This window comes from Bizionia saleffrena (assembly GCF_008086175.1).
In the GTDB taxonomy this organism is placed as follows: domain Bacteria; phylum Bacteroidota; class Bacteroidia; order Flavobacteriales; family Flavobacteriaceae; genus Bizionia; species Bizionia saleffrena.
Map to the genome: position 1 here is coordinate 1 of NZ_VSKM01000015.1, position 57,671 is coordinate 57,671.

General features: G+C 34.3%; 57 protein-coding genes, 1 tRNA gene and 1 pseudogene (1 of these 59 running past the window's edge). 21 read left to right on the forward strand and 38 right to left on the reverse strand.

The genetic code is table 11. The features are described 5' to 3' along the window. Positions 1–178: 178 nt before the first annotated feature. Positions 179–337: a hypothetical protein gene (locus tag ES676_RS14760; RefSeq protein ID WP_170234460.1), complete on the reverse strand. Its 159-nt coding sequence runs from the start codon at positions 335–337 to the stop codon at positions 179–181. 395 nt (positions 338–732) lie between these two features. Between ES676_RS14760 and ES676_RS12430 the strand changes: the two genes are divergently transcribed. Then, positions 733–984, forward strand: coding sequence for a hypothetical protein (locus ES676_RS12430; protein ID WP_148370652.1), 252 nt, complete (start codon positions 733–735; stop codon positions 982–984). 73 nt (positions 985–1,057) lie between these two features. Continuing rightward, positions 1,058–1,615 (forward strand): annotated as a pseudogene (locus tag ES676_RS15120) (ISAon1 family transposase). A gap of 218 nt (positions 1,616–1,833) precedes the next feature. On the opposite strand, the gene ES676_RS12450 reads toward ES676_RS15120, so the two are convergent. The 8 genes from ES676_RS12450 to trmD all read right to left on the reverse strand — a co-directional run bounded on the left by ES676_RS12450 (position 1,834) and on the right by trmD (position 12,186). Next, positions 1,834–2,067 carry a DUF6095 family protein gene (locus tag ES676_RS12450; protein ID WP_148370655.1) on the reverse strand — a complete coding sequence of 78 codons (234 nt, stop codon included), beginning with the start codon at positions 2,065–2,067 and terminating at the stop codon, positions 1,834–1,836. Continuing rightward, the gene (gene murQ, locus ES676_RS12455; protein ID WP_148370656.1) at positions 2,045–2,875 is read right to left on the reverse strand and encodes an N-acetylmuramic acid 6-phosphate etherase; all 831 of its coding nucleotides are present in this window, start codon (positions 2,873–2,875) and stop codon (positions 2,045–2,047) included. The genes ES676_RS12450 and murQ overlap by 23 nt, the downstream gene beginning before the upstream one ends. A 273-nt stretch (positions 2,876–3,148) precedes the next feature. Beyond that, entirely contained in the window at positions 3,149–3,964 is an 816-nt protein-coding gene (locus tag ES676_RS12460; RefSeq protein WP_148370657.1) for a DUF4249 domain-containing protein, read from the reverse strand. A 3-nt stretch (positions 3,965–3,967) separates the two neighbouring features. Further along, positions 3,968–6,334: a TonB-dependent receptor gene (locus tag ES676_RS12465; RefSeq protein WP_394348792.1), complete on the reverse strand. Its 2,367-nt coding sequence runs from the start codon at positions 6,332–6,334 to the stop codon at positions 3,968–3,970. Between the two features lie 218 nt (positions 6,335–6,552). Next, complete coding sequence (locus tag ES676_RS12470; protein WP_148370659.1) at positions 6,553–8,781, reverse strand: NADP-dependent isocitrate dehydrogenase; 2,229 nt, start codon at positions 8,779–8,781, stop codon at positions 6,553–6,555. A gap of 154 nt (positions 8,782–8,935) precedes the next feature. Then, on the reverse strand, positions 8,936–9,508 hold the full coding sequence (locus ES676_RS12475) for a pentapeptide repeat-containing protein (RefSeq protein ID WP_148370660.1): 573 nt from the start codon (positions 9,506–9,508) through the stop codon (positions 8,936–8,938). A gap of 874 nt (positions 9,509–10,382) precedes the next feature. Beyond that, a complete protein-coding gene (gene rplS / locus ES676_RS12480) occupies positions 10,383–10,736 on the reverse strand; it encodes a 50S ribosomal protein L19 (protein ID WP_148370661.1) in 354 nt (117 codons plus the stop codon). 772 nt (positions 10,737–11,508) lie between these two features. Further along, positions 11,509–12,186, reverse strand: a complete 678-nt coding sequence (gene trmD / locus ES676_RS12485) for a tRNA (guanosine(37)-N1)-methyltransferase TrmD (protein WP_148370662.1) — start codon at positions 12,184–12,186, stop codon at positions 11,509–11,511. 153 nt (positions 12,187–12,339) lie between these two features. Between trmD and ES676_RS12490 the strand changes: the two genes are divergently transcribed. Beyond that, the gene (locus ES676_RS12490; protein ID WP_148370663.1) at positions 12,340–13,209 is read left to right on the forward strand and encodes a DMT family transporter; all 870 of its coding nucleotides are present in this window, start codon (positions 12,340–12,342) and stop codon (positions 13,207–13,209) included. Between the two features lie 105 nt (positions 13,210–13,314). Here the strand turns inward: ES676_RS12490 and ES676_RS12495 are convergent, their stop codons facing one another. The 16 genes from ES676_RS12495 to ES676_RS12570 form a co-directional block, all read right to left on the reverse strand. After that, a complete protein-coding gene (locus ES676_RS12495; RefSeq protein ID WP_148370664.1) occupies positions 13,315–13,761 on the reverse strand; it encodes a KTSC domain-containing protein in 447 nt (148 codons plus the stop codon). A 364-nt stretch (positions 13,762–14,125) separates the two neighbouring features. Further along, positions 14,126–15,571, reverse strand: coding sequence for a cardiolipin synthase (cls, locus tag ES676_RS12500; protein ID WP_148370665.1), 1,446 nt, complete (start codon positions 15,569–15,571; stop codon positions 14,126–14,128). A gap of 73 nt (positions 15,572–15,644) precedes the next feature. Beyond that, complete coding sequence (locus ES676_RS12505) at positions 15,645–16,907, reverse strand: PKD domain-containing protein (protein ID WP_148370666.1); 1,263 nt, start codon at positions 16,905–16,907, stop codon at positions 15,645–15,647. 141 nt (positions 16,908–17,048) lie between these two features. Continuing rightward, complete coding sequence (locus ES676_RS12510; RefSeq protein WP_148370667.1) at positions 17,049–17,729, reverse strand: aspartate/glutamate racemase family protein; 681 nt, start codon at positions 17,727–17,729, stop codon at positions 17,049–17,051. A 4-nt stretch (positions 17,730–17,733) separates the two neighbouring features. Beyond that, entirely contained in the window at positions 17,734–18,681 is a 948-nt protein-coding gene (locus ES676_RS12515) for an L-histidine N(alpha)-methyltransferase (RefSeq protein ID WP_148370668.1), read from the reverse strand. Positions 18,682–18,689: 8 nt separating this feature from the next. Next, a complete protein-coding gene (gene egtB / locus ES676_RS12520; protein WP_148370669.1) occupies positions 18,690–19,838 on the reverse strand; it encodes an ergothioneine biosynthesis protein EgtB in 1,149 nt (382 codons plus the stop codon). 167 nt (positions 19,839–20,005) lie between these two features. Then, entirely contained in the window at positions 20,006–20,512 is a 507-nt protein-coding gene (locus ES676_RS12525; protein WP_148370670.1) for a GNAT family N-acetyltransferase, read from the reverse strand. 29 nt (positions 20,513–20,541) lie between these two features. Beyond that, complete coding sequence (locus ES676_RS12530; RefSeq protein ID WP_148370671.1) at positions 20,542–22,230, reverse strand: sodium:solute symporter; 1,689 nt, start codon at positions 22,228–22,230, stop codon at positions 20,542–20,544. 112 nt (positions 22,231–22,342) lie between these two features. Then, positions 22,343–24,850 carry a PIG-L family deacetylase gene (locus ES676_RS12535; protein WP_148370672.1) on the reverse strand — a complete coding sequence of 836 codons (2,508 nt, stop codon included), beginning with the start codon at positions 24,848–24,850 and terminating at the stop codon, positions 22,343–22,345. Between the two features lie 177 nt (positions 24,851–25,027). Further along, positions 25,028–26,104: a magnesium/cobalt transporter CorA gene (gene corA, locus ES676_RS12540; protein ID WP_148370673.1), complete on the reverse strand. Its 1,077-nt coding sequence runs from the start codon at positions 26,102–26,104 to the stop codon at positions 25,028–25,030. A gap of 10 nt (positions 26,105–26,114) precedes the next feature. Beyond that, positions 26,115–26,645 (reverse strand): mechanosensitive ion channel domain-containing protein, encoded by a 531-nt coding sequence (locus ES676_RS12545; RefSeq protein ID WP_148370674.1) that lies wholly within the window; start codon positions 26,643–26,645, stop codon positions 26,115–26,117. Between the two features lie 64 nt (positions 26,646–26,709). Continuing rightward, positions 26,710–27,306, reverse strand: coding sequence for a Maf-like protein (locus ES676_RS12550; protein ID WP_148370675.1), 597 nt, complete (start codon positions 27,304–27,306; stop codon positions 26,710–26,712). Positions 27,307–27,308: 2 nt separating this feature from the next. Then, entirely contained in the window at positions 27,309–28,217 is a 909-nt protein-coding gene (locus ES676_RS12555; RefSeq protein ID WP_148370676.1) for a geranylgeranylglycerol-phosphate geranylgeranyltransferase, read from the reverse strand. A gap of 27 nt (positions 28,218–28,244) precedes the next feature. Further along, complete coding sequence (locus tag ES676_RS12560; RefSeq protein WP_148370677.1) at positions 28,245–28,778, reverse strand: KdsC family phosphatase; 534 nt, start codon at positions 28,776–28,778, stop codon at positions 28,245–28,247. Next, positions 28,768–29,526, reverse strand: a complete 759-nt coding sequence (locus ES676_RS12565) for a Rossmann-like and DUF2520 domain-containing protein (RefSeq protein ID WP_148370678.1) — start codon at positions 29,524–29,526, stop codon at positions 28,768–28,770. The genes ES676_RS12560 and ES676_RS12565 overlap by 11 nt, the downstream gene beginning before the upstream one ends. An 18-nt stretch (positions 29,527–29,544) precedes the next feature. Beyond that, the gene (locus tag ES676_RS12570) at positions 29,545–30,135 is read right to left on the reverse strand and encodes a Crp/Fnr family transcriptional regulator (protein WP_148370679.1); all 591 of its coding nucleotides are present in this window, start codon (positions 30,133–30,135) and stop codon (positions 29,545–29,547) included. 76 nt (positions 30,136–30,211) lie between these two features. Here ES676_RS12570 and ES676_RS12575 point away from each other — a divergent pair, with 76 nt between their 5' ends. The 4 genes from ES676_RS12575 (at position 30,212) to mscL (ending at position 34,751) form a co-directional block, all read left to right on the forward strand. Then, a complete protein-coding gene (locus ES676_RS12575) occupies positions 30,212–30,493 on the forward strand; it encodes a hypothetical protein (protein ID WP_148370680.1) in 282 nt (93 codons plus the stop codon). 10 nt (positions 30,494–30,503) lie between these two features. Next, positions 30,504–30,914, forward strand: a complete 411-nt coding sequence (locus ES676_RS12580; RefSeq protein WP_148370681.1) for a group III truncated hemoglobin — start codon at positions 30,504–30,506, stop codon at positions 30,912–30,914. Positions 30,915–31,004: 90 nt separating this feature from the next. Next, positions 31,005–34,286, forward strand: a complete 3,282-nt coding sequence (ccsA, locus tag ES676_RS12585; protein ID WP_148370682.1) for a cytochrome c biogenesis protein CcsA — start codon at positions 31,005–31,007, stop codon at positions 34,284–34,286. Between the two features lie 6 nt (positions 34,287–34,292). Further along, the gene (gene mscL / locus ES676_RS12590) at positions 34,293–34,751 is read left to right on the forward strand and encodes a large conductance mechanosensitive channel protein MscL (RefSeq protein WP_148370683.1); all 459 of its coding nucleotides are present in this window, start codon (positions 34,293–34,295) and stop codon (positions 34,749–34,751) included. A gap of 171 nt (positions 34,752–34,922) precedes the next feature. Here mscL and ES676_RS12595 read toward each other — a convergent pair whose 3' ends face one another. From ES676_RS12595 to ES676_RS12605, 3 genes are all read right to left on the reverse strand, one after another. Next, positions 34,923–35,294: a hypothetical protein gene (locus ES676_RS12595; protein ID WP_148370684.1), complete on the reverse strand. Its 372-nt coding sequence runs from the start codon at positions 35,292–35,294 to the stop codon at positions 34,923–34,925. Between the two features lie 83 nt (positions 35,295–35,377). After that, a complete protein-coding gene (locus tag ES676_RS12600) occupies positions 35,378–36,103 on the reverse strand; it encodes a DUF3307 domain-containing protein (RefSeq protein WP_148370685.1) in 726 nt (241 codons plus the stop codon). Between the two features lie 6 nt (positions 36,104–36,109). After that, the gene (locus ES676_RS12605; protein WP_246130364.1) at positions 36,110–36,730 is read right to left on the reverse strand and encodes a transcriptional regulator; all 621 of its coding nucleotides are present in this window, start codon (positions 36,728–36,730) and stop codon (positions 36,110–36,112) included. A 385-nt stretch (positions 36,731–37,115) separates the two neighbouring features. Here ES676_RS12605 and ES676_RS12610 point away from each other — a divergent pair, with 385 nt between their 5' ends. The 4 genes from ES676_RS12610 to ES676_RS12625 all read left to right on the forward strand — a co-directional run bounded on the left by ES676_RS12610 (position 37,116) and on the right by ES676_RS12625 (position 40,068). After that, on the forward strand, positions 37,116–38,267 hold the full coding sequence (locus ES676_RS12610) for a trans-sulfuration enzyme family protein (protein WP_148370686.1): 1,152 nt from the start codon (positions 37,116–37,118) through the stop codon (positions 38,265–38,267). Between the two features lie 23 nt (positions 38,268–38,290). Continuing rightward, complete coding sequence (gene rlmF, locus ES676_RS12615) at positions 38,291–39,193, forward strand: 23S rRNA (adenine(1618)-N(6))-methyltransferase RlmF (protein ID WP_215731651.1); 903 nt, start codon at positions 38,291–38,293, stop codon at positions 39,191–39,193. Further along, on the forward strand, positions 39,190–39,906 hold the full coding sequence (gene bshB1, locus ES676_RS12620; RefSeq protein WP_148370688.1) for a bacillithiol biosynthesis deacetylase BshB1: 717 nt from the start codon (positions 39,190–39,192) through the stop codon (positions 39,904–39,906). Before rlmF ends, bshB1 begins: the two co-directional genes overlap by 4 nt. 86 nt (positions 39,907–39,992) lie before the next feature. Beyond that, a tRNA-His gene (locus ES676_RS12625) sits at positions 39,993–40,068 on the forward strand. Between the two features lie 623 nt (positions 40,069–40,691). Here ES676_RS12625 and ES676_RS12630 read toward each other — a convergent pair. The 3 genes from ES676_RS12630 to ES676_RS12640 all read right to left on the reverse strand — a co-directional run bounded on the left by ES676_RS12630 (position 40,692) and on the right by ES676_RS12640 (position 43,779). Continuing rightward, entirely contained in the window at positions 40,692–42,245 is a 1,554-nt protein-coding gene (locus ES676_RS12630) for a M28 family peptidase (protein ID WP_148370689.1), read from the reverse strand. A gap of 399 nt (positions 42,246–42,644) precedes the next feature. Beyond that, on the reverse strand, positions 42,645–42,989 hold the full coding sequence (locus ES676_RS12635) for an FUSC family protein (protein ID WP_148370690.1): 345 nt from the start codon (positions 42,987–42,989) through the stop codon (positions 42,645–42,647). Positions 42,990–42,996: 7 nt separating this feature from the next. After that, positions 42,997–43,779: a DUF3108 domain-containing protein gene (locus tag ES676_RS12640; protein ID WP_148370691.1), complete on the reverse strand. Its 783-nt coding sequence runs from the start codon at positions 43,777–43,779 to the stop codon at positions 42,997–42,999. A gap of 254 nt (positions 43,780–44,033) precedes the next feature. Here ES676_RS12640 and ES676_RS12645 point away from each other — a divergent pair, with 254 nt between their 5' ends. The 6 genes from ES676_RS12645 to ES676_RS12670 all read left to right on the forward strand — a co-directional run bounded on the left by ES676_RS12645 (position 44,034) and on the right by ES676_RS12670 (position 48,044). Beyond that, positions 44,034–45,032, forward strand: a complete 999-nt coding sequence (locus ES676_RS12645) for a metal-dependent hydrolase (protein ID WP_148370692.1) — start codon at positions 44,034–44,036, stop codon at positions 45,030–45,032. A gap of 486 nt (positions 45,033–45,518) precedes the next feature. Then, positions 45,519–45,731 carry a hypothetical protein gene (locus tag ES676_RS12650; protein ID WP_148370693.1) on the forward strand — a complete coding sequence of 71 codons (213 nt, stop codon included), beginning with the start codon at positions 45,519–45,521 and terminating at the stop codon, positions 45,729–45,731. Then, positions 45,731–46,615 carry a DnaJ C-terminal domain-containing protein gene (locus ES676_RS12655; protein ID WP_148370694.1) on the forward strand — a complete coding sequence of 295 codons (885 nt, stop codon included), beginning with the start codon at positions 45,731–45,733 and terminating at the stop codon, positions 46,613–46,615. The genes ES676_RS12650 and ES676_RS12655 overlap by 1 nt, the downstream gene beginning before the upstream one ends. Position 46,616: 1 nt before the next feature. Continuing rightward, on the forward strand, positions 46,617–46,907 hold the full coding sequence (locus ES676_RS12660) for a chaperone modulator CbpM (RefSeq protein ID WP_148370695.1): 291 nt from the start codon (positions 46,617–46,619) through the stop codon (positions 46,905–46,907). A gap of 144 nt (positions 46,908–47,051) precedes the next feature. Further along, on the forward strand, positions 47,052–47,507 hold the full coding sequence (locus ES676_RS12665; protein WP_148370696.1) for a pyridoxamine 5'-phosphate oxidase family protein: 456 nt from the start codon (positions 47,052–47,054) through the stop codon (positions 47,505–47,507). 69 nt (positions 47,508–47,576) lie between these two features. Next, a complete protein-coding gene (locus tag ES676_RS12670) occupies positions 47,577–48,044 on the forward strand; it encodes a YqiA/YcfP family alpha/beta fold hydrolase (RefSeq protein WP_148370697.1) in 468 nt (155 codons plus the stop codon). A 23-nt stretch (positions 48,045–48,067) separates the two neighbouring features. On the opposite strand, the gene ES676_RS12675 is transcribed toward ES676_RS12670, so the two are convergent. Both ES676_RS12675 and ES676_RS12680 read right to left on the reverse strand, forming a co-directional pair. Then, a complete protein-coding gene (locus tag ES676_RS12675; protein WP_148370698.1) occupies positions 48,068–48,457 on the reverse strand; it encodes a hypothetical protein in 390 nt (129 codons plus the stop codon). A gap of 512 nt (positions 48,458–48,969) precedes the next feature. Further along, positions 48,970–50,010 (reverse strand): sensor histidine kinase, encoded by a 1,041-nt coding sequence (locus ES676_RS12680; RefSeq protein ID WP_148370699.1) that lies wholly within the window; start codon positions 50,008–50,010, stop codon positions 48,970–48,972. A 293-nt stretch (positions 50,011–50,303) separates the two neighbouring features. Here ES676_RS12680 and ES676_RS14770 point away from each other — a divergent pair, with 293 nt between their 5' ends. Further along, entirely contained in the window at positions 50,304–50,459 is a 156-nt protein-coding gene (locus ES676_RS14770) for a hypothetical protein (RefSeq protein WP_170234461.1), read from the forward strand. A gap of 46 nt (positions 50,460–50,505) precedes the next feature. Here the strand turns inward: ES676_RS14770 and ES676_RS12685 are convergent, their stop codons facing one another. Both ES676_RS12685 and gntA read right to left on the reverse strand, forming a co-directional pair. Further along, a complete protein-coding gene (locus ES676_RS12685) occupies positions 50,506–51,099 on the reverse strand; it encodes a DUF1989 domain-containing protein (RefSeq protein WP_148370700.1) in 594 nt (197 codons plus the stop codon). A gap of 15 nt (positions 51,100–51,114) precedes the next feature. Then, positions 51,115–51,792 (reverse strand): guanitoxin biosynthesis heme-dependent pre-guanitoxin N-hydroxylase GntA, encoded by a 678-nt coding sequence (gene gntA / locus ES676_RS12690; RefSeq protein WP_148370701.1) that lies wholly within the window; start codon positions 51,790–51,792, stop codon positions 51,115–51,117. 260 nt (positions 51,793–52,052) lie between these two features. Between gntA and ES676_RS12695 the strand changes: the two genes are divergently transcribed. The 3 genes from ES676_RS12695 (at position 52,053) to ES676_RS12705 (ending at position 54,687) form a co-directional block, all read left to right on the forward strand. Continuing rightward, positions 52,053–52,580 (forward strand): DUF421 domain-containing protein, encoded by a 528-nt coding sequence (locus ES676_RS12695; RefSeq protein WP_148370702.1) that lies wholly within the window; start codon positions 52,053–52,055, stop codon positions 52,578–52,580. Next, positions 52,564–53,112 carry a hypothetical protein gene (locus ES676_RS12700; protein ID WP_148370703.1) on the forward strand — a complete coding sequence of 183 codons (549 nt, stop codon included), beginning with the start codon at positions 52,564–52,566 and terminating at the stop codon, positions 53,110–53,112. The genes ES676_RS12695 and ES676_RS12700 overlap by 17 nt, the downstream gene beginning before the upstream one ends. A 165-nt stretch (positions 53,113–53,277) precedes the next feature. After that, positions 53,278–54,687 (forward strand): DASH family cryptochrome, encoded by a 1,410-nt coding sequence (locus ES676_RS12705; RefSeq protein WP_148370704.1) that lies wholly within the window; start codon positions 53,278–53,280, stop codon positions 54,685–54,687. A 404-nt stretch (positions 54,688–55,091) separates the two neighbouring features. Here ES676_RS12705 and ES676_RS12715 read toward each other — a convergent pair whose 3' ends face one another. The 3 genes from ES676_RS12715 to ES676_RS12725 all read right to left on the reverse strand — a co-directional run. Further along, on the reverse strand, positions 55,092–56,102 hold the full coding sequence (locus ES676_RS12715) for an AraC family transcriptional regulator (RefSeq protein ID WP_148370705.1): 1,011 nt from the start codon (positions 56,100–56,102) through the stop codon (positions 55,092–55,094). A gap of 111 nt (positions 56,103–56,213) precedes the next feature. Further along, positions 56,214–56,399, reverse strand: coding sequence for a hypothetical protein (locus ES676_RS12720; RefSeq protein ID WP_148370706.1), 186 nt, complete (start codon positions 56,397–56,399; stop codon positions 56,214–56,216). A gap of 281 nt (positions 56,400–56,680) precedes the next feature. After that, positions 56,681–57,671: the 3' portion of a hypothetical protein gene (locus ES676_RS12725; protein WP_148370707.1), read on the reverse strand. Its footprint extends 239 nt past the window's final position; 991 of the gene's 1,230 nt are visible here — the last part of the coding sequence; its start codon lies off the right edge, out of view; the stop codon is at positions 56,681–56,683.

The following is a 57,671-nucleotide window of genomic DNA, read 5'->3' on the forward strand; positions in this document are numbered from 1 at the left end:
AAGCCTTTGAATTGCGCTAATTCTGATTGGTACTCCTTGGGCAGCACGTTCTTTTCTTCTAGGTAAAAATGAACCTTACCTTCTGATGATTTATGGTCTACAATTTCAAAATAATCCATAACGCCTTCCGGTAACAAATACTGTGCTAATTTTATATCCAAGATCTAATCTGTTTTTGTCAAAGATAAAGTTTCTCCCCAAGTTTTACGTTTGACCCTGTATTACCTCGAAGTGGAAAGTCTTGAATAGTAACTTCTTTATGAAAACCGTGGGCAATAAGGATTTTGGATTTCTCTTCTTTAGGAACCACATTGCGCTCTTCAAAATAAAGATGCATTACATCACCATTTTAGTATTTTTTATTAGATCGAAATGATTAATTAAAAATTCAGGAAGAATAAGTTTGAGTAATTCAAGATAATTTTCCACGTTTTTTTACAAAAAACGGAGTTTTATTTCAATTCACACACAACTTTTGAGAATGATCCGGTTTCTTTCCAGAAACTATTGTGCGGGATTTTAGAATACGAGGCAATAATGTGTTTCTACACATAACGCGGCGTAAATGAATCAATCTTACTGCGGGTAAAATAGTTACAACAAACTGGCCATTAGTAGCAAAAAGAACTAGAAGTACTGGCGATTTCGCTGATTTTTTAAAAGAACTCTATAAGTAATAATGCTAATAGCACAGCAATAGTAGCTAAATTGTATGGTGTAAACCCTAGAAGTATGCAAAGGCAGTGCAGAGATTATTTAAGCGACTTCAATTCTTGGAGTCAAAAGACACACGCAGAACAATGGAAGTTGTTTCCTAAAAACAGCGGCTGCTACCTTTCTTTAGGCGAGACCGCTTTTTCCAACGTTGATTTATATACCATTCTAACCAATAAAGATGCAAAAGGAAATAAAGGAGCGATAATAGCTATGGTAAAAGGAACTAAGGCAGATGTAGTTATACAATATTCCATAAGATGCCTCTAAAACAAAGAAAGAAGGTTAAGGATACGGCGGCTAATATGGGCTTATCGTAAAAAAATCATTCTCAAACTGCACTTTGGTTATAGACCGTTTCTATGTCCAAAAACTAGCGTTAGATGCATTGCAAGAAATTAGAATCAAACACACATGGGAAGCTTTTGACGCTGAAAATGATGCCATAGAATAGACTAGAAATAAAGCATTAAAATACAATCTTGAAGTTTTATCTAACGGTGATACAACAAAGCAACTATTGGCCAGAAGTAGATACTTACAGTATAAACCCACTCGTAAATGGACTGAAAATCAATCAAAAAGATCAGAAGTTCTTTTTGAAAAGTGTCCCGATTTAAAAAAGGCATATAAGTTATGTCAAAATTTATCATGGATATTTAATCACACAAAAGATAAAACTTCGGCACTAGCACGTTTAGCTAAATGGGATGAGAAAGTAAGAAAGGCGTGATTTAAAAGCTTTAATACCATATCCAGAACCATGTCTATACACTACCAAAACATAATAAACTACTTTGACAACAGAAGCACAAATGCATCAGCAGAACCTTTCAATGCAAAAATAAAAGTGTTTAGAGTTCAATTTAGAGGAGTTAGAAACGTCAACTTTTACAACTGACTACTATTTCTGCTTAATCCTAAAATTCCACAAGTTTTATTCTTGAACCCAGATCGAAAGATCGAAGAGAAGAACGTAATTAATGGGTAGCATTAAGCAGCTCTCCTTAGTCTTGAGATAAATTTTTGAAATTAGATATTTAAGTTTTAAAGGTTAGAATCTTTTAATAATTTGAAATATTTATAAATTAACTATTCAATTTTAAGTTGTAGTACAAGTTATTTTTTATGGAATAAGCTATCCATAATAGTGTTTAATCCTTTAAAGGCAAAAATGATTGCAGCGATACACACCGCACCTCCAAGAATAAGTAAAGGGATATATAATGGCTTTTCTTGATTACTGAAGGCAACATATAAGATGGATGGGCCAATAAACATAAAGGCTATGGCTACAGCTATTTTTTTTACTCCTTTAACAAGGATATCTTTATTTGTTCTCTTTGTTTCCATTGGTATAGGCTTCAATTGATGCTCTTACATTCTTATAGTGTTCTAAAAGTGATTGGGCCTCTGTTCGTGAAATATTTAATTCGGACATTATCATTTTTATGCCACGGTCAACTAACTTATTATTACTAAGTTGCATATCGACCATTTTATTCCCCTTGACTTTTCCTAATTGTATCATTACGGTAGTAGTAATCATATTTAGGACTAGCTTTTGGGCTGTTCCAGCTTTCATTCTTGAACTTCCTGTAACAAATTCAGGACCAACGATAACTTCGATAGGGAATTGAGCTGCTTGAGATAAGGGACTGTCTTTATTACAAGTAATACAGCCTGTAGTAATTTTATGGTCATTACAGATTTTTAATGCGTGTATAACATAAGGTGTTGTTCCCGAGGCAGCTATACCGATAACAATATCATTTTTAGTAATGTTGTGTTTTTGCAAGTCTTTCCAGCCTTGGGTTTTAGAATCCTCGGCAAACTCTACAGCTTCTCTAATAGCGATATCACCGCCAGCTATTAAACCAATAACTAAGTCGTGTGGGACTCCAAATGTTGGAGGGCATTCTGAGGCATCTACAATACCTAATCTTCCGCTAGTTCCTGCACCTAGATAAAAAATGCGTCCCCCGTTTTTAAGTTTCAAAACGGCCTGATCAATTAAAGATTCAATTTGAGGTACTGCTTTTTCTACAGCTAACGGAACGGTTTTATCTTCTTTATTAATGCTAGTAAGAAGTTGTTGAACACTCATCTTTTCGAGATGATTATAGTTTGACTCTTTTTCGGTAGTTTTAATGAAATCCATAATTCAAAAATACACTATTTAGCCCAATTTTTTGATGTTTTGCGTTAGTGGTTGAGCAATTGTTGAAGCTCTCCCGATTGGTATCGGGAAGCGACTTGCGAAGACACGACCTGCAGGGTAACGCCCAAATTATTTTTAATGAATTAGTTAATAGACAAATGATGTCTAAAGTACAATCTAATTTTAGATTATATTACAGTGGGATGATGTAGTACGATTTGCGCTAGAAATCCTTATGAAGGAATGGTATAAATCAATTTGAACTTGTAATGATTATTCGACGGTATAAATTAATTCGTTGGCCTGTGAAAGTCTGAAATATCCTAAAGGAAAATTATCTGGCTTGGTTACATTTATGCAGTTACCGCGTACGGTTGCTGGTTGCGTTTGGAATGGACCACCACCACTTTGGTTGCTTTGCTGTAAAAGAACAGTCATATAAACGAAAAACTGTTCTGATATTCCGTAATTACGAATTTTGAGTTGGTCTCCAGCTTTTAAATCTTCTTCTGAAAAAAAGGCAAATATTTGATTGCCATTAAAAAACTCATCTTCGTAGACTTCTAATGTTGGTATAATGGCGATATCTGTAATAAATTCGTAGAAATAGTAGTTTTCTTGATTTTCAGGATCTGTATAATAGGCTTTTATTTCTATATCTTCACCTGAGAATCCACCGTCATTTTTTTGTTCGATATAATCTATTGGCGTAACAGACGTTAATGTTTCGGTGGCGGTATAGTCTTCATTTTTATAAGTAATATTCAAGGTATATTCTGAATCTATAACAGGTATAAAAGTAGAATTTTTATAGATACCACTATTATTTTCCTCAGTAAAAAAAAAAGTGTTATTTGCTGTATCTGTAATGGTTACAATGGCATTGTTTGCCGGCGGAATAGTAGTGTTAAAATAGGGTGCTGATTGAGTGAGTTTAACTTCTTGCACGTTCCCGGCGGTACCATTAAACCAATTAATAGAGGCTTCAATAACCAATTTGGGTTCGGCTTTAGGGACTTGGATATCTATAACATCTTCGCAAGAAAACGTGCTAATAAGAAGTAAAAATAGGAGACTTAATTTTTTCATAATTTAAAACTTAAAATTGTAAGAAACAGATGGAATAATACCGAAAATGGCTAGGCGAGTGGCCTCGTTTGTTCCTGTAATTCTATTCTCTCCAAAGGAAATAGACGCGGCATTACGTCTATTATACAGGTTATAAATACCAAACACCCAGTTGCTTTGCCAACCTTCATTTTTATTCGGTTTTGGCGTGTAAGTTGCCGACAAATCTAAACGGTGGTAGCTAGGTAAGCGTGTAGAATTACGATCGCTATAATTAGGGATACTAATGCCATTGTAAACATATTGCCCGTTTGGATAAGTCGTTGGCTGGCCCGTTTGAAACAAAAAATTAGCATTTAATAACCATTTTTTGTTTATATCGTAGCTTGCTGTAATAGATATATCGTGGGTTTTATCGTAAGGCGTATTATACCAATTTCCATTATTTATTCCGGTTTCTATAGGTGTTCGGCCCTCTGTTTTTTGTTCGGATTTTGAAAGTGTGTAAGATAGCCAGCCTTTCAAGCGGCCCTCATTTTTTCTTAATAGAAGTTCTAATCCGTAGGCCCGGGATTTTCCATTTAAAATAACGCGTTCGATGGCGTCGTTTGCGATTAAATTGGTGCCGTCTATATAATCTATTCTATTTTTGATGTCTTTGTAATAGGTTTCTATTTCTAAAGAATAGGCGTCATCATAAAAATTCTTAAAATAACCAATAGCATATTGATCGAGTAATTGCGGTTTAATATATTTTCCGCTAGGCGCCCATACATCTAAAGGCGTAGGGGATGATGTGTTTGACAATAAGTGTAAATACTGACTCATTTTATTGTAGCTCGCTTTTACTGATGATGTGGCGTTAAGCTGATAAGCTAAAGCTATACGAGGCTCTATATTTGCAAAAGATTTTATAGTGTTACTTTGGTTAAATGATTCGGTGCCGATAGTTTTAGCTTGTTGGTAAATCTGGAAATCAGGATTAAAGACAACGGGGTTATCATTCTCATAGATGTTAAGTCCCTTTTGGCCTAACCTTAAAAACGAACTTAGTCGTACGCCATAGGACGCCGTTAATTTATTAGAGATTTTATGTTCAGCATCTACGTACACTGCATTTTCGAAAGCATATTTTTTTATTAAATCTTGAGCATTAATACCAGAAGTAGGGGTAGAAGGTTCTATCTCGCCAGGGTTAAAACTGTAATACATACTGTTTAATCCATATTGAAGTTTTAAAGAATTGCTTACATAATGTTTCAAATCGTATTTAAAATTCAGGTTTGATATGCCCGACTGCCAATCGAACTCCACAAAATTTAGGTTAAGACCATAATAATAATCAGAATAAATTAAAGACATATTACTGAATATTTTATCTGAAAATAGATGGTTCCATCTAAAATTTACAACGGTGTTACCATACGTGTTTTCGAAGCTATCGGAAATACTAAATACATCGCGACCAAAATATCCCGATAAATAAATGTTATTTTTACTATTTAATTTATAGCTTAACTTTGTGTTGAGATCGTAGAAATAAGCGATGTTATTTATATCGAAAATAGGAAGGAATAAATGGGCATAAGAACTTCTTCCTCCTAATAGGAAAGCGCCTTTTTCTTTTTTAAGAGGTCCTTCAACTAAGAGTCGGCTGGACACTAAACCCAGACCACCATTAGCTTGAAAAGATTTGTTATTACCTTCTTTTTGATAAATATCTAGTACTGATGATACGCGACCGCCATAGCGCGCAGGAATTCCACCTTTATAGAGTTTTAAATCTTTAATGGCATCAGGATTAAAAACCGAGAAAAAACCGAATAAATGGGAAGAATTAAATATGGTAGCTTCGTCTAAAAGAATTAAATTCTGATCCGCAGAACCACCGCGAACATTAAATCCAGAGGCGCCTTCGCCGGCACTAGTAACGCCAGGAAGTAAGGTGATTGCTTTAATCACATCGGCCTCGCCTAGCACAACAGGAATTTGTTGAATGGTAGAAGAACTCAATGCATTGACACTCATTTGAGGGCTTTTTATGTTTAGTTTTTCAACATTCTCAGTAATAATGACTTCGTCTAGACTTTCTAAAGATTCGTTTAAAGTAAATGTTTGTGAAATGTTTTGGTCTAAGATAATGGTTTCGATACGTTGTTTATACCCCAAGTAACTTATAACAACTTCATACTCTCCTTTAGGCATTGTTATCGAGAAAAAGCCGTATTCGTTAGTTATAGTGCCAACTCTTTCATTGGGGAAAATGATGTTTACGCCTATAAGCGTTTCGTTGCTATTTTCTTCTAAAACAGAACCGCTCAATGTAAATCTTTCTTGTGCATAAAGCTGAAAAGAGAAGCAAGTAAAGCAAAGAATAAGAAGTTTTTTTATCACGATTTAGGTTGTTTTTTATGAATACTAAAATAATGAAAAAGCCCTAAATTATTAAGCATTTCTAAATATTATTACCATTATTATGAAGAAATTAGTTTTAATATTATTTATCTATGTTTTGTAAAACACTAACAAATACAATGTTGGTTATAAAATGATTAAAACAAAAAAAGCACCCCAATGGGTGCTTTTTTAATATATGTAGTAAGTACTAACTAGTTTACATTACCAATAATAGTGTTTAACGTTGTGCTTGGTCGCATTGCGTTTACTATTAATTCTTCAGTTGGCATATAGTAGCCACCTAGGTCTACAGCGTGTCCTTGAATGTCGTTTAATTCGCTTACAATTTTAGATTCATTGGCTTTTAAATCTTTAGCTATTTTCTCAAACTGTGCTTTTAAATCGGCATCCGTAGTTTGTTTTGCTAAAGCTTCCGCCCAATACATCGCTAAGTAAAAATGGCTTCCACGATTATCTAATTCGCCAGTTTTACGGCTAGGTCCTTTTTTGTTGTCTAGTAACTTTTCAGTAGCATTATCTAAAGTATCTCCTAAAACTTTCGCTTTCGAGTTGTTGTTAACGTCACTAAAATGCTCTAAGGAAACAGCTAATGCTAAAAATTCACCTAATGAATCCCAACGTAAATGGTCTTCTTCTATAAATTGCTGAACGTGTTTTGGAGCTGATCCACCAGCACCCGTTTCAAACAATCCACCACCGCCCATTAACGGCACAATAGATAACATTTTTGCACTAGTACCGACTTCTAAAATAGGGAATAAATCGGTTAAGTAATCTCTTAATACATTTCCAGAAACCGAAATAGTATCTTCACCTTTCTTTAAACGTGCTAGTGTAAATTTAGTCGCTTCAATAGGTGATAAAATTCGAAGGTCTAAACCTGTTGTGTCGTGATCTTTTAAGTATGTAGTTACTTTTTTAATTAATTCGACATCGTGTGCTCTGTTTTCGTCTAACCAGAATACAGCAGGCGTTTTTGATGCTCTTGCACGGGTAACCGCAAGTTTTACCCAGTCTTGAATTGGTGCATCTTTAACTTGACACATTCTCCAAATATCGCCAGCTTCCACAGTATGCTCAATTAACGTTTTTCCTTCAACATCTATAACACGAACAACACCGTCTGTAGCTATTTCAAACGTTTTATCGTGAGAACCGTATTCTTCAGCTTTTTGTGCCATTAATCCAACATTAGGAACTGTTCCCATAGTTGTAGGATCGAAAGCACCGTGTTCTTTACAGAACTCGATAGTTGCGGTATAAACACCAGCGTAACTACTATCTGGAATTACGGCTTTTGTATCTTGAGCTTTTCCTTCGGCATTCCACATTTGTCCAGAGTTACGGATCATTGCTGGCATAGAGGCATCAATAATAATGTCACTTGGCACGTGTAAATTGGTAATACCTTTATCACTATTTACCATCGCTAAATCTGGACGAGCTTCGAATTCTGCATCGATATCTTTAAGAATCGCTTCTTTTTTATCTTGAGGTAACTCTTCTAGATTAGACATTAAATTTGCAAATCCATTGTTGACATCCACACCAATTTCTTCAAAAGTCTTGCCGTGTTTAGCGAACACATCTTTAAAGAACACACGTACAGCATGACCAAATATAATAGGGTCGCTAATTTTCATCATAGTTGCTTTCATGTGTAATGAAAACAGTACGTTTTTATCTTTAGCATCAATAATTTGCTCTTCTAAAAACGATAAAAGGGCTTTTTTACTTAATATGGTGGCATCAATAATTTCACCTTTTAATAAGGCTAAACCACTTTTTAAAACAGTAGCGTTTCCAGAGGCATCAGTATGCTCTATTTTAATAGTCGTTGGTGCGCTTAATGTTAACGACTTTTCGTTGTTCGCAAAATCTCCTGAACTCATTGTTGCTACGTGAGATTTTGAGTCTTTAGACCAAGCTCCCATAGAATGCGGATTATTTTTCGCATAATTTTTTACGGCTTTAGGAGCGCGACGGTCACTGTTTCCTTCTCTTAATATAGGATTTACGGCACTACCTTGAATTTTATCGTAACGTAATTTTATATTTTTTTCTTCTTCAGTTATTGCTTCTTCCGGGTAATTAGGAAGTGCAAAACCTTGAGATTGTAATTCTTTAATAGCCGCATTTAATTGCGGAGCAGAAGCGCTAACGTTTGGTAACTTTATAATATTAGCTTCAGGGTGCTTTACTAATTCTCCTAACATCGCCAAATCGTCGGATACACGTTGGTTATCTTTTAAAAAATCTGGAAACACAGCTAAAATTCTTGCTGCTAAAGAAATATCTTTGGTTTCGATGTTTATTCCTGAAGAGGCAACAAATGACTTTACTATAGGTAGAAAAGAACGAGTTGCTAAAGCGGGAGCTTCATCTGTTTTTGTGTAAATAATTTTTGGTGCTTGTGACATAATTTAGTGTATGCTTTGTTTTAACAATTAAGAGTTGCGAATATACGAAATTCTTATAGCTTTTTAAAGACTTAAACAAAGTGCTTTTTAGATTTAATAACCTTTTTATTTTATAAGATGAAAATTATAAAATTCTTAAAAATAGTGTGTTTTATTATATAATTACCACCTTATAATCAGTTAATAAACCCAATGCATTCTCTTTAGAGAATTTTGCGCCCTTAATTTTGTTGTATCGGGGAGAAATACTCAAGTTTTTAGCAGAGGAGAGGTCTGCCTTTTCTAAGTTTGTACTATTAAATAGCGCTTGACTTAAATCGCAATTAGCTAAAACGGCACCAGAGAGATCTGCGTTTGTAAAATCGGTTTTCTGTAAATTACAATCGATAAACGCAGTGTTTTTTAATGATAAACCATAAAAAGAAGCCAAACTTAAATTACACGCTACAAAAGATAATTCTAGTAAAAACGGATTACTAGCGTTAAAGGGAGTGCCTAAAAGTTTACAATTATTAAAAGTAACGGATTTAAAAGCGGTGTTTTTAATTTTAGCCGAACTAAAATTACAATCTATAAACTCACAGTCTAAAAAGGCAGTCGATGTTAAATACATAGCCGTAAAATCGCAATCTATAAATGTACAATTATCGTATTCTGCGTTTAGTAATTCTGCGGAAGAAAACGGCGTCCTTTTATAAGTGGCATCGGTAATATAGGGTGCATTCATTAAAATTTTATTTAAGTGCGTGGTAATAGTGAAACCCAAAAATACTCAATATATAGGCGATCGTAATACTAACAATTTAAATAAATAACAAAAGCCATAACACGATAGATTGAACTATAATTGTTATGGCTTTTTTTGAGAGAACGCATCGTGATCTATTTAGTTTTAACTAAAACAACCTAAAACTACTGTTTCACATTGGTTCGATTCAAGAGTTGTTAGCTCAATGATACATTGTGTAACTTTCAAAATGTATTGTTCTGTTACAAAAATGTATCCGTTAATTGTTTTTTAAACGCCTATGACTTCACCTCGTTTTAATATAGGTTGTATACGCATTTTGCTAATTAGTACTTTAATCATTTTCGATCTATTTCCTAAGGCTAGCTCTGGTTTTAATATGTGGTGAATAGTTTAAAATACACACCATTAAAACACTGTAGTTTCTAAGTCTAAATATAAAATGAAATTACTTCGAAACTAAAAAAACAATTTAAACTTAATTTTTTGAGACATTGAGAAAGTAGAATGTTTTTACTTTAATATAAAAATGTGTTATTATAACTAAACTAAATCAATACATTTTTATATATAAAATACTGTATTATTAATTCTAAATATCTATAAAAATTAAGGTGTTAAAGAACGTAATGTTCGAATTTAATTGCACGTAGATTTTTTAAATCATTACCCAAATAAACGCGGGGTGGTCTTAAATTCTCTCACTAAGATACATTATAGTTTCCTGTATTCCTAAAGCTTTAACATTTTAGTTGTCAATGTGTTATAAACAGAGGTTATTAACAATTGTTAATAAAAGCAAAAGCCCTGTTTTAAAATAAAACAGGGCTTTACAACTATATAGGAACAAAAATTATTTTCTTCTTGCTTCTTTAATTCTAGCTTTCTTACCAGTAAGACCTCTAAAGTAAAAGATTCTAGCTCTACGAACTTGACCTTTTTTGTTGATTTCAATTTTCTGTAATGCCGGTAAGTTTACTGGGAAGATACGCTCTACACCAACTGTTCCAGATATTTTTCTAATTGTAAATGTTTCAGAAGAACCAGCGCCTCTTCTTTGTAATACGACACCTCTAAAGAACTGTGTACGTACTTTTTCACCTTCTCTAATTTCGTAATAAACTGTGATCGTGTCACCAGCTCCGAACTCAGGAAAGTCCTTTTTTGTTACAAACTCGTCTTGTACAAATTTTATTAAAGATTCCATCTTTATTTCTTTTTAATAATTATAAATTCAAATTAACATTCGCGTATCTCGCCAGAGGTTAACCCGAAATTGGGTGCAAAAATAGCCATTATTTAGTAATTAGCAAGTTATTTCTTCATTTTTATGGTGTTACCTTCTGCTCTTAAAAAGAGTGCAGTAGGTCAGGCTTTCACTACGCGCTTCCCAATGACTATCGGGAGCGCTTAAACACGCCGTTCAATCCTTAACACAAGCCTGCTTAGTATTTAACAGTAAAGTTTTAATCGCCATTGTTTTTTAACTGTATAGGAATCCAAATGGTCTCCTCTGTGTGGCTCTCTTTTTTATTGAGCGCTGTGTCTATAACATTAAAATGCGGTCGATTGGCTAAATCATAAATAGAATTCGGTAACTAGTCGTTAAATATGCGCTCCATATGTTCAGAAAACAACTCTACTAATCCGTTAAAGGTGAAAAGGCATATAGTCCTCGAGATAATTCTAATGATTTAAAGGCTTGTGGTTTTGTGTTACAGTTATACACTGCAATAGTAGCCCCTTTTGTAAATGTGTTTTCGGGCGTAAAATGAGAAAATAGGCGCCGTCATAAATTAAAACCTCATAAATAAGTGCATTTGTTTTTTTCGTAACGCGTTTTCTCTTGGGCATGAAAGCAGAGAAAAGGGTTTCAGTTTTATTTTCGATTAAAGACATTTCGCAAGAAAGACCAACGAATTGTTTTGTCTCAATAGTTTCAATTTTTGAGCGTAGCTTCATCTAAAATAAGAATAGCGTTAATCGCCTAATAAATCCGGTCGTCTATCTTTAGTACGCTGGTAAGCTTGTTCTTCTCTCCATTTTTCAATCTTGGGAAAATTCCCGCTAAATAACAATTCTGGAACCTTCCAGCCTTTATAATCTCTAGGTCGCGTATAAATTGGTGGTGCTAATAAATTATCTTGAAACGAATCGGTTAGGGCAGAAGTCTCGTTACCTAAAACACCAGGAATTAATCTAATAATAGCATCACAGAGTACAGCAGCACCCAATTCGCCACCAGACAATACATAATCGCCAATAGATATTTCGCGGGTTATAAATTGGTCGCGAACACGTTGGTCTACACCTTTATAATGGCCGCATAAAATAATAACATTTTCTTTTAACGATAAATGGTTCGCAATGCCTTGGTTTAACGTTACGCCATCGGGTGTCATAAATATAACCTCGTCGTAGTCGCGTTGCTCTTTTAATGCGGTAATGCATTTATCTATGGGCTCGATCATCATTACCATTCCAGCACCACCTCCAAACTGCGTGTCGTCTATAGACTTATAATTGTCGGAAGTATAATCGCGAAGATTATGAAAATGGACTTCTACTAAATCCGCATCGATCGCGCGTTTTAAAATGGAGGCATTAAAAGGGCTTTGTAATAATTCTGGTAAAACGGTAATTATGTCAATTCTCATACGTCAGCTTTAAGCTGCAAAGATAATTTAATTGTGTTATAAATAGAACTTGTTTTTGTCGTGTTTTTTTTATGAAATAATAACGTTTTGAAAACATAAACTGTAGTTAAGAAGATTTAAATAAGCTATTTTTGCAGGCTAATTTTTATGGTTATGAAAAAAGCAAGAATCGCATTGGTTATAGGAATTTTTTGTATTTCAATTTTTCCGATATTGGTTAAATTAAATTTAACGCCTGGAGTTATCTCGGCATTTTACAGGATGGCGATTGGCTCTGCCATTATATTGCCTTACGCGTTAATTACAAAAAAAATTAAAATCAAATCGAAACGGCTTTTAGTATTAGCTATAATTTGTGGTGTTGTTTTTGGACTGGATGTTGCCGTTTGGAACGTTGCCATACAAGAGTCTACTGCCACACAAGCGACATTATTAACTAATTTATCGCCCGTTTGGGTTGGTATCGGTGCGCTTTTCTTTTTAAAGGATAAGCCCACTAAAAATTTCTGGATTGGAACCGTTATCGCTATTGGCGGAATGGTTTTATTAGTGGGTTTAAAAACCTTTGTAAACCTAGATTTTAACCTAGCGTTTTGTTTTGCTATACTGTCTGGAATGTTATATGCCGTCTATATGTTAGTAAGTAAAGATGTTTTAACAGAGTTAGATGTGGTTACTTTTATGTCTATTACTTTACTGTCGTCTACTCTTTCTTTAGGAATTATAAGTTGGGCGATTGGCGAACCCTTTTCAGGTTTTAGTAATGCCGGTTGGTATGTGTTGGTTATTCAAGGTGTTGTTTGCCAGTTGTTAGCGTGGTTGCTTATTAGTTTCGCTACTAAACATATGCGAGCGACTCGTGTGTCGGTAAGTTTGTTAGGGCAGGCAGTATTGGCTTCTATTTTGGCGTGGTACTTTCTTGATGAAGCTATTTCACTACAAATGGTAATTGGTGGTTTTGTATTACTGTTTGGTATTCGGGTTACGTTTTACACCAAAAAAATAGGAATAACCCTAAAATAGACTTTAAGGGTAAGATGGTAAAGTTATAATTTCAACTACTTTATAAAAAAAAAGCCAAGCTATTTTTAAAATAACTTGGCTTTTATGTTTAAATAAGGATGAAGATTATGCTTCTACCTCACTTTTTTTAATTTTTCTAAATGGGAAAGAATTAAAAACACTTCGTTTTCCAAAACGAGATTGTTTGTCACTTTGAGAGAATTTAATGTAAAGTGCTTTATTAACACCAAAATACTCGTAAGTATTTCCGTCAAGAAAAGTCACTTCAAGCAATAACCCTTTATGTTTCCAATCCATAATAGGACTAGAAATAGTGGTCGTATATTCTTCTTTGTTGGCCGCGATAGTTTCTGGTGCCATACTTACCAAGAAATGATAACCATCAATAATTTTACGGCTCATTTGCTCAGCTTCAATCGCTTTGTCGTCTCCCTGCTGAAACTTATCAGGATGCCATTCTTTAACTAAACTTCTGTAAGAGGTCTTTAAACTTTTTAAAGTCATCTCACTCTCAGCGTTAAATAATTTTTTGTACTCGTTAATACGTTTCATAAAAAAGGGTTTTCTAAATAAGGCGCAAAGGTACTATATTTATTTTGTTTTGATTATTAGAAAGTTAAAAAAGTTTTCTGCTTATTTCTCAACACGCAAGATAAGTCTATAAAGGTAGTGTTAGCTTGTTAAACAAGCTTTAAAGGTTTATATATTGAAAAATAAAAAACATCGGATTGGCTAATAATAAAGTTATAAATAATGCCATTACTCGTAAGCTTCGCCCTTTATAGTCTTCTCAATCTATTTTTGTTTCTTCGGTATCTGTGCTTTTTTTGCTAAATGTCGTAGTGTTAACCTTTACAAATCGGCGATATAATTAAGCTAAAAGCGGGGTGCTACGTAGTATAAGTTAGTTTTATACTTACATTAAAGATGAAAATAGACTTAGAATACGCTCGTACAGCGTAACATATAATGGTCTTTTGTTCCATTCTTCAATCTTTATTTTATCAGCGGTTTCTAAATCTTTATAAAAGTTATGTTTTAATTCTTGAGCGATTTTTGTGTCGTAAACGATTGCATTTACCTCAAAATTTAAATCAAAACTTCTATTATCTAAATTCGCGGTTCCTACAAATGATACATAATTATCACATACCATTGTTTTAGCATGCACAAAGCCTTTATTGTATTTGTAAATAGCGACACCGGCCTCTAATAATTCTTGATAATAGGAATTGCACGTGGCGTTAATTATAAATGAATCTGAAACACTTGGTACCAAAATCTTGATTTTTATACCGCTTAGAGCTGCTATTTTAATGGCGTCCAAATAGGATTTTTCTGGAATAAAATAGGGTGTTGTTAGCAGTATTTCTTCTTTCGCTAATCCAATCGCTTGAATTAATGTATACATTATATTTGGATAGTCTGACGATGGCCCGCTAGCAATAATCTGTGTTAGTTGATTACCGTAAACAGTTTCGATGGTATCTTCCAATGGGAAAAAACGGAATGAAAATGCTATATTTTGTTCGGCACAAAAATTCCAATCGGTAAGGAAAATATATTGTAAATTAAGAACGGCTTTACCGGTTATTTTTAGGTGAGTATCGCGCCAAAATAAAGCGCTAGAATCAGAATTTATATATTTATCTGAAACGTTTATGCCGCCAACAAACCCAACAGAACCATCAATTACTATAATTTTACGGTGATTACGGTAATTAATTCTATTGGCTAATTGTATAAAATTAATTTTATAAAATGGTACGGCTTCAACACCGGCTTGTTTCAGTTTTTCGATGAATAACTTTCTAATAGAATGACTTCCAAAATCATCATAAATAAAACGCACTGTTACACCTTCTTGCGCTTTCCTAATCAAAATATCACCAATCGCATTTCCTATCTTGTCATCGACAAAAATGTAATATTCAATATGAATATGATCTTTGGCGGCTTCTAAACTTTTTATAACTTCAGGAAACTTATGCTCTCCGTTAATTAATAATTCTACGGCATTGTTATCTGATACAAAATGGGTTTCTCGTCTGTAATTCGCTAAAGGAAAAAAATGGCCAATGGCCGACTTATGAGCTTGAAGAATTTCTTCGGCTTTTCTAGCGACATTCTCTTTCAATTCATCGTAAGAGCTACTGTCGAATTCTAATTTTTTAAGGTAAAGCTTCTTTTTACGATAATTATCACCAAAGGAGAAATAGAAAAACATCCCAAAAACAGGAAAAATAATAACGACAAAGAGATACGCGGCCGTTTTACTTGCCAAATTGGTATTATAAATAACACGAATGCAAACGGCGAACACTATAATTAAGTAGACGATGTAAAAATAAATAGAATTCAAAATCGTGTGTTTAGAAGGTTTAAAGTAACCATTTTTATTTCTATTAAAACAAGCGTGGCAACCTATGTCAATATTATTTTTTTATCACTTTTTTTGAGTGGTGGGAGCCATCCGCTATAATATTTAGAAAATAAATACCGTTTTGCACTCTTGATATATCAAGTTTTATAGCATTAGTACTCTTCCAAGTGTTTTCTGAGACCAGTTTTCCTGTCATATCAATGAGTTGTACACAGATTGTCTTGTATGTTTTAATACTTGACATATTTATGTAGTGAGTTGCAGGATTTGGAGATAACGAAAAAAAGTCTCTTTTAAAATAAACGGTACTTAAGCTAATATCGATATTAAAATCTTTAGTTACTGTATTTGCTTTGCCGCATTTTGTCACCGTTAACGATACCGTATACGCACCAGATTCTGTATAATTGTGAACGGGACTTGTTTCTGTAGAGGTATTACCGTCTCCAAAATCCCAGAATATGGTGTCGGCAGTGTCACTTGTGTTTGTAAAATCAATAGCCCCGTCTGTAACAACTTCCGTAAAACTAGCTGTTGCTGGAGGCCCCGTAAAATCCCAATTAGAAAGCGCATTAAAAACGACCGTTTGTGTGGCTAATTTTATAGTATTCGCGGCCGTTTCTGGCAACGTTGAATTCCAAGGCATTAAAGTAGGATCTTTTTTATAAATAAGAGTATAAAAGGTACAAGCAGCGGCATACGATCCGGCTAACGATGGATGAGAACCATCACCGGCATACAAATTAATACTAGGATAATTAGTTCTAATATAACGCCAAACAGCACCAACGGGTGCAACTTTAGCTGTATTAGTATCTGCCATAAATGTGTAAGACGATTGTATAACGTCGTCCATACTTTCGTAAGTACAAACCCACGGTAAATTATTACAATTATTGGCATCCCCATTTTCGCGACCCCAAGTCATATAAAACAAAGGTTGAGCACACTCGTTATTTTCTCGAATAGCATTACTAAGCGTTATGGCGTGCGGAAAAACTTCAGATTCCATTTGCGATTGTGGCAAAGACGTTTCCTGACTTTGCGCTTGTAAGGTCACATAATCCCATTGTTCGGCATTAATTTTATTTAAAGTAGTGGTATTGGTAACGTGATTTAAAAACCGGTAGCCACCAGGCGTATTCGAATCGTAAATTAAAATATCGCCCGTGCTTGTAGCCATATTTTGTACAAGCAATGGTAAGTTGTTTACAGCCGTATAACTATTACCAAGAAATAGTACTTTTTTAGTAGTCTGACTGTACGAGATTACCGAAAAGGCTGAAAAATAAAGAAAAAATAGAAGTTGTTTCATTACTGTTAAAATGTTCGTTATATGGTGAAATGTAATGATTAAAAAGACTAAGTTTTCAATATAAAAAATTAAAAACGGAAAGGATCATCTTCAATACACATATCTCAATTGAATAGGAACTAAAAAGAAGGACGTTCTCGACTAAGCATTTTTATAAAGAGCTAATCCTTCTTCAATTTGTAAGGTTGCTAAATCTATACTATTAAAATGGTCGTTGTTGCAATGTAAAACGGATAATTCTGTACACGCTAAAATTACCGGAGCTTTCGAACTGTACTTTTTTAAAAGCGTGTAATAAGTGTTTGTCTCTGTTTCAGTTTCGGTGCTTGCGTACACACTTTGTCTAAACTGATCTATAAACACCATATCTTCCACGGAAGGGGATTGAATCTGGATACCCTCCGCAGCAAAATACTCTATAAAATAAGGCGAAGTCATTGTATACCGTGTTCCAAAAACGACGGCTGATGCTTCCTTTTTCAGTTTCAAAATCTTCGCACTTAAAGACAGCGGATGCAATACCTTTAGAGGAGTGGCTAAACGATCGATAGTTTCATGAATGGTAATATTTGGAATTAATAAATGGGTAATAGGGAGTTTTTCTAATGTAGTGATTACCTCTGAAACCGTTGGTAATAGCGTATCAAAATCGTTTGGTAAATACGGGTTTATGGTGTTAAAATCAACGTTAACTAATATAAAAGGAAACGTGCTATACCCTTTTTTTTGACTCTGAAACGCCGTGTTTAAGGCATTTATATAAAATAACGTACTTCGGTTTCCTAAACCTAAAATGCCTAAAGCTTCACCCTTTTCGTTCATTTGTTTATCGTTTTTCTAAAATATAATCGGCAAAATACTTATTAGAATCTAATAGTTTTGTAACTATCGATAAATCGCTATTTTTTAAAATAGAGCCCAGAACATCATCGTTATATTTGCGAGATGTTTCGGTATGTATTTTTTCTCCAGCTTTGAATTGAAATGTTTTGTTTAAAGCGCCAATAGTCACGTTTTGATTTTTATCGCTAACGATAAAGCTTTTAGCAATTCCTGTATTTTCGGAATATTCGGGCGTGTGAGAAAACTGTTGTAAATTAAAATCGGCTTCCAATTCTGAGTTAATTCTATGTAGTAAATTAAAATTGAAAGCTTTGGTAACGCCCGCTTTGTCATTGTACGCCGGTAAAACGATATGTTCTGGTTTTATTAAATCGATCCCTAAAAGCACTTTGTCATTTTTGTTTAAAGCATCGCTTAAATTAGAAATAAACGTTTTAGCTTCGGCATCGCCTAAATTGCCAATATTAGACCCTAAAAACAAAACTACTTTTGGGTGGTGAGAATTCTTTAGGCCCTCTAAAACTTCAAAATAATCACCTTGCTTTTTGGTCACTTTTACTTTTGGTAGCTCTTTAGATAAACGCGTTTCTAATTGTTCCAAAGCATTTAAAGAAATATCGATAGGTAAATATTCAAACGCATAATTTTTATGAGATAATACCTTAAGTAACTCTTTGGTTTTAGTACCATCTCCAGCACCTAATTCTATTAATTCGAAATAAGTGTCTGGCGCTATTTTTAATGTATCAATAATATCTTGCGTCTGATTTTTAAAAATATCAAATTCTGCTTTCGTTAAATAGTACTCGGGTAAATTCATTATTTTAACAAAAAGAGCATCGCCAATTTTGTCGTAGAAATATTTTGAGGGTAGTGATTTTTCGTTGGCACTTAGCCCAATATTAATATCGTTTTTAAAAGTATCTTTCATATAGTTTTTTATTTGGCTAATCGAAGTCCTGAAAATTGCCATTGGGTTTCTGGTGAAAAGAAATTGCGGTACGTATACCGACTATGGTTTGCCGAGGTCGCTAAAGACGCTCCACGAAGTACCATTAAATTTATCATAAATTTTCCGTTGTACTCACCAACGGCGCCTTCGGCCACTTTAAAATTAGGATAGGGTAGGTATGCCGAATTGGTCCACTCCCAAACCGATCCCCAAGATAATTGATTAGATGCTATTTCCCATTCAAATTCTGTAGGTAAGCGGTAACCGGCCCAAAAGGCATATGCTGAAGCTTCGTAAAATGAGATATGTGTTAAAACGGCGTCGACATCGACCGGTTGTAAACCCGATAAGGTGTAATGATACCATTCGCCGCTAACAAATTTCCAATATAACGGACTCGAGATGTTGTTATTCTGTAGCCAATGCCAGCCGTCATCCATCCAGAATTTAGGACTCTTATAACCGTTGTCGTTAATAAACGCAATAAAATCAGCGTTTGTTACCATGTCTTTAGAAATTTTAAAATCTTCTAAAAACACGCGATGAGCGCCTAGCTCATTATCGTAACTAAAACTATCGTCTGTGTGGCCTATTTTATAAACATCGGCATTAAAGGATAACCACTCTTTAGTGGTGTCCTGTTTGCTGATGTAATTTTTATTTGAATATCTTGGATATGTAGGGTTATGCGAAAAAGTGAATTTTAAATCGGTAAGTAATAATTCTTGGTGCTGTTGCTCGTGATTAATTCCTAAAATGGTTAATTCCCGAATAGTTTTAGAAGGCGAATTGCTAAGCACGGTCTTCATTTTAGCATCTATATGCTGGCGATACTCATAAATATCAGTAATAGAGGGTCGTGTAATTAAGCCGCGGTGTTCTCGTTTTATGCGTTCTCCTAAACTGTTGTAATAACTATTAAATAAGAAGGCGTAGCTAGCGTCGAACACGTCATAATTATCGCAGTGTTTTTTTAATATCATTTCTTCAAAAAACCAAGAGGTATGCGCCAAATGCCATTTCGGCGGACTAACAAATGCAGCAGATTGCGGTGTGTAATCTTCGGTTTGTAGAGGTTTACAAAGAGTTTGGGTGTGGCGTCTTGTTTTAGTATAGGCGTCCAATAGATTTTTCATAGTCTTAAATATAATAAGTAATTATGAAAGGTAGCTTTGGAATAAGAGAATTTTAACACAATTAATACGATTATTGTCTTTCTCTAATTATTAGATTAGAATATGTTACTTTAAAAATATTATTATGGATCGGGTATAGGTGGAAACGCTTTTATTTTATTAAGGATTTAAACTTCCATTTCAAATAATGTAAATTCACCAGCTTTGTAATGCTCCGGCAAATTGGGAGTTTGGTCTAAAAAACTAATCCCTTTATTGGTAAAACCACAGCTAGAATAATACGCATTAATTTTGTCGTTTTTGGCGTGTGTATCTAGTCGAATAAACGATTTGTTAAGTTTTACAGCTAGCGTTTTCGACCAATCAACAATTGCTGTAACATACCCGCGACCACGATAATCGGGGTGCGTTGCAATACGGTGTAAATATAATGCTGGATCTTTATTGGCGTCTTTCCAAATGATAGGGTTATCGAAAGCAATTAAAAAGGTACATACTACCGTGTCGTCTTCTTTAATAACAAAATGGCGTTCATTTTTAATTTCAGCTTCAATTTGTGCACGATCGAAACCGTTCCAACTATTATTTTGATGTTGTTTCTGATATTTAGTAGCTTCATCATAGAGGTGAAAAATAGCATCGATATCTCCTGAACACGTGTTTTGAATAGTCATTTGTTATCTAAATTAAAGCGTTTCAATATTTATTTGGATTTCTGAAGCGTTTGAAGCAAACAAGAAATAGCGATTACGATAGCACAACCCACAAAATTAAGCCATAAAAACGGAAGGTTTATTATTTCATATTCATTTAAAAAGAAGAGCGCAATAACAATAACCTGAGTTAATAATGCGGCTACAAAAACCGCCTGCCCTTTTACAAACTTAAAGAAAAATGCAAGAAAGAATACCCCTAAAACGTTACCGTAAAATATAGAACCAATAATATTTACCAACTGAATTAAATTCTCGGCTAAATTGGCGACGCACGCAATACCAATAGCGATACTACCCCAAAGTAAAGTAAAGTACTTCGAGACTTTTACCATTTGTAATTCTGATTTTTCGCTAGTGTTTCGCTTGTATAAATCTAAAGTAGTGGTGCTGGCTAATGCATTCAATTCACTAGCGGTACTAGACATTGCTGCACTTAAAATAACGGCGAGTAAAAGACCAATTAATCCACGCGGCAAATTGTTTAAGATAAAGTGAATAAACACATAATCTTTATCGTTGCTTTCTACTTTTATACTTTTAGAGACTCCTGCTCTATCAATAAGTTCTCGGGCTTCGTTTCTTAAATCGTCACTCGTTGCGTTAGCGGTAGCGATAAAATTTTGCATTTCTTCGTTACCAGTATCGGCATAATTCTTTATGAGTTGCTTTTTGTCATTAAAAATTTGTTTTTGCTCTTCTTGAAGTTGCTTGTACTCGTCAGCATATTTCGAGTTTAAAACCACCTCTGTGGCTGTAGGATTAAAATTGACTGGCGATTCGTTAAACTGATAAAATACAAAGACCATAACCCCCACCAATAAGATAAAAAACTGCATCGGTATTTTTAATAATCCATTAAAGATTAAACCCATTTGCATTTCTTTTACCGATTTTCCAGAAAGGTAACGCTGCACTTGACTTTGGTCGGTACCAAAATACGAAAGCATTAAAAAGGTACCCCCAATAATTCCCGTCCAAAAGGTATAACGATTATTTAAATTGAAAGAGAAATCTAGAATCTCCATTTTACCACTAGCACCCGCAATGTCTAAAGCTTTAGTGAAAGAAATATCAGCAGGAAGTTTGCTTACTATTATAAAAAAAGCGATAAACATTCCGGTAAAAATTACTGCCATTTGATGCTTTTGTGTGACGCTAACAGCTTTTGTTCCACCAGACACCGTATAAATAATGACCAAAACGCCAATAATTATATTTAAGAGTAATAAGTTCCAGCCCAACACAGCCGATAATATAATGGCTGGTGCAAAAATGGTAATTCCCGCCGCGAGACCACGCTGTATTAAAAAGAGGATTGCGGTTAGGGTTCGCGTCTTTAAATCGAATCTATTTTCTAAAAACTCGTAAGCGGTATATACTTTTAAACGGTGGTATAACGGTATAAAAACCATACAGATAACTACCATCGCAATCGGAAGTCCGAAATAGAACTGAACAAATCCCATCCCGGAATGGAACGCTTGTCCTGGCGTCGATAAAAAGGTGATTGCACTAGCTTGCGTTGCCATTACCGATAAACCAATGGTCCACCATTTAGCATCGCTTCCGCCGCGAATATAATCTTCAACATTTTTACTCCCTCTGGTTTTGTAAGTTCCATACACTACAATAGTGAGAAGTGTCACTATTAAAACAATCCAATCTAATGCTTGCATAACTTAAAACGCTTTCATTATTAAATAAAAAATGATAATATATACAGCATTAGCAACCAAAACGATGGTGTATAGTGACTTCCATTTGTACTTGTCCATAATGTATTATGTTTTAATTTTTTAAAGATATCGTTTCTTTTCCTACCGAAAGGATGTTAGCAAATAAGCGATACGCTCCAGAAACTCCTGCAGGAAATTCTCTAAAAAAGCTTAACCCCGTGTATATATAATGACCTTTGCCGTATTTTGCAACTAATAAACTTCCTTTTTTAGGGGTTTCGTTTATGTCGTGTAATGATAAAATAGGCGTGAAGTGCTTATCCCATTGATTCGGGAAATATAAACCACGTTCTTGCGTCCAGCCTTCAAAATCTTTTTGTGTAATCGTGTTTGGGTAATTTAATAAAGAATGGTTAGGTTCTAAAAAAGTAACCTCTGCAAATTCATCAGTAACACGATCTTTAGATAATGATAGCGGGAACGGCGCTACATTTTCAGTTAAAAGCCTATGATTGGTGTTATATTGCACAACCATATTTCCTCCGTTTTTTACGAAATCAAATAGAATTTCTTGTTTAAATTTTAATTCTTCAACAGTATTATAAGCACGAATACCAATTACAACGGCATCATATTTACTTAGGTTTGCCGGCGTAATAGCAGCGGGTTTTATAATATCTACGGTGTAACCAATTTGTCTTAAACTTTCTGGTACAACATCACCTGCACCCTCAATATAAGCGATATTTTCTCCTTGCTTTTTAATATCTAAACGCACCACTTTACTTTCACTAGGGAGTAGAACGGTCTGGTACGGAATATGGTCGTAATCAATCTCTATTAATTCGTTGGTGTACGATTGATTTCCGATAGTTACTTTTGGTGTGAGGCTCCCTTCATCTTGATATTCTGGAGGAATTACCGTGAACACTAAATGTTGCTCTTGTCCCTTATACGTAATATTTACTTTCTGATGTTTTGGTAAAACACGCCATCCTTCTGGGTGATTTATGCTTACAAAGCCCTCTAAATTATCTTTTCCAGCTTTAACAATTACAGGAATTTCTTTAGCACTTTTAGTATCGAAAATGATAACTTTCTCTGCGATTTTTACTGAAGCTTCCGGGATAATTTCAAACGGTTTGTACGTTTCTCCTTTAACAGGATCATTTGTTTTAAAAACGACGGGTTTTATATACGGAATAGTAACGCCGTTAATAGACATGTTAAAAGTGACATTAAAATAACTCGGTGTTTCTGGAAGGCCGATGAGTTCCTTGTTAGACACTTTGTACATTCCTAAAGTTCCTTTTTCGGTAAGCCAATATGGAGTAGTAATCACCTTTTTATTTGAAGGTGTAAAGGTTTCTTGCAGTGCTATTTTTATATTTTCTAATAATGTGATGTTTTTAGAAATACTGAGGTTATTAGGAATAACTACGGAAGCCAGCGTTATATTTTGAGAACTTCTATTTATAATTTCAAGATCTAATTTCACCTTGTCATTAACGGTGGCGTGTGCTGTATTTGCTACCGCTTCTAAATATAAACCAGTGCAAGCTGAAATAATATTTTTTAATTCTTTAGATTTTATAGCTTTCCAATGGGCGTTCTCAATAGCTTGAAGTAACGTGTAGGCTTGGGTTAAACCTTCAATTGAAGCCGACGGGTTTTTAAAATCGAAATCACGTTGTACCTTTTCAAGAAGTGTTCCAATCGCCTGTCCGCCTTTAACACGATTCCAAGAGGTATCAATCCCATCAAAAAGGTCAGACTTGTCTATAGGCATATCACCTTTTATCAATTCCAAATAATCGAGACTCGACCCTCGTGTTCCTGTGTCTCCAAAACCTTGAGATTTATGTTGACTGCGGCTTAAAGACGCGATTTCGGTATTGCTTTTTCCCTTAGAAGCGTAGTAGGTACCAATGTCTATGGATAACAAGTGAGATTTATCGGCCGCATCAAATTTATCTTGACCACCATAAAACCAATACGACGTATTAAAAAATAAACGTTGTGGTTGCCAAGTGCCAAATTCTTGCACTTGATTTTTATAGGCCGCAGGATCGTTTGCGACATCAAAAGCTTCAACACTTAACATTGCAGAACTTGTGTGGTGACCGTGAGTTGTGCCTGGACTTCTGTGGTCGAAACGATTAATAATAACATCTGGTTTAAATTCGCGAATGGCTAAAACCACATCGCTTAGCACTTCGTTTTTATTCCAAATCGCTAAGGTTTCGTCGGGATGTTTAGAGTATCCAAAATCGTTAGCACGTGTAAATAATTGTTCGCCACCATCTATGCCTCTGGCAGTTAGTAACTCTTGTGTTCTAATAACACCTAAAAGTTCTCTAATTTCTGGGCCAATTAAATTTTGTCCGCCATCGCCCCGTGTTAGCGATAAATAAGCGGTTCGGGCATTAACGTTGTTAACCATATACGAAATAAGGCGAGTATTTTCATCGTCTGGGTGAGCGGCAACATACAGTACAGAACCTAGAAAATTAAGCTTTTCTATAGCATCGTATATTTGGGAAGCATTTGGCTTTTTAGGATGTTGAGCAGTTAGAGAAAACGTTACTGATAACAGCAATACAACAAGTAATTTTTGCATTATAGACTTTAAGTTTGTGGTGTTAGCTAATGGGGTTAGGAAGATAACATTTATGTAAATAACATCTACTACGCTAAATCAAACTGTGCTACTAATAAACCTAAGAACCAAATATAAAAAGAAAAGCAGCGTATAAAATGGGTTTAAGTTCAATTTAACGTTATTTAACTTTTGCGCTTATAACCACTTTTTACGTTTAAAGTAATATAGCATTCCTAAGAAAATAACAATCATAACAGCCCATAAAATATGGTAACTATATTTATAATGTAATTCTGGAATATTATCGAAATTCATTCCATAAATACCAGCAATAAATGTTAGCGGAATAAAAATAGTAGCAATGATGGTTAATACTTTCATTACCTCGTTCATTCGGTTGCTAATGGTGGTCATATACATATCCATCAAGCCCCAAATCATTTCTCGATAAATATCTATGGTATCTGATACTTGAATAATATGATCGTACACGTCACCAAAATAATGTAATGTTTTAGGGTCGATAAGCTTGTTTTCGCTTTTATCGATACGACTTATAATTTCCCGTAAAGGAAAAATAGCACGACGAATTTTTAAAATTTCGCGTTTAAGACTTTGGATATCGGTGGTAATTTCTTCTTTAGTTTCACCTTCGAATAAATGATCTTCAAGGTCTTCAATTTTATTACCCATAGTTTCGATAATAGCGTAGTAATGGTCTACAACCGAATCAATTAAAGCATACAATAAATAATCGGATCCCAAACTGCGAATACGTCCTTTAGATTGGCGAATGCGCTCGCGAAGAGCGTCGAAAACATCGCCCTCAGATTCCTGAAATGATAATACGTAGTTATGTCCTAATACAAAACAGACTTGTTCTGATACGATTTTCTCTTCGCTATCGTAATACATCATCTTTAAAACGATGAAGAGATACTCTTCATAATCGTCAATCTTAGGGCGTTGACCTGTGTTAACGATGTCTTCTAAAACTAAGGGGTGAAGATTATAATGATTGCCAACTTTTTCAATTTCGGCAATATGGTTTAAACCATTAATATTAATCCACGTAACAGAATCGGTGGTTTTAAAATGAAACGCTTCTTCTACCGTCTTTAATTCTTGTTCTTTAAAGTGACTGGAATTATAATCGAAAGACTCAATAAACAGATTAGATGTTTTATTACCGGTGTACACTAAAGCACCAGGAACTTGACCGAGTTGTTTTTTATAATTTTGAGTTCTGTTTTTAGGTTTCCTTTTAGACATAGGTTAAGGTTTAATGAAAATCGCCAAAATCTTCGATAGCATCTTTCTGAATTAAAGTTACAGCTTTTTGAAGAATTAAGTTATTGGGATAGGTCACTAAATTACCATCGTCTAATCGTAAATGCAATTGAAACGCTCTAATGTCTTCAATAATGGCTTCGATAGGGTAGTCTTTATCGTGTATTTGTATTTTGTCGCCTACTTTATAAGGAAACGAGAAAAACATAATAATTCCCGAAGTAATATTACTTAAAATAGACCAAATAGCAAATAAAGCAATACCTATTACTGCGAATACAGATGAAAATACAAGCGATATGTCTCTAACCTCTACACCAAATACAAAAGCTTCAACTAAAATTAGTATAAAGAATAAAACAACGGTAAGATAACGACAAATTAAGCCAATTCTGGCATCGTTGACACCTCTTTTATGACCAATTTTTCTAATAGCTAATCGTGCAAGAGCCCTAATAATTATAAAAATTATTATTATTATAACGGAGTTAATAAGTTGCGTTTTGTAAATTTCTGAGACCATTAATACTACTTTTACTGTAAAGGTAAGCAAGCGCTTCTTTACAAAATATTATTATAACATAACATTAATAATTGTTTTCTGCGATGGCAATTAACGTGCTGTATACGAGGTGTGTTGGTAAGCCCATGACGTTAAAATAAGAGCCTTCAATTTTGGTAACACCAATTTGCCCTATCCATTCTTGTATGCCGTAAGCACCTGCTTTGTCTAAGGGCGAATAAGTATTAATATAATACCAAATCTCTTCTTCTGAAAGCACTCTAAAGGTAACTTTAGTGACTGCATTTATTGTTTTTTGAAAGGTGGTATTTCTAATACAAACCGACGTGATAACATCGTGTGTTTTACCGCTTAATGAAGAAATCATTTCGAAAGCGTCAGCATTATTTTTGGGTTTTCCTAAAGCCTTATTATTGTGCCAAACAATAGTATCGCTAGTGACAAGAATATCGTTTGGTTTTAGTTCCTCTAGAAAAGGTAAAGATTTTAACTGTGCTAAATAATCGCTAATTTCAAAATGACGTAATCGCAGCGGGTATTCTTCTTTTATGGGTTTTAAACGGACTTCAAAATCTAAACCTAAATCCTTAAAAAAACCGTGTCTTCTGGGAGAGCCAGAAGCTAGAATAATATGTTTGCCTTTAAGTTTTTCGTTGAGCATATCTAAAATATAAAACGATACAATAGCATCGAGAACATACCGGTTACCATTATTACTTTTAGCATTAAACTTACGTGTTTAAACTGGGATTTCGTTTTTGCCATAAATAATTTAATAGCGGTATAAATTAGCGGACCAATTACAGCAATTAAAAAGTAAGCGATAGCATCGCTATGCATAAATAAATAAGCTGATATATAATAACTTATAACAAATATGGTGAAAATAGTTACACCAAATGCGGTTTTCCCTGTGCGCAATTTCCCTAAAAGAATAGGTAGCGTTTGCATTCCTTGTTTATGGTCGCCATCGACATCTATAATATCTTTAACGATTTCTCGAATAAAATTAATTAAAAACGCAAATACAGCATAATCTGTAAGCACCTCGAACATCGTTGATTGAATACTTTGGTTAGAAAGTGTTATCGCTGGAATTAACTCGAAAACACCAACAATAATAATGCTAAATCCAACTAATAAAGAAATAATAATATTTCCTGCAACAGCAATTTGCTTTAAATAGATAGCATAGATATATAGCAACGCAGCAATAACAACGAATAAACTAAAGAAGGCAGGTTTACCAATGGTTTGCGATAGATAAAAACCTAATAACACCCCAGTAATTGTGAATGCAAAATAGAGATTGTAGGCGATATTCTCTTTTATTTTTTTTCCAATAATAACTTTATTGGGCTTATTTATAGTGTCGGTTTCAACATCGTAAATATCATTAATAATGTAACCTCCTGCTGCAATGCAAACGGTACTTAAAATAAGAAACGCAAACCCTAACGAGCTTAGTGTCGTGTCTATGGCAAACGCAGGAAATAAAGCATATTTAATAAGCAGCTGTACAACAGCTACCATTAATAAATTTTTATAACGTATTAGTTTTAAAAAGCTCATTACTATTTAATTTTTTTATAATTATGGTTAGTGTGCTTCAGCATTAAAATTAGCATCCCAGTTATCCTGAACTTTCAAAACTTGCTCTATAACATCGCGAACGCAACCTTTACCGCCATTTTTGTGTGAAATATATTTAGAGATCACTTTAACTTCTCCAACGGCATCTTGCGGGCAGGCCGCTAATCCAGCACAGCGCATAACAGGAATGTCTGGGATATCGTCGCCCATATATAACACGTTTTCGGTATTGATATTCTTTTCTGAAATATAGGTATTAAACGGCTCGATTTTTAAGTGTGCTCCTAAAAACACATCGGTAATACCCAAGTTATTTAAACGTAAACGCACGCCTTCATTAGTGCCTCCAGAAATAATGCAGACGTTATACCCTTTTATTAGGGCTTGCTTTAATGCATAACCATCTTTTACATTCATTGTGCGCAGCATTTCGCCTTTTGCGGTAATCGTAACATTTCCATCGGTAAGCACACCATCGACATCAAAAATAAATGTGGTGATGTGTTCTAAATATTCTTTATAGCTTTTACTAGTGTCCATGCGTATTTTTTATAGATTGTGTGAGTAGGGTATAAATAGCTTGATGCTCTTCTTTTTCTAATTGCTTTAAATGCCTTTTTATTGTTTTTTTATCATTCCGTTTCGCTGGCCCTGTTTGCGCCATATAAGGCGAAATGGTTTCAATTTTTGCCGCTGTTTCTTTAATTAACGGTTTTAAAATATCGAATTCTACACCTTGAGACTCTGTGATTTCGTGCGCAATTCTATAGAGTTGATTACTGAAATTATTTACAAATACCGCCGCTAAATGAAGTGCTTGCCGCTGATCTGTGTTTACTTTATGAGGGTGGGCACCAATAGCTTTTGCTAATTTTTTAAGTACTTTTAAATCGTCTTTTTTCAAAGCTTCCACACAAATTGGAATAGCACTAAAATCGACAGTGGTATCTTTAGAAAAGGTTTGCAACGGATAGAAAACGCCGCGATTATGTTTTTTCTCTATCGCATACAAGCTCGTGCTGCCCGAGGTGTGTACCACTAATCGGTTAGAAAACGTAAGCTGCTCTGATAAGGTTTCGATAGCATCGTCGCTAACGGCTAATATGTAAACGTCTGCTTCTTTTAATGCTGATAGATCATCGGTAACAGCAACTTTGTTTTTATGTAAATCAATCGTTTTTAAATGCCTGTTGTACCACTGCACAACAGTAACTTCTTCTGAAGCGAAAAAGGCCTTAAATAGGTGAGTGGCTACATTTCCAGCGCCAAGAATAACTACTTTAATCATTCGGCAAAAGTAACTAAATTAGAGGTAAACTTTCCGGTCTAGTATGGATAATTTGTTAGACTTTTCTAATTTTTTTATAGCTCTAATTACAGTTTCGACACGCAGCCCAGTTAATTCCGAAATTTGTTGTCGTGTCAGTTTTACTTCGTAGCGTGTGTTTTGTTGCTTGTCGGCAGTTTTAAAATGATTTAATAACGTTAAAATGCGGTGTTCTGGCGGGTATATAGAAACCTCTTTCATTATTTTTGCCTTATAAATCATACGGCGGCAAATAAGCTGAGTGAGATTTAAATGTTCTTCCGGATGTGCTTTAAGCAGCGTTAAAAAAGCGTCTTTTGGAAGAATATAGATGTAGCTATCCGACGTGGTTTCAGCCGAAGCTGGATATTTAAAGTTTCCAAATAGTGGCGGTTCAGCAAAAGAATTATTATCTTCAAAGAACCCTTGTACAAATTCCTTTCCATCTTCCGTAAGGTTAAACATTTTTATGTTCCCAGTTAGGATTTGATAATAGTAGAGCGGTTCTTGTTTTTCATTAAACAATACCGTGTTTTTAGGGAAAAATTTAAGTTGTGTATTATACTGTTCTAAAAGAGCTGTAGCGATCATAGACTTATGATTTGAGTCATAAAATATCAAAGATAGGTTATCGAGCTTTGTAACATAATATTAATAAATACTTATTATGAAATTATATACTAATTTATTCACCGATTTTAAAAATTTATATATGGCTTATTTGCCATTGTCTATAATATTACAAAGCTGTATAGGCTCGATAGCCGCAATGTTAATTTTAAGAACAAGTACTCCAGAGTATTTTCCGTTTACTCAGTTAACAGCTTGTGTAATAATAACAATGCTCTATAATGCAGCTATTTTAGCCCAATTGAATTTGAAACTCATTTTTAATACCCTACTTTTATCGCTTGTTATAAACATATTATTAATTGTTATAAATCTATAAAATACGAACTATGACGTCACACAAAAAAGAGATTGAAACCCGAGAGGATGTGTTTTTATTAGTCGATGCGTTTTACGATAAAGTAAGAGTAGAACCTACTTTAGGCCCTATCTTTAATGGTGCAATTAATGATTGGCCAAAACACCTTGAGCATTTAACCACGTTTTGGGAAACGAGCCTTTTGTTTAATAAGGCTTTAGAGAATAAATATAAGGGAAATCCTATAGAAGCACATATAAAAGTAGATGCCCAAATGGATAATAGTATAAGCGAATTGCATTTTGGACTTTGGCTTAATTTATGGGTGGAAACTTTAGATGAACATTTTGAGGGCGACATTGCTGCAATGGCTAAACGCCGTGCGCGAAAAATGGCATCTTTTTTATATCTAAATATATTTGAAGCGCGACAACATCATTAAGAAAATTTAACATAAGTTTACTCATTACTAAGCCAAAAAATACAAACAAAAATAAGTATCTTTGCACGAGCTAAATAAAGGCTTATTATTATGCAAAATAAATTCGCAAAAATTCTATTTTCTACTCGTCTTACGGCCACTTTATTTATAGTTTTTGCCCTCTCAATGGGGATAGGAACTTTTTTAGATGCCGGTCAAGAAACGTCTCCAACGCCGTATTCAAGAACTCTAATATATAATACCTGGTGGTTTGAAGCTATTATGGTGTTTTTTGTTATTAATTTTATCGGTAATATGTTTAAGTACCGCTTATTCCGTTGGAAAAAGTGGGCGACACTAACATTGCATTTGTCATTCATTTTGATTCTATTCGGCTCTTTTATTACACGGTATATTGGATATGAAGGGATGATGCCTATTAGAGAAGGGGCGACCGAAAATACTATGTTGTCTCAAAAAACCTACATTTCGGGGTTTATAAATGGAGACTACGAAATTAATGGTGTGGCACAACGTTTACCTTTTGAAAAGAATGTAGACTTCTCGCCACGTTTAGAAAATGATTTTAACTTAGAAACAAAATACGACGGACAAGAAGTCGCCATTTCTCTTGAGAAATATGTTGGTGGAGCCGAGTTAGATATTATTCCAGATCCATCTGGCGAAGAATACTTGAAGTTAGTGGAAGCGGGAAACGGCGATCCACATAACCACTTTATTAAAGTGGGAACGATCGAGAATGTGCATAATTTACTGATCGCTTTAAATAAACCAACAGAGGGCGCTGTTAACTTAACCTATAAAAACGGTGAGATAACGATAGAGTCTCCATTTGAAGGGGAATATCTTCAAATGGCAACAATGAACACGGGGAAACTAGTTAAAGATAGCATCCAGCCGTTAATGTTACGTTCGCGTTATATTATTGGGGATATGCAAATGGTATTTCCAAAGCCTGTTATTAAAGGTGTTTTTGATATTGCAGAGCGTTCTAAATTATTAAAATCACCATCAGAAAACGGTGTTGTTTTAAATATAGCGTCTAACGGTGAGACTAAGCGCGTAAATATTTTGGGCGGTAGCGGTACAAATAATGGCTATACTAATGTTGAGGTTGGCGGTTTAGATATCGATATTAAATACGGGGCTAAAGTTATAGAGTTGCCGTTTAGTATTAAATTAAACGATTTTATTGCCGAACGTTACCCTGGTACAGAGAATAGTTACTCGTCTTTTGCGAGTCAAGTGACTGTTATCGATGAGCAAGAAGGAGATTTTGATTATAAAATTTTTATGAATCACGTTTTAGATCACCGCAGTTATCGTTTCTTCCAAGCGCAATTCGACCCTGATGAAAAAGGAACCATTCTATCTGTTAATCACGATTATTGGGGAACCTGGTTTACCTATTTAGGGTATTTCCTATTATACTTTGGATTAATGGCTATTTTATTTGACAAAAACACCCGTTTTAAAGATTTGGAACGTGGTTTAAATAAGATTAAAAAGAAAAAAGCAGAAAGCCTAACCGTTTTACTTTTATTAGTGTCGCTTTCTGGGTTCGCTCAAGAAGAGCAGAAGCATTCTAACAACGAGCAACATCAGCATACCACCGAAGCGCAAAATGGTGCTAATAAAGAGCGCGTCGTTGAGGGAGAGCTTAATACACAAGACGAACACATAAAAGTTAAGGCTACCAAAACACAAATAGATTCTGTCTTGCACGCTAATATAGTGCCTAAAGCACACGCAGAGTTATTTGGACATATGGTCATTCAAGATTTAGGAGGTAGAATGATGCCGCTTAATACCTATGCTTCAGAGCTCCTTAGAAAAATTAGTAAAAGCGATACCTACGAAGGTTTCGATGCCAATCAAGTCTTTTTATCTATTCAAGAAAGTCCGATGATTTGGTATAACGTACCCATTATATATCTTAAGGCGAAGAAAGACGATTCTATTCGTAAAATTATAGGGGTGGATAAAGATCAGAAATATGTAACTTTATTAGACTTTTTTACAGACGATTTTGAGTACAAACTAAAGCCTTACTTAGAATCAGCATCAAACACTCAGGTAAAGACGGGATATCAAAAAGAATTTTTAGAAACGAATCAAAAGGTAAATCTTTTATCGAATGCTATTGAAGGACGGGCGTTAAAAATATTTCCTGTTCCAGACGACGCAAACAATAAATGGATTTCTCCTATGGAATTTAGAACGGAGGGTTACAGAGAGAAAATTGCCGATTCAACCTACGCCAGTTTTATAGACTCTGGTTTTAATTGGTATTTATATACAGTTAATGAAGCTAAAAAGAAAGGCGATTTTAAAGCGGCCGATAAATTTTTGGAAACCTTTAAAAAGACACAACATAATATTGGTGGAGCAGTAATGCTTAACGACGATAAAGTGCACGCCGAAATTATGTACAACAAGTACGATGTGTTTAAAAAGCTATTTAGCTGGTATATGTACGCGGGAACGTTATTGTTTGTTGTTTTAATTATTCAAATTTTTAAGACGAGAAGTAAAGCGATTAATATCTCGGTTCAGGTTTTTAAATGGATTATTGTAGGGTTATTTGTACTACATACCGCTGGTTTAGTTGCCCGTTGGTACATTTCTGGTCACGCACCTTGGAGTGATGCTTACGAATCTATGATTTATGTGGCTTGGGCGACAATGTTCTTTGGTTTAGCTTTTGGTAGAAAAAGTGACCTAACTATGGCATCAACAGCCTTTGTAACTGCAATGATTTTAATGATTGCACATTGGAACTGGATGGATCCAGCAATTGCAAACCTTCAGCCTGTTTTAGACAGTTATTGGTTAATGATTCACGTATCGATTATTGTGGCAAGTTACGGGCCATTTACATTGGCAATGATTTTAGGTATCGTCGTTTTATTATTAATGATACTTACTAACGAAAAGAACAAAGCTAAAATGCTTTTTAATATCAAAGAGCTTACTATTATTAATGAAATGGCATTAACCGTAGGTTTAGTAATGTTAACTATTGGTAACTTCCTTGGTGGACAATGGGCAAATGAGAGTTGGGGGCGCTATTGGGGCTGGGATCCAAAAGAAACGTGGGCCTTAATTAGTATTATGATATACGCTTTTGTTATACATATGCGTTTAGTACCTGGTTTACGCGGAAGGTGGGTTTTTAACCTGATGTCTATAGTTGCCTTTTCAAGTATTTTAATGACGTATTTTGGAGTGAACTTTTACCTAGCAGGACTACACTCGTATGCCAGTGGAGATCAAATTGTGAGTCTTAAATTTATTGGTATTGCAGTCGTTATTGTTGCTATACTTGGTTTCTTTTCGTACTTAAAATATAAAAAGTTTTATAAAAAATAATCTGTAATGGGGTTTTTTAAAGAATTTAAAGAGTTTGCCGTAAAAGGTAATATGATGGATATGGCCATTGGTATTATCATTGGTGCATCCTTTAATAAAGTGATTGATGTTCTTGTAAAGAAGGTGTTAATGCCACCATTGTCGTTGTTAAGCGACGGTATTAATCTTCAAAATAAACGATTAATACTTCGTGATAGCAAATTAGACCAAGCGGGTTCGGTGATAGCTGAAGAAGTGGCTATTCAATACGGCGCTTTTGCCGAGGCTTCAATCGATTTTTTTATCGTCGGGATAACTATATTCATTGTGGTAAAAGGAATGAACAGATTAAGAGATCGCTCTCAAGACCCGAAAGATAAAACGGTGAAAACTCCTAAAGATATTCAGTTGTTAACCGATTTAAATGCGCTTATGCAAGAACAGAATGCCTTATTACGAAAACAAAAAGAAAAGTTTAAAGACTAATAAGGTCGTAATTATAGGATGTGATTATATAAGAAGATAAGTAGCCGTTAACACAGCTCTATAAAGTATTTTAATTTGGTTAAATTCAACTTAAAAAAGCAGACATTAAAAAAGCAGTACTCTTTTAACTCAAAAGGGTACTGCTTTTTTTAGTAGTAAATTGTAATGTTACTACAGTTTAATTAATGTTTTATTCAAATTTAAATCGTCCAGCATATCGTGGGTAAATTTGTAATGACCACGCTTGGTAATGATTCTAAATCTATGATCGTTCATTCGTGTGAGTACGTCTAAGAAGCGCCATTTTGTTTTTAATAACCGTGGTTCTTGACTTTTTACGCTAATTTCGAAATAATATTTTCTGGTACGTCGTGTGGCCGTAATATCTGGAGTAATGGTAATATCACTTCCTTGTTTTCTGTAGGATTTTGGACTGTCGTAGCCTTTAACGTCCGATTTAATATTTTCAAATCCTAAGTTTTCTAAATAGTTAATCGATTCCAATAGGAATGCTTCGTTTTCTTTTTTCTCTGAGTGTACCATACCCTCAATTTAGAGAAATAAACCTTAGTTAACCGTTAAGAGCTTGTTAAACCATTGTTTTTTAACAGTTTTTATACGGTATTCTAAATAACGTTACTAACAAATACAAACCCTAATCCTGCTAAAATTGCAAAACCAAAACTCATTAAGGTGCCTATTAAAACATATTCGGTGAGTTTTCTGTCTTTCGCCTTGCTTAAATCTCCAAATCTAAAAATAGATTTTGCTGCCATTAAAAAACCGACACCTTCCCAATGGCCGGTAATAATAAAGACGAAAACAAATAAACGCTCCAAAACACCGATATATACGCCAGCCTGTTCTAGCGATTCGGTATTTTGGCCTTCGGTAGATTCTAAATCCCATTTAGAAATAACCACTTTCATACATACCGAAGCGACAACGGTAGTAATCAATAAAAAGGTGATAAAAACAATAAGATAGGGCGTAATTAATGCTTCAATAGAAAAATCAGATCGGTAATAAATTGCGGTGACGACGCCCAAAACAAGAAGATGTGCGATTTGGTCTACCACAAATAAAACACGGGTATTCCTCTTTGTATTAAAATGTAGTTTAATAAGATCTATAACGTAATGCGTTGGAATAACAAGAAGAAATGTAAGCCAATACGTTTTAAAATCGGCTTGTAAAACCACTGTTAAGGCCAGAAAATGAACCCCAATATGGTAATATAAATATTTCGATTTGTATTTCTTCTTTAATTTATGTTTTACCCATTTTGTAGGTTGAAAAACAAAATCTCCAATACAGTGCGCTAGTAAAAGTTTTATAAAAAAGAATACCATAATCGGTTAAAATTGAGCGTTGTAAAATTGAAGCATTTTAGATATTTCGTCGTAACCAGTCCGTTTTAATCCTGCGCTAATATTACTTTGTTTGCGATTTAATACTTTAGCAATTTCAACTTGGTTATAATTGGAATGCTCTAAAGTCGTTTTAAATAATAGAGCGGCTTTTGGCGTCCAGTAATCCATAGTAAGCAAAGCTAGATCTAGCATTATGTTTATAGGGTTGTTAAACGTGGCGTCTTCGGTTTTAATGGCTAATGTCGATTTTTTTAAACCCTCAAAACAGTCTCCCGAATTCACAAAGGCACTACCGTTAGATTCGGTAATCGATTCTGCATCATACGTTTTTTCGCCAACGCCAATTGCTAATCTTACATCAATCGATTTAAACTGCTTGATGGTTGCCTTTAATAATAAAGCTGTTTTTAAGGCCGTTTTTGGAAGGATTTCCAATTGAAAACTATCGCCGCGGTAAATTTCCCATTGTTTAGGAGAAGCACCGTATTTGTTAAGTTCAGATTTTAATGCGGTTAACCACAGATTCGGGTCTCCACTTCTAGAGCTTATAATATCGCCAGTTATAATGCCTGTCATTATCAATAGATTATACGTAAATGTATTCATTTTTTATAATAAAACCTAAAATATATGCTTAAATGTATATATTTATAATTATATACCAAAAACCATATATTTAATTTAATATGGTGTATCGTATACAATTCTAACATTGCCAACTAGTGTGTTCAATCCAAATAATTTGTTGGAGAGTTAACTAAGGTGCCGCAGTTGGGCAATCAATAGTTTAAGAAAAAACAGTCTAGAACCAAAGAACCAAGACTATGAGATCGGTTTAGTCTGCTATTCGGTATCTTGCTTCTTTTAGTGCAGCGGTCTTGAGTCTGATACCTCGATGGTTCTGCCTTTAAGTCGTTTATTGGTAGATCGTGTATTTAAAATACTTCGACTTTAGAAACTAATTCGATTATCAATTTTTTATCTTTACAAAATGAGTAAAAAACACTTAGGGGTCAATACTATTTGTGCCCATATCGGAGAAATTAAAGACGAACAGTTTAAAGGAGCAGTGTCTCCTATTTATATGTCTACATCGTATGCTTTTGAGGACGTCGCGGTTAAACGTTATCCGCGTTATTTCAACACGCCAAATCAGGAGTTTGTATCCAAAAAAATAGCCGCTTTAGAACACGCGGAAACCGGAATGATTTTCGGTTCGGGTATGGCAGCCATTAGCACAGTGTTTCTAGCTTTCTTAAAAGCGGGCGATCATATTGTGGTGCAAAACACATTGTATGGTGGTACGAGCAATTTTATTCGCGAAGAGTTTCCTAAATATGGAATTGAGTTTACGTTTACTAAGGGCTATGCTGTTTCAGACTTTGAAGCTGCAATACAAAGTAATACGAAGCTAATTCATATTGAAACACCTTCAAATCCATTAATGACGGTTACCGATATTAAAGCTGTTGCACAATTAGCGCAATCTAAAAGCATTAAAACAACCATCGATAATACATTTGCTAGTCCTATAAATCAAATACCAATAGATTTGGGTATTGATATTGTAATCCATTCGGCAACAAAATATTTAGGCGGACACAGTGATATATTAGCAGGAGCTGTAGCTTGTACAGAAAAAGACAGGGAAACTATTTGGAATGTTGCCAAAAATCTTGGTGGTAGTTTAAGTGATTTTATGGTGTGGATGTTAGAGCGTAGTTTAAAAACCTTAAAACTTCGTGTAAAAAAGCAAAATAAGAATGCCCTAAAAATGGCTCGTTTCTTAAGTGCTCATAACGCCGTAAAAAAAGTCTATTACCCAGGATTGAGAACACATCCACAATACGATTTAGCAAAAGCACAAATGAAAGGTTTTGGAGGGATGCTCTCTTTTGAGCTTCATGATAATTACGACGCTTCAAAATTTCAAAAAGCATTACAATTAATAAAGCCGTCTATGAGTTTGGCGGGTGTAGAAAGCACGATGTTATCACCTTATTTAACCTCTCACGCTTTATTAACACAAGAACAACGCGATGCTTTGGGTATAAGTAACGGATTGATACGTTTCTCGGTAGGTATAGAATCTGTAAAAGATTTAAAAGCAGATATCGAGCAAGCCCTAAGCGCATTGCACTAATTTTAAACAATACACAGACTATTTTGCATAAAAAAAACAAGCATAAAAACGGGTATAATTTTGACAATTTACGCGCTACAAATAAAGATTTAGAACCGTTTGTATTTACCAACACGCACGGCACGCAAACTATAGATTTTGCAAAACCTGATGCTGTAAGAGCTTTAAATACGACTTTACTTAAAGCGCATTATACTATTTCACATTGGGACTTTCCTAAGGTTAATTTATGTCCGCCAATTCCTGGGCGTGTCGAGTACATACATTATATGGCCGATCTGCTAAAAATGCCAAAGCCTAATGCTAATATCAAAGTTTTAGATATTGGTACTGGGGCAAGCTGCATTTATCCACTACTAGGAAACGCAGAGTACGACTGGCAGTTCGTGGCAACCGACATCAGTGAAGGATCGCTAGCATCAGCACAGAAGATAGTGGAGAAAAACAAGTTAAACGATGCTATTTCTTTTCGTTTACAACGGAATTCTGCTAATATTTTTAAAGGAATTTTAAGAGAGAATGATGCCTTTTCTTTGTCTATTTGCAATCCTCCATTTTATAAAAATGAAGCTGAAGCATTCGAAGCTACAACCCGAAAACTAAAAGGGTTAGGAAAATTAACAGACACTGTTGTTAGAAACTTTGCAGGAACGGCTCAAGAATTATGGTTTGAAGGTGGTGAAAAAGCCTTTTTACATACCTATTTATACGAAAGCTCACTTTACAAAAAGCAATGCGTTTGGTACAGTAGTTTAGTGTCTAATAAAGCACACGTAAAATCGATGCAGGCGTCATTAAAAAAGCTTAATGCAGAAACCGTAAAGGTGATTACGATGCCAATGGGTAACAAAGTGAGTAGAGTAGTAGCGTGGACCTTCTTTACAGATGAAGAATTAAAAGCAGCAATAAAAAATAATTACAAATGAAACTAGATATATTAGCGTTTGGCGCACATCCTGACGATGTCGAGCTGGGAGCGGGAGGAACGATAGCCAAAGCCATACACGAAGGAAAAACAGTAGGGATAATCGATTTAACACGTGGTGAATTAGGTACGCGTGGAACAGAACATACTAGAAAAGAAGAAGCTAAGGTGGCAGGTGAAACTTTAGGTGTATCAGTACGTGAGAATTTAGGTTTTGCTGATGGATTTTTTCGTAATGATAGAGCGCATCAGTTAGAAATTATACGATTGATTAGAAAATACCAACCTGAAATAGTGTTATGTAATGCTAAAGATGACCGGCACATCGATCACGGTAAAGGCAGTGCGTTAGTTAGTGATGCGTGTTTTTTAAGTGGATTACTTAAAATTGAAACTGAAAGTGATGGAAAACCACAAGAACATTGGCGGCCAAAGCAAGTGTATCATTATATACAATGGAAAAATAGTGAGCCAGATTTTGTAGTTGATGTTAGTGGGTTTATGGCGGTAAAACTAAAATCGGTCTTTGCTTATAAAACACAATTCTATGATAAGGACAGTAAACAGCCAGAAACGCCAATTACCAGTAAGAATTTTACCGATAGCATAGAGTATAGAGCAAGAGATTTAGGACGCTTAATTAATGTTGATTATGCAGAAGGCTTTACCACAGACCGTTACGTAGCAGTGAAAAGTTTGTTCGATTTAATTTAGAAAAAAATTAAAAATTTTGATAAAAATGCTTTGTAATAATTAGTAAATAATATACATTTGCACACGCGTTAGTATAATGCAAAAATGGTGGTTGTAGCTCAGTTGGTTAGAGCATCGGTTTGTGGTACCGAGGGTCGCGGGTTCGAATCCCGTCTCTCACCCAAAAGTAAAAGCTTCTCTTTTTAAGAGGAGCTTTTTTTGTATGTGTTATTTTGGATTTATTTAGATTGTGCGCGCTTAAAAGGGATCATTCCTAAATGTTGTGTATAGAGCCGTCTAAATTTTTAAATATCCGCAATAGAGAATTCAATCTAATTCTTAATAACCTATAAAACGCTTCAACTGCGCTCAGGAGAAACTTAAGCCTCGGCTTGTTGGGTTTTCATTCTTTTCTAATTATTACTTTAAGAGCACTCTCTGGACTGCGCTCGAGGGGGGAGACGTTTAATACCTCTTAAATATATATTATACAACTTTAAGCTTTAGGTTGCTGTAGTGTTCAACAAATAGAGCGGGCTAAAAACAACATTTAGGACTGATTCGGTGTTAGCCTTATCCGAAATCAGTAGAAATCTAGTATATAAGTAGTGCATTAGATTTTCTAAATTTCATAGAGATTCTAATTTAAAAAATAGAATCGAGAAATTTGTTACTCACTATTCTTTGATAATTGATCACTATTTAACCGCTCACCAATTATCAAAACACTAAAAAATAAAAAGGCTTAATAATAAACAGTGTTTACTATTAAGCCTTTCTTTACGTCTTGATATTTTTTAGCCTAATTATTTTGCTGATCTATCCACAATAATACGGGCGTCGCGATTAGCCAACTCCCAAGCCGTGTAAAATACTAAGCGAGCGCGATTTTCTAATAAATCATATTCGATTTTATCAGGTGTATCGCCAGGCTTATGGTAATCGTCGTGTGTTCCGTTGAAATAGAAAATACAAGGAATATTGTTTTTAGCGAAGTTATAGTGGTCAGAACGGTAGTAAAAACGGTTCGGATCGTTTTCTGCATTAAACGTGTAATCTAGATCAATGTTCATAAACTTCGAGTTCATTGTTTCAGAAATAGCGTGTAATTCTGAACTTAATTTATCGCTACCAATAAGGTAAATGTAGTTTCTATTTTTCTTTTCACGTTTAGGGTCGAGACGGCCAATCATATCAATATTTAAATTTGCTACCGTATTTACTAATGGAAAAATAGGATCGTGATCTGTATAATAGCTAGAACCTAAAAGTCCTTTTTCCTCGGCAGTGACGTTTAAAAATACCACAGAACGCTTTGGTCCGAAACCATCAGCTTTTGCTTTTGCGAAGGCTTGAGCAATTTCTAAAACAGCAACTGTTCCAGAACCATCATCATCGGCACCATTATAAATTTCACCGTCTTTAACACCTTCGTGATCTAAATGCGCAGAGATTACAATGTATTCGTCTGGCTTTTCACTTCCTTTAATAACAGCAGCAACGTTTTCTGACATGATTTTTTCAGAATTGTTAGTGAATTCTAAAGTCATTTTTGTTGAAACGATTTTTGCTGTATTATTGGTTTCAATATCACTCACTAAACTTTTTGCTAAGTCGGTATTAATTATAAAGTAATACATTTCATTCGTATCAACGTCTAACGTCATACGTCCGCTTGGATTCCCATATCTAAGCGCGGCCATTTTGTACACTTCTGGGTAATAAAATAACACGGCTTTAGCCCCTTTTTCTTTAGCAATATCTCTTTTCTTAGCAAATTGCGTTCTATATTCAGACCACTCTGAAGTTTCAGTCGTTCCTGTTATAAGGTACGTTCCATCTGCATTTTTAGGTTCTCCAGATTTAATAACCACCACTTTATTTTTTACATCTAATCCGTCGTAACTAGAATATGTTTCATTTTCAAAACCAAAACCAACATAAACAATCTCGTTGGCCGTAATAGTTTGCGTATTTCCAGCACCCACCGATATTAAATCGTCAATGTAAGTAAAGGCTTCTCCGTTTACGTTTATCGCAACATCGGGCTTTCCTAAGACTTGTAAAGGCACATTTTGAAAGTAATTACCATCTTTTTTTGCAGCAGGAACGCCGTCTTTAATGTAGTAATCTCTAATGTAGTCTACCGCCATTTTCTGACCCGGTTTTCCAGTATCTCGGCCTTCAAACTCATCAGATGCATACGTGTACAGCATCGTTTTTAATTCTGCCTGAGTAATCGTGTTGGCATACACCGAAGGATCGGCAGTTTGTTGTGTTGTTTTAGTCGTACTCTGAGTTGTGCTACCACAAGCAGAAAAAAGAAGCGATAAGGCAACTAGATAAAGTGCTTTTTTCATAAAAGAATGTCTATAATAAGTTAGATTAATTGCTAAAAATACGAGAAATAAAGGGGCTTTTAGCAATGCTTTAACACTCTTTAACACTCTTTAACACTCTAAATATCTTCACTATGGTATTATTTATAGTCTAAGATTGCCTGAGAGCGAAGCTGCGCCAGAAATAAGTGGTGCTGCAACTACGGCCATAGGGCGATAGCCCCGTTGCGCGTGTCTCTAAGTATTTGATAAATGGGGGTGAAGATTATTACAGCAAAATATATCCAGAATATTATGATTTGCAGAATTGTAATGACTAGAGCGTTCGTATTTTTTTTAGAATAGGTATGTAATGTAACAAAGAAGTGCCCTTTAGACTAGAGTCTTCAGGATAGTGCTTTACTATGCGTTTGGATACTATTAATCTGCAATATCACTATCAATAATTTCAATGTCTTCCAATTCATTCATAGAGTCTTCAAGCGAGCTTTCTTCACGTAACTCTAATTGTTCAGTATCGCCAACTTCAGTTGTAGAATATACCGTTTGGTACGTTGCAATGGCAAAAGCAATTATGGTTAATAAAAAGATAAGTTGTGTAGTGTGCGTTGGTTTGTGTGCTTTTTTAGACTTGAAAAAACCTAAAAGACCGAATAGAATAGCTAAAATTGCTGGAATAAACGATAATATGTATAAGGGTAATATCGCTAAGATAACTGCTAAGATAGAGGTGATTAAACCAAGAATAATAAATGTAAGTCTCATAATTTTATTAGTTTTTTAGACCGCTAACGTCTTTGATTCGTAATTCTCCGCTACCAACAGCGACTTTAAATTTAGCAAATACTGGTATTTTGTTTTGATCTGCCGATAACCATAGGAAGTTACTGTTTCCTTTTAAAACATCGTTACCAATAACGTTTAGTTTTAGTTTGTAGCATTGCATTTTACCAAGTGCAGTGTTTAAGGTTTCTTTACCCATCATTGTAAAAGAAAACTTGGTTTCTTTGTTATCGAATAACACCGTAAACGTATCGCTGGCACCTACTGGTGCTTTATGGATATCTAAAGTACGTAATTGATATAATGTGGCCATAATATCGCGTGTACCCGCTGTAATAGTAACGGTACTATTACGGTCCCAGAAACCAGATTCGAAATTCTTGCTTTTCTTACGCAGTACACTTTTTACTGTTCGGGTTTTGTGGTTGTAGTTGTACTTAACGTATTTATAGTAACCCCCTTCGTTAATTTCTCGTTTGTATAAGTATGGTGTTACTGTTTTTGGGCTTACGTAACTTTCGTATAAATCGCGAATTTTAAAAAAGCTATCCCATTTAGAATAGGTTGTTGCTGTCCCTTTTAATCTCAAAAGTGTTGCCGATGATGTTTTTACCTCGCTAGTTTCCATCGTTACCTGCGCTAAATCTGTCATTAAACCAGACATATTGTAAGACGCCGTAAAAGTAAGTTTCTCTCCTGCTATAAACGCGTTATTCTGTGCCTCTATAGAGAGACTCGTTAACAATAATAACGCAATAAGTAATCGTTGCATAAATATAATATTAGTTTTTTAAAACGGTTAATTAATCATTTATTGTTCCAAAGGTATTATTAAAATAGTTTAGAAAAAAGCGTAGAAAATAAATACATAAAACGACCAATACATTACAGATAGTTAGTGCCTAAAATAATCTTAGTTGTTAATTTTTATCCATATTGATTTGTTAAATTGTCCACTATAAAAAGACTCCAAAATACTATTTAGTTTGCTTAGCTTTGCAACTTTTATAACCCTTTTTTTAAACTATGGATTCGTTAACACAAATAGTATTAGGTGCCGCAGTCGGCGAGGCCGTTTTAGGTCGGAAAATTGGTAACCGTGCTATGTTATACGGAGCGATAGCAGGAACCATTCCTGATTTAGATATTATCGCGTCTTTTTTTACTAATACGGTTAGTGCTCTGGAAATTCATCGTGGGTTTACCCATTCTATATTCTTTTCGGTTGTTTTTGCACCTGTTTTCGCGTGGCTCGTTACCAGATACGATAAACATAAATCTATAAAAGATTGGTCGTGGTTGTTTTTCTGGACCTTTATTACGCATCCTATTCTAGATGCGCATACTACTTGGGGGACACAGTTGTTTTGGCCGTTCGACTTACGACTAGCCTTCAAAACCATTTTTGTTATCGATCCGCTATACACGCTGCCTTTTTTAGTATTTCTAATTATGGCGCTATTGCAGCATAGAAGTTCTAATAAACGGCGTAAGTATAATCGTTTAGGATTATTAGTGAGTACTTTGTATTTAGCGTTAACCTTTGTAAGTAAGGGGATTGCTTACAATATGTTCGAAAATGCGTTAGAAGAACAAGGACTTGTTTATAACGAATTAGAAACTAAACCCGCACCATTTAACACCATATTATGGTGTGCGAATGTAGAAACCGATAGCCACTATTTAATAGGCTATTATTCTTTTTTCGATTCGCAGCCCATTACATTTATACCTTACCCTAAACATCACGAATATTTAGGAGATTTAATCCACTCCGAAAAAATACAACGTATGATTGCCATTTCTAAAGGTTGGTACACGATAACTAAAAAAGAGGGGGATTTATACTTTAACGATTTGCGCTTCGGGTTATTAAGTATTCAACCGGAAGCTAAAAATTTCGTATTTAGTTATTTAATTGCTGTTGCTAAAGATGGCGACGTCAGTTTAATTGAGGCGCCAAAAGGCAGTCGAGAAGGTAAAAAGTTACTGATTGACTTATGGCAGCGCGTTAAAGGGAATTAAGGTGCTTGTTTATAGAGTGGTTTTATAAGGTATAGTTTTTTAATATTCTGTAATTCAAAAAATGAAGGAAACTACTTAAGTTTCTTAATTCAAGGAGAGTGGTAGTTAGAAAGTGCTGTGAGCCAGTGAGTAAACGCTTGGTTTTTATTTCTTGCGTATTTTTTCTATACTCCTTTCCCCTTATCTTTTTTGTACAATAAGATTGCGTTTAATTTTTACTTAACAGGTTATAGATTGTTCATTCCGTTAAGGTTCGTATCCTAATTTAATAGCGCGTAAGCTTCAACAGTTGTAACTATCTATTAGATCCTGAATTGAAGTAAGAAACCAATCAATAGACAACGGCCTATATGTAATTGTTTTCATACAGATTGATATGGTAATAAAATATAAAGTCTTATCTTATATTGGAGTAATCTCAAAAGATTATTGTATCTTAATACCGATTATAAACCCGTAGTTTACTGCTTTAAAATTTGTTGAATTATGAAATCTCTTCACAATCTTTTAAATAAAATTACCATACTTACTATGCGAATTAAGACGGAATATCCAGAATTGTATGTGCATTTAGATGAGGATCCTATTACCATACCATCGTTGCAGCATCCACATATGGATAGTGCCATTATGAAAGAGTATATTTGTAGCTTGAAATCACTGATTAAATCGCATTTAAAACCACATCCTAATCACTAATGGCATATATTGACTACTATAAAGTTTTAGAGGTGTCTAAAGACGCTTCAGATAAAGACATAAAAAAAGCGTACCGAAAACTCGCCAGAAAACACCATCCCGATCTTAACCCCAACGATAAAGAAGCTGAAAAACGATTTAAAGAAATAAACGAAGCGAACGAGGTCTTAAGTAATTCTGAAAATCGGAAAAAATACGATGCTCATGGTGAACATTGGCAAAATGCAGAAGCTTACGAACAAGCGCAGAGACAGCAAAGCAGGCAACAGTATGATAGACAGCGGGGGTCGCAACAGTCTGGCGATGATGACTTTTCTGATTTTTTTAGTTCGATGTTTGGCGGACGTTCGCAATCTCGAGGGCGACAGGTTAAGTTTAGAGGTCAAGATTTTAATGCCGAATTACAAATCGATATTAAAGAGGCTTATACCACCCACAAACGAACACTGACTGTAAATGGTAAAAACATTCGTATTACTATTCCGGCAGGAGTAGAGAATGGGCAAGTCATAAAAATTAAAGGGCACGGTGGCGAAGGTGTTAATGGTGGCCCTAATGGTGACCTACTCATCGCTTTTTCTATAAAAAATACCACTGTTTTTAAACGGGATGGCGATAACTTGTATACTTCTGCCGATTTGGACTTATATACAGCGTTATTAGGAGGAGAGTTAACAGTAGACACCTTTAACGGTAAAGTGAAACTAACGATTAAGCCAGAAACACAAAACGGAGCAAAAGTAAAATTAAAAGGTAAGGGTTTTCCGAAGTATAAAAAAGACGGTCAGTTTGGCGACCTATTTGTAAGTTATAACGTTGTAACACCAACGATGCTTACCGATAAGGAAAAAGAACTCTTTACCGAACTCTCAAAATTACGATAAAATGGATACAACACACCTAATTTCTATACAACAGTTTTGTAAGCATTATCAAGTTCCCATAACATTTATTAGTGCGTTACAAGAGTACGAATTGGTTGAAATTACGATTACCGAAACTGACCAATTTATAAAAACAACACAACTTAATAATGTTGAAAAAATGATGCGTTTGCATTATGATCTCGATATTAATTTAGAAGGTATTGATGCGATTTATAACTTATTACAACAAGTTGAAAAACTTCAAGGAGAAGTATTAAATCTTAGAAATAAGTTGAATACTTACGAGTAATTGCAGCTCGTTTAAATTTTTAACATATATACTGTATTTAAATTTTTAAAAAGACTGTGTTTAACTGATTGCAATCAGTAATGAAAGGTATTTAATTGGGTAGATAAGCGTTTCCATAATGAGTATAAAGTAAAATAATTAAGAATGAGAAGACCATTAAAAGACACTGAAAACTTAAGGCTTTTAGCCGATAATTATATTGGTAATTTAGCATATATATCACAAAACAAACCGTTTGTAGTGCCTATAACTTATTTTTATAATAAAGAGAAAAATGCTATTATTGGGTATTCGGCAATGGGACACAAAATACGAGGAATGCGCGAAAACCGTGACGTCTCTTTGTTGGTAACCGATGTGAATTCAGTAAGTTCTTGGAAATCTATTTTAGTCCACGGTACCTACGAAGAGCTCTCTAATAGCGAAGCAAAAGCACAAATGCACACCTTTTCTTTAGGCGTGAAACACCTTGTGGTAAATAATGAATTTAGAACGGTAGATTTTATTGAAGAATTTTCTAGTAAAATAGATACCGCCGATTATCCTATAGTTTTCCTTATTAATATTGATGAGGTTACGGGGAGAATACGCACGGAGTAATTTTTTAATTGTCGATTTAGTTTGTGTTAAAATATGAGAGCATAGCGCTTAGATAAGAATTATAAATGTATGACTATACTTTATTTGCACGGTTTAATGAGTAGTAATCAATCTAATAAAATTGAATGGCTAAAAGAGAAACATCATGTATTCAATCCGCAGCTTAATTATAAGAAGGATTCAAAGACCATATTTGCCGAATTAGAAGCGATCTGCGAGAACACTATTGTGCATCTCATTATAGGAAGCAGCTTAGGTGGATATTTAGGTTATCATATTAGTAATAAGTTTAATATACCAAGCTTACTTTTTAATCCAGCCTTAGAACAAACCACTGCAGAAAAGCCAGATGTTAATTGCGTTAATAACACCAATGTTTTACACACCATTGTTTTAGGTGAAAACGATGACGTTATTTCGCCTATTAAAACACTTCAATTTTTAGAAAATAGAAACTCAAATTTTGTTCACTCCTATGCCCCGACGGGGCACAGAACACCCTTTGAGATTTTTAAAAAGCACTTTAATTCGCTTTAATAAGTTACTAATTATAGGTTGCTTTATGGAGGTAAGCAATCAAACATATGAGACTTTATAGCACATTTAAAAATATCTGTTATTTTTCCCTGGGTAAACTGAATGTAAATTGCATACCGTCTTCCAGACTGATTGCCTGTAAAGACAAAAATAGGCTCATTACACATACAGCCCGTACAAATATCTGTAGACAGGTTAAGATAAGTGTCTCCAAGATTTTGTAGTGCGTTAAAAATATACTGCTGGCGGTATATAAAAGCTGTTTTTTTCATATCCTGATAATACGTCCCATTATCTAGGATGTCGTTTAAAGTATGATAATCCATATTCTGAAAAGCATCTATAACTTGTAATAAATGTAATTGTATCTTTTCGGTGGTTCCTAGTTTTTCAATTAACGCTACAGCTTCCATAAATATCAGTTTTTAATAAAGCTAATAAATAGATGTTATATATTGTAAATAATTTTAATAGTTATTGCGGAATATTTTTTTAAAGGGTTAACGCCTTTAAAGTTTAAATAATGAGTTCTAAAAGAATAGCCACTCGAAATCGACCTCTCAAAGGGGGAAAACTCCTTTCTGAGTGTACTACACAAATCTCCATTTTAAACCTTCAAATAGAGTCTGGAACTGTGACGGTACGAAATTTGTAGACCAGCATTTTTGCGTATTATTTTAATGTTCACTAATACAACCTATTGTGGCCTAAAACTTATAAACGATTCTAAAAAATCCAACAAATCACTTATTATTATTATTATTATTATTATAAAGTGAGTCTGTAAACACGTGTTTAAGTGCTCTTTTGGCTTATCACAGGCGTACAATAGGTATTACTTGGGCTGCAAAGTGTTTTTTTCTTGGAGTACTGAAGCTAACGCCACAATTTTTTTTCTAGTTTCAGCTCTTTCTAAAACCTCTTCTTATGCGATAGGAATGGATATTAGAAACGTTGCTCCTTCTCCCATTCCTAGGCTAAAGGGTTCAATAGTACCATTATGTTTATTCAAAATCTTTTTGGTCAAATATAAACCTAATCCAGTGGAGGGTTCTCCATTTACACCTAAATGGCCGGGTACAAATTTACTAAACATTATTTTTTCAGTATGCGTGTCGAATCCCATACCATCATCTTTTATCTTAATATTTACGCTGTTTATATTCGTTGTTCCAGAGATGTGTATTTCACCGTTATTATTAGAAAATTTAATAGCATTATCCAATAAATTCTCAAAAACTTGTCTTAAAGCAATAGAATGTCCTCTAACTTTTATACCGCGAGGAAAAGAGTTAATTACAGACACCTTTTTATCAGCAAGGCGTTTATTTTGTCCATCAATAACGGTGTAAATGAGCTGTGATAAATCTAAATCTTCAAAATTATTTAAAACAACTTCTACATTTTTAGACCTCAAAATGTTAAGCATTTCTTCAAGAAACTTTAGTTGTTTATTGGTGATTTCTTTCAACATCTTTAAATTTTCAACGCGGTGATGAGTATCGTGCCCATCTTCTTCTAAAAATTTTATAATTTCGATAGACTGAAGTACCGGTGTTCTTAAATCGTGTGAAATGAGTTCGGTAACCTCCTGTTTTTCTATATCCACCTCTTCTAAGCATTCAATGGTGTATTGGATATTTTGTAACAGTTGTCCAATCTCATCAGAATAATAATTAGGAAGATCGGGTACTATATGGTGCTCTACGTAATTACTTAATGCAACCTTCCCTTTTATGATAGGGTCTAACAATGAGTTTAGAATTCTTAAGGTTATTACTGTAGCGCCTAGAGTTAACCCTAAGGTTATTAAAATAAATCCAGTGATAGAGACCGAAGTTGCAAACAACACATAACCAATAATACCTAATAAGGGAATATGAATACCTATGAAGGCTACGAATAAAAATTTGTAAGAGTACTTTTTTAGAAATGATAACTGAGAGAGTCGGTGATAGGTTTTCATAATTATGTAATACTATTTAACAGGGAGACAATTATAAGAGCTATTTATTTTTTTAAGATTGATACTCGTTGGTTTTTTCTAATTAAAGAAAAAGAATTTCTTTATATAAGCTTTATTTTAAATCGTAAGCAACCAAGATAAGGCTTTTACGGCACGTTTTCTAGACGTGTAACATCTTCACCACAATAGAATCGTATAAAAGTTTACGCATAAATAAGCTAAATTTTTATCTAAATGCGCAAACTGAGCTCACTATTTTTTAATAATTTAATACTTCATTAAAACCAAATTGTATGAGTAAAGATAGAAAAAACCCCAAAACGGAACACGAAAAAGAGCTATATCAAAACGCTACAGACGAAAAGGGAGCTCAGAAAAAGAGCCATTACAATCAATATGGTAAAACCAATGATGAGCGTAAAAAGAGATCTGGAGGAGAAGAAGAATAATAACTATGGTACTACTGATCATATAGTATCAATAGTACCATTCGTATTAATTAACAGTTTCTATAAAATATTCAATAGGTTTGAATGAGCCACCATTACTGTCTTCTGCTGAACATGCTGTAAGGCATACAATAAGGTCCATACACGCTTCAAATTGAATTAAATCGCCTGCTACAGACGTTGGCGGAAGCACTGAAATCTTACCTTCCAAATCAAATTGAACATTCATAAAGATGTTAAAGGCATTTGGAATATCGTCAAAATCAATACCAAAGGGTTGCAAGTTTTTATATAGGTTTTCTAGGCAACTTGGATGATACCCTTTATGGTTGTACATAACCTCGAAAGTTTCTTTGCTACAAGGTGCGAGCAAAAAATCATTACGACCATTAGTATCTTTAATAATTTCGACCATTTTGTTAGAGCGGTTACTCCAAAGGTAATTGCTTGTTGTTATTAAAATGGATTCTTCAAAATCTAGAGTTTTACCAGAAGATACTTTTTCTTTAGTGTCTGCACTATTAAAAAGTACCATATCGCTTACTTGCTGTCCTTTCGGGTCAATTACAGTTAAAATGTCTCCTTTCTTTAGCTTGAAAGCTTTGCCACTTTGTTTTGCAATAGTAATTTTCTCTTTCATATTTCTTTTATGTTTTTATTTTTTAGTATGGAAAGGACATTTCCAATCACTTTCAATAGCCCTTCCGCTGTATTGTTTTGTCTCGGTGTCATTACCAAAATCTTTAAGCACAGGGTTTATATATCCTTGAAGTTTCTGATCTCTTTTTCTAATTCTTTTCTTTATTTTGCTGTAGGTTCCCATTTCTCGTAATTTCTCAAATTGCCAATGTAAATTAAATACTATTGTCGTATGTGGACTCTGCCTTGCTATTCTAGAGCTATTTGGGTGAAGGCCTACAATGTAAAACGCTTTGCCTTTAAGACTAAGACTAAACTCTGAACTATCTGGATCACTACTAACTGTAGGGTCCCAGTCGCAATCGTCTATATCGTGAAGCTTCTGTAATACGCTCCATAATTTGTTTTCAAACTCTAATTCTGAAGTAAAATGGTCATTCGGAAAAACAGCCATAAAGGATTCAAATTCGTTAGACTCAAAATCGTATTGATTAATATATGCTTCCAAATCGTTTAATACTGCTTTTAAACATACATTGTCGTTTAAAGAATCATAAACTTTTAAATGGTAATTATTCATTAAAAACACTGTTTTCGCCATCACGCACGGATGTTTCTGCTTTAATACAAAATTTTTATAATCGTCTTCAATTGCTTGAAATGATAGGTGAGCGACGTTACCTAAATCAGCCATAAATTTATAATTTGTTATACGTTTAATGTTAAGGTGCAGCGTCGCTATTTCTAGTGAGAGCGGCACGCAATTACGTTCTAATTTGCACAAAACTAATAAACAAATGTTTAATGGGTTTACTCTTTAACAATTTAATTTATCTCAAAACAACTTACTAAAACAGTATACCATTTAACATTTATATGAGCAAAAAATTAATTGATAAGAAGTAACACTTCAGCTTTAAGTATCCTAATTTTGTAACTTAAAACAAAAGAATTATGGACTTAGAAGAAGTGTTTTGGTTAATTGTATCTGTACTTGGAGTGTTTTCATTAATAATTTTTATAACTCGTGTTTTCGGATTACGAACGTTTGCTAAAATGTCTAGCTTTGATTTTGCATCTACTATAGCGGTCGGTTCTGTTTTAGCATCTACTATATTAAATAATGATTATTCTTTAACTAAGGCTGCAATTGTGCTCGTAACGATTATAGGTTTTCAAACTCTGTTTTCTTTCTTCGTTAGAAAAAACAAGTTCTTTAAGCAATTGTTTACTAATAAACCGCAAGTTATTATGTGGAATGGCGAAATTCTTTACGATAGGCTTAAAAGTTGTAATGTGGGTAAAGACGATTTAATAGCTAAATTGAGAGAAGCAAATGTGCATGATTTCAAAGAAGTAAAGGCTGTTGTTTTTGAGAGTACGGGGGATGTTTCTGTGATTCATAATGCTGAAAACAAAGCATTAAATCTTCAATTATTAACCGATGCCAATATTCCAAATAGCTATGATGAAGTTTCTTAAAACAAACAAAAATGCAATCTATGGGGGCGCAATGGCTACTCTATTAACCGGTTTAGGGATTTTTCTTTTAGGTAATGTTTCTGGTTACGAAGCAAAGCACTTGTTAACGGTATCTTTAGGTGGTTTAAATATGTTATGTAATACTATTGTACTGGCCACGGCAACTATTCTGGCGTTACTTTTAACGCTGCTAAGTGTTAGTTTTGGTTCTAAAAACACTTTAAAAAACACACATTATTATCAGGTTTTAAATATTGCTAAATTCGATGTCATTTTATTTATTTCGGCTTTAATTCTTTTTCAATTTTTCAACATTCCAATCGTAGAATCTGAAAACGTACCTACGTCGTGGTTTACTGCAATCTATTGGGCAACTCTTGGTTCTACTTCTATTATTAGCGGAATGATGATCACCGTTATTTTAATGTTATACAATGCCGTAACTAATTTAATTTCTATTATTGGTTTAGGGCAGGACCATCCACTATTGTCTAAAGAAGGTATCGACGGTACAGATGATGAACAAAATTAAGATGTTGAATATGCCGTAAAATTAAATTGACGTGCTCTTTTTGTAGCATAAGGAGGTTTTATTTACAACTGTAAGTTACGTTTTGCGCAGCTTGGCAATAGCCTTTTGGATAGTTAGGTTTATAATTTTCTATTGTGAAAGAATCAGGTTTAAAATGAGTTACCAATGAAAACAGGTTTAGTATGGTTTAAGAATGATTTAAGAGTTTACGATAACGAAGTGCTCTGCCAAGCAATTCACCATTGTGATCGTTTGCTATTTTTCTTTTCTGTAGAACCTTACCTTTTTGAAATGCTAGACTTGGGCTTTAGAAAAGCAGGATGTAATCGATTTAAGTTTTTAGAACAATCGGTTTTAAATTTACAGAAAAACTTAGAATTGTTGGGCGGACATCTCATTATTGGCCGTAACAGTGCTGTTACAGAAATACCGCAGTTAGTCAAGCAATACGGTATCACCGAAATTTATGCAGAAGAGGACTCCGCGTACGAAGAATTGAATATTAAAACCAAAGTAATACATCTTTTACCCGATGTCGAGTTCCGTTCTTATTGGGGTAAAACCTTATATCATATTAACGATATTCCGTTTACCATTCCCGTTATTCCTTTAACGAGTAAAGCATACCGAATTCCCGTTGGAAAGGAAAGTGTACCGCGACCTACTTTTAAAACGCCACAACATAGTAAAGGTCACTGCGACGTTACGTCAACGGGTTTTCCGCTACCTACCATTTATGGATTCTCAATTGTGGAGTATAAAAATGCTCAGCCTTTTTTGGATGGAGGAGAAGATGCGGCCATTAATAGGTTAAAGTATTACACTTTCGACTCTAAATTATTAACAGGTTACCGATGGTCTCGCAACAAATCGATAGGCTTAGATTATAGTTCTAAACTTTCGCCTTATTTAGCGCTTGGTTGTATTTCTCCCCGATTAATATTTAAAGCCGTTAAAAAATATGAAGCTAAAGTCGCTAAAAATCAAAGCACATGGTGGATTATCTTTGAACTGGTTTGGCGTGATTATTTCACCTTTAAAGGAATGAAAATGGGAAATGCTATATTCTATTTGAAAGGGTTTAAGAATAAGGATTTAGAATTTGAGAATAATAAAGAACATTTTCTAAGATGGCAAAACGGAACAACAGGTATTCCGTTTATTGATGCACATATGCGCCAATTAAATAGCACAGGATATATGAGTAATAGGGGTAGAGTAAACTGTGCTAGTTATCTTGTTCACGATTTAAAAATTAATTGGACTTGGGGTGCAGCCTATTTTGAAAGCACTCTTATCGATTACGATGTTAGTGCAAATTGGATGAATTGGCATATGCAAGCTTTCGAAATATATTATACAAACCCGGTTCATCAAAGTTTAAAATATAAATCTGAGGACTATATTAGAAAATGGATTCCAGAATTAAATCATATTACTGACTCTAAAATTCTCGCCCCTTGGTTGTTTGATGCCGTTAGTGGTAAAACTAATTACCCGCAACCCATTGCGATTTATAAAAAGTGGTCGCGGTCTATAAACCGGATTTTAGTAGCGGTGAACTCTATGGATTAATTTAATTTTTATTTTGAGTTAAAACTACAAATAACATCTTAGAATTTAATAGAAAAGATATGCCATTGATAATAATAATAGGCTAATCTTGTTTTATTACCCCATACACGGTCCATAAACCAATCCCATTGCATAATATTACAAACATAAAGGCACTAACGACTCCAGCTTTTTTTGTCCGGAGAGCCTTAACTATCTGGAGATAATCGCCAAAGAGGTAAATACGCCAGCTGCAATTCCTATTATGACCTCCATCGGCATCTTTTAATTTTTGAGAAGAATGCTTTGATTGATTGATTGATTGATGCAATGCTTCATATAAGACTGTCTCCATACTGCGATTTCTGATGCATTATCAAAATTATCTAGAATGAGTAAAGTAACAAGCGGGCTAGCATCTTATTTTATTTTAAGTCTCTAAATAAACTTGGGCTAATTTTAAATTTTTCTTTAAAAATTTTAGAAAAATAGCTAAAGCTTTTAAAACCTACAACAGAAACTACTTCAGAAACATTTAAATCTTTTTCCATTAATAACTTTTGCGCCGTATCTAATCGTGTTGTGGTTACGTATTCATTTACTGTAGAATGGTATAAATATTTAAAGGCTTTCTGTAACTTGTTAGGGTTTAAACCTGATAATTTTGAAAGGTTTGCAACCGATAATTCACTATCTAAATTTTCAGAAATATATTTAGATAATTCTTCCACTCGGTTTAATTCGTTAATTCGAAGGATTCTACTTTCTGTAAAACCTAACTTATCATCCCGATGTTGGATTAATTGTTTGATGAATATTTGAAGACCAATACTTTCTAAGTAATATTTGCGTACTAGTTTTTGATTTTCATATTTAGCAATACCATCTAAAAGCGTCTTAAATTCTAAACCATAGTAACCTTCATGGTAATACGTATGATCTGCTTTTAAATCTCTAAATAATTTTTGAAGATCTTCAGAGATGCCGTCTAATTCACACTTAGAAGTTTCAACAAACACTTTCCTATTGATTTCTAAACTAACGATTTCAATGTCCTTATCTTTTTCAAAGAAGAGCAAATGCCCATTATTACTTTCACTAGCGACAATGGCACATTTGTATTGTGCTATTTTATGTGCGGCAGTTTCATTTGCAAAACGATGATTTACAGGGCCTTTTAAGGCATATATAAATTTAACAGGGTGCACATCATCTATTGTGAAATCTATTCTAACATCCTTAAAAAATTTACACTTATAATTAATAATACCTAATCCGTTGTCAAAATTAACGCCGCGAATCTGACCTATTCCTATCGTTGGAGGGAGATCGATAAAATATTCATCGCAATTTTCGTGGAACTCTACATCAAAACACTGGGCTAAACTTTCAATAACTTCTTTTAGTGGTAATGAGTTTACTTTGCAAATTTTCATAAAGGACTGTGTGTTTTTTTAAAATTAAGGATGTCTAAATATTTAGACATCCTTAAATCTACACTATAAATATATGCTTTTTTAATTTATGAAGTTGGGTTTGTAAATCTATTATAATTCTATCCAGGCGCCTAGCATTGCAGCCTCAGCAGAAAACACCACTGTAATAATTAACCACCAAGCTGCTGAAGCTGCAGTTTTTCTAGCGTGTTCTGCTTGAATAACTGCTTTTCTCTTCGTCATTTCTAATTGCTCTTGTGCTTTTTGCTCTATTTTCTGTACTTTAGATTTAACCATTTCAACAGTATTATCTAGCTTAGAAGAAATGGAATCAATTTAACTTTCATCTATATGTTTGTTATTAGTTACTAAAGCTTTAATGGTATTACTATCCATTTTACTTAATCTTGCTTTAATTATATCGAGAGAGTCTTTCGGATTACTTAAAATACTGCTTATATCTTGTTTTAAGTCGTTATAATTAAGTTCTTTACGTTATGTGCTATTAAAGAATTCTGCGATAGCGTTTTCTGCGCCTTCCATTATAGTATTCATATCGCTATCTTCAAAAGTCGTTTTCACGTTCGAAATGCTTTCTTCAATTTTATCGGCATAATTCTTAAGTTTATTTCATCTAGCGACGTATTTTTATATAAGGTTTCAATAATACTGTCCTTATTTAAATCGGCAAACTTAGTAGAGAAAATAGCGCCAATAGATTTAGGATCCGACAGTATTTTGTTAAAGTCGTCAGTAAGTTTTGCTCCCGAAAAAGCCTCAGGCGTAATTTTAGAAAGATATTCCTTTACTTGCTTAATAGTGTCGTTAATTTGAGACTCTTCAACTGGCGTTTTTTTAGTAATAGCGACCGTTACCACTTTAGCTGTAGAACCCTTACTTGTACAAGCATTTTTTAAATCTGATAAAATAAACTTTAATTTATTATCTTTTTCATTTGATTCATTATCACTAGAAGTATCGACTTTATCAACAGCTTTCGTTAGTACTTGCTGAATAGCCATATATTTTCCCGAGCTATTCGAGGATTTGCTTTTACCCGCTATTTTATCTAGACCTTCTTTTAGCGTATCGTAGTTGGGCATTTTATCATCCACTTTTGTAAGGAATTTATCTAAAACGTTAGAGAGATCTGTAGTATTTAAATTAACATCAAATTCTTTTCTAATTTTATCTATAGATGACCCGATTACGTTTTCAATTTTCTTTTCATCAGATGTTGCAAAAAGTTGTTTAATAATGTTTGCCGACGATTTCAAACCAGAAGTAACTGTGGTTACTAAGCAGTCAATAAGGGTATTTACAATTTTAGTCTCTAGATAAAAAATTAGGAGGAAGAATAGAGCCCAAATAACTAAAGCGACTGTTAAATTTGAAGCTAAATAACCAAAGAAACTTAAATTTAAGGCTATCGCAGAAGCGCCAAATAGAGAAATGGCGGTAGTAAGTAAACTCCAAATGCCAAAAGCGCTACTTATTTTAACTCCGGCTGCTGCCTCATAATCATCGTAATCTTGATTGTATGTGTCATCATTATTTTTTTCGTTATCT

What these genes read in the sequence shown, in the direction of transcription:
- ES676_RS14760 (WP_170234460.1), bottom strand. Translation starts at nt 337, where the DNA reads ATGCATCTTTATTTTGAAGAGCGCAATGTGGTTCCTAAAGAAGAGAAA.
- ES676_RS12430 (WP_148370652.1), top strand. Translation starts at nt 733, where the DNA reads ATGCAAAGGCAGTGCAGAGATTATTTAAGCGACTTCAATTCTTGGAGT.
- ES676_RS12450 (WP_148370655.1), bottom strand. Translation starts at nt 2,067, where the DNA reads ATGGAAACAAAGAGAACAAATAAAGATATCCTTGTTAAAGGAGTAAAA.
- murQ (WP_148370656.1), bottom strand. Translation starts at nt 2,875, where the DNA reads ATGGATTTCATTAAAACTACCGAAAAAGAGTCAAACTATAATCATCTC.
- ES676_RS12460 (WP_148370657.1), bottom strand. Translation starts at nt 3,964, where the DNA reads ATGAAAAAATTAAGTCTCCTATTTTTACTTCTTATTAGCACGTTTTCT.
- ES676_RS12470 (WP_148370659.1), bottom strand. Translation starts at nt 8,781, where the DNA reads ATGTCACAAGCACCAAAAATTATTTACACAAAAACAGATGAAGCTCCC.
- ES676_RS12475 (WP_148370660.1), bottom strand. Translation starts at nt 9,508, where the DNA reads ATGAATGCACCCTATATTACCGATGCCACTTATAAAAGGACGCCGTTT.
- rplS (WP_148370661.1), bottom strand. Translation starts at nt 10,736, where the DNA reads ATGGAATCTTTAATAAAATTTGTACAAGACGAGTTTGTAACAAAAAAG.
- trmD (WP_148370662.1), bottom strand. Translation starts at nt 12,186, where the DNA reads ATGAGAATTGACATAATTACCGTTTTACCAGAATTATTACAAAGCCCT.
- ES676_RS12490 (WP_148370663.1), top strand. Translation starts at nt 12,340, where the DNA reads ATGAAAAAAGCAAGAATCGCATTGGTTATAGGAATTTTTTGTATTTCA.
- ES676_RS12495 (WP_148370664.1), bottom strand. Translation starts at nt 13,761, where the DNA reads ATGAAACGTATTAACGAGTACAAAAAATTATTTAACGCTGAGAGTGAG.
- ES676_RS12505 (WP_148370666.1), bottom strand. Translation starts at nt 16,907, where the DNA reads ATGAAACAACTTCTATTTTTTCTTTATTTTTCAGCCTTTTCGGTAATC.
- ES676_RS12510 (WP_148370667.1), bottom strand. Translation starts at nt 17,729, where the DNA reads ATGAACGAAAAGGGTGAAGCTTTAGGCATTTTAGGTTTAGGAAACCGA.
- ES676_RS12515 (WP_148370668.1), bottom strand. Translation starts at nt 18,681, where the DNA reads ATGAAAGATACTTTTAAAAACGATATTAATATTGGGCTAAGTGCCAAC.
- egtB (WP_148370669.1), bottom strand. Translation starts at nt 19,838, where the DNA reads ATGAAAAATCTATTGGACGCCTATACTAAAACAAGACGCCACACCCAA.
- ES676_RS12525 (WP_148370670.1), bottom strand. Translation starts at nt 20,512, where the DNA reads ATGACTATTCAAAACACGTGTTCAGGAGATATCGATGCTATTTTTCAC.
- ES676_RS12530 (WP_148370671.1), bottom strand. Translation starts at nt 22,230, where the DNA reads ATGCAAGCATTAGATTGGATTGTTTTAATAGTGACACTTCTCACTATT.
- ES676_RS12535 (WP_148370672.1), bottom strand. Translation starts at nt 24,850, where the DNA reads ATGCAAAAATTACTTGTTGTATTGCTGTTATCAGTAACGTTTTCTCTA.
- corA (WP_148370673.1), bottom strand. Translation starts at nt 26,104, where the DNA reads ATGTCTAAAAGGAAACCTAAAAACAGAACTCAAAATTATAAAAAACAA.
- ES676_RS12545 (WP_148370674.1), bottom strand. Translation starts at nt 26,645, where the DNA reads ATGGTCTCAGAAATTTACAAAACGCAACTTATTAACTCCGTTATAATA.
- ES676_RS12550 (WP_148370675.1), bottom strand. Translation starts at nt 27,306, where the DNA reads ATGCTCAACGAAAAACTTAAAGGCAAACATATTATTCTAGCTTCTGGC.
- ES676_RS12555 (WP_148370676.1), bottom strand. Translation starts at nt 28,217, where the DNA reads ATGAGCTTTTTAAAACTAATACGTTATAAAAATTTATTAATGGTAGCT.
- ES676_RS12560 (WP_148370677.1), bottom strand. Translation starts at nt 28,778, where the DNA reads ATGGACACTAGTAAAAGCTATAAAGAATATTTAGAACACATCACCACA.
- ES676_RS12565 (WP_148370678.1), bottom strand. Translation starts at nt 29,526, where the DNA reads ATGATTAAAGTAGTTATTCTTGGCGCTGGAAATGTAGCCACTCACCTA.
- ES676_RS12570 (WP_148370679.1), bottom strand. Translation starts at nt 30,135, where the DNA reads ATGATCGCTACAGCTCTTTTAGAACAGTATAATACACAACTTAAATTT.
- ES676_RS12575 (WP_148370680.1), top strand. Translation starts at nt 30,212, where the DNA reads ATGAAATTATATACTAATTTATTCACCGATTTTAAAAATTTATATATG.
- ES676_RS12580 (WP_148370681.1), top strand. Translation starts at nt 30,504, where the DNA reads ATGACGTCACACAAAAAAGAGATTGAAACCCGAGAGGATGTGTTTTTA.
- ccsA (WP_148370682.1), top strand. Translation starts at nt 31,005, where the DNA reads ATGCAAAATAAATTCGCAAAAATTCTATTTTCTACTCGTCTTACGGCC.
- mscL (WP_148370683.1), top strand. Translation starts at nt 34,293, where the DNA reads ATGGGGTTTTTTAAAGAATTTAAAGAGTTTGCCGTAAAAGGTAATATG.
- ES676_RS12595 (WP_148370684.1), bottom strand. Translation starts at nt 35,294, where the DNA reads ATGGTACACTCAGAGAAAAAAGAAAACGAAGCATTCCTATTGGAATCG.
- ES676_RS12600 (WP_148370685.1), bottom strand. Translation starts at nt 36,103, where the DNA reads ATGGTATTCTTTTTTATAAAACTTTTACTAGCGCACTGTATTGGAGAT.
- ES676_RS12605 (WP_246130364.1), bottom strand. Translation starts at nt 36,730, where the DNA reads ATGAATACATTTACGTATAATCTATTGATAATGACAGGCATTATAACT.
- ES676_RS12610 (WP_148370686.1), top strand. Translation starts at nt 37,116, where the DNA reads ATGAGTAAAAAACACTTAGGGGTCAATACTATTTGTGCCCATATCGGA.
- bshB1 (WP_148370688.1), top strand. Translation starts at nt 39,190, where the DNA reads ATGAAACTAGATATATTAGCGTTTGGCGCACATCCTGACGATGTCGAG.
- ES676_RS12630 (WP_148370689.1), bottom strand. Translation starts at nt 42,245, where the DNA reads ATGAAAAAAGCACTTTATCTAGTTGCCTTATCGCTTCTTTTTTCTGCT.
- ES676_RS12635 (WP_148370690.1), bottom strand. Translation starts at nt 42,989, where the DNA reads ATGAGACTTACATTTATTATTCTTGGTTTAATCACCTCTATCTTAGCA.
- ES676_RS12640 (WP_148370691.1), bottom strand. Translation starts at nt 43,779, where the DNA reads ATGCAACGATTACTTATTGCGTTATTATTGTTAACGAGTCTCTCTATA.
- ES676_RS12645 (WP_148370692.1), top strand. Translation starts at nt 44,034, where the DNA reads ATGGATTCGTTAACACAAATAGTATTAGGTGCCGCAGTCGGCGAGGCC.
- ES676_RS12650 (WP_148370693.1), top strand. Translation starts at nt 45,519, where the DNA reads ATGAAATCTCTTCACAATCTTTTAAATAAAATTACCATACTTACTATG.
- ES676_RS12655 (WP_148370694.1), top strand. Translation starts at nt 45,731, where the DNA reads ATGGCATATATTGACTACTATAAAGTTTTAGAGGTGTCTAAAGACGCT.
- ES676_RS12660 (WP_148370695.1), top strand. Translation starts at nt 46,617, where the DNA reads ATGGATACAACACACCTAATTTCTATACAACAGTTTTGTAAGCATTAT.
- ES676_RS12665 (WP_148370696.1), top strand. Translation starts at nt 47,052, where the DNA reads ATGAGAAGACCATTAAAAGACACTGAAAACTTAAGGCTTTTAGCCGAT.
- ES676_RS12670 (WP_148370697.1), top strand. Translation starts at nt 47,577, where the DNA reads ATGACTATACTTTATTTGCACGGTTTAATGAGTAGTAATCAATCTAAT.
- ES676_RS12675 (WP_148370698.1), bottom strand. Translation starts at nt 48,457, where the DNA reads ATGGAAGCTGTAGCGTTAATTGAAAAACTAGGAACCACCGAAAAGATA.
- ES676_RS12680 (WP_148370699.1), bottom strand. Translation starts at nt 50,010, where the DNA reads ATGAAAACCTATCACCGACTCTCTCAGTTATCATTTCTAAAAAAGTAC.
- ES676_RS14770 (WP_170234461.1), top strand. Translation starts at nt 50,304, where the DNA reads ATGAGTAAAGATAGAAAAAACCCCAAAACGGAACACGAAAAAGAGCTA.
- ES676_RS12685 (WP_148370700.1), bottom strand. Translation starts at nt 51,099, where the DNA reads ATGAAAGAGAAAATTACTATTGCAAAACAAAGTGGCAAAGCTTTCAAG.
- gntA (WP_148370701.1), bottom strand. Translation starts at nt 51,792, where the DNA reads ATGGCTGATTTAGGTAACGTCGCTCACCTATCATTTCAAGCAATTGAA.
- ES676_RS12695 (WP_148370702.1), top strand. Translation starts at nt 52,053, where the DNA reads ATGGACTTAGAAGAAGTGTTTTGGTTAATTGTATCTGTACTTGGAGTG.
- ES676_RS12700 (WP_148370703.1), top strand. Translation starts at nt 52,564, where the DNA reads ATGATGAAGTTTCTTAAAACAAACAAAAATGCAATCTATGGGGGCGCA.
- ES676_RS12705 (WP_148370704.1), top strand. Translation starts at nt 53,278, where the DNA reads ATGAAAACAGGTTTAGTATGGTTTAAGAATGATTTAAGAGTTTACGAT.
- ES676_RS12715 (WP_148370705.1), bottom strand. Translation starts at nt 56,102, where the DNA reads ATGAAAATTTGCAAAGTAAACTCATTACCACTAAAAGAAGTTATTGAA.
- ES676_RS12720 (WP_148370706.1), bottom strand. Translation starts at nt 56,399, where the DNA reads ATGGTTAAATCTAAAGTACAGAAAATAGAGCAAAAAGCACAAGAGCAA.